Source organism: Kitasatospora sp. CM 4170 (assembly GCF_032110285.1).
In the GTDB taxonomy this organism is placed as follows: domain Bacteria; phylum Actinomycetota; class Actinomycetes; order Streptomycetales; family Streptomycetaceae; genus Kitasatospora; species Kitasatospora aburaviensis.
Genome location: NZ_CP134877.1, coordinates 2340852 through 2398030, shown reverse-complemented (window position 1 = coordinate 2398030; position 57179 = coordinate 2340852). Strand labels below are relative to the sequence as shown.

General features: G+C 73.6%; 48 protein-coding genes and 7 tRNA genes (2 of these 55 cut by a window edge). 39 read left to right on the top strand and 16 right to left on the bottom strand.

Annotated features, from left to right (window positions below; genetic code table 11):
* Positions 1-3514, top strand: the 3' portion of a protein-coding gene (gene cobT / locus RMN57_RS09535) for a nicotinate-nucleotide--dimethylbenzimidazole phosphoribosyltransferase (RefSeq protein WP_313762958.1). Its footprint begins 428 nt before the window's first position; 3514 of the gene's 3942 nt are visible here — the last part of the coding sequence; the start codon falls outside the window, past its left edge; it ends in the stop codon at positions 3512-3514.
* A gap of 101 nt (positions 3515-3615) precedes the next feature.
* Complete coding sequence (gene cobA / locus RMN57_RS09530; protein WP_313762957.1) at positions 3616-4926, top strand: uroporphyrinogen-III C-methyltransferase; 1311 nt, start codon at positions 3616-3618, stop codon at positions 4924-4926.
* Between the two features lie 84 nt (positions 4927-5010).
* Here cobA and RMN57_RS09525 read toward each other — a convergent pair whose 3' ends face one another.
* Positions 5011-7779 carry a SpoIIE family protein phosphatase gene (locus RMN57_RS09525; RefSeq protein ID WP_313762956.1) on the bottom strand — a complete coding sequence of 923 codons (2769 nt, stop codon included), beginning with the start codon at positions 7777-7779 and terminating at the stop codon, positions 5011-5013.
* 99 nt (positions 7780-7878) lie between these two features.
* On the opposite strand from RMN57_RS09525, the gene RMN57_RS09520 reads away from it, so the two are divergent.
* The gene (locus RMN57_RS09520) at positions 7879-8688 is read left to right on the top strand and encodes an RNA methyltransferase (protein WP_313762955.1); all 810 of its coding nucleotides are present in this window, start codon (positions 7879-7881) and stop codon (positions 8686-8688) included.
* Positions 8689-8926: 238 nt separating this feature from the next.
* Here RMN57_RS09520 and RMN57_RS37030 read toward each other — a convergent pair whose 3' ends face one another.
* A complete protein-coding gene (locus tag RMN57_RS37030) occupies positions 8927-11266 on the bottom strand; it encodes a protein kinase domain-containing protein (protein WP_396327934.1) in 2340 nt (779 codons plus the stop codon).
* Positions 11267-11697: 431 nt separating this feature from the next.
* On the opposite strand from RMN57_RS37030, the gene RMN57_RS09510 reads away from it, so the two are divergent.
* Positions 11698-11895, top strand: coding sequence for a hypothetical protein (locus RMN57_RS09510; RefSeq protein ID WP_313762954.1), 198 nt, complete (start codon positions 11698-11700; stop codon positions 11893-11895).
* A gap of 334 nt (positions 11896-12229) precedes the next feature.
* Here RMN57_RS09510 and RMN57_RS09505 read toward each other — a convergent pair.
* The 5 genes from RMN57_RS09505 to RMN57_RS09485 form a co-directional block, all read right to left on the bottom strand.
* Positions 12230-12301 (bottom strand) — tRNA-Val (locus tag RMN57_RS09505).
* Between the two features lie 41 nt (positions 12302-12342).
* Positions 12343-12414 (bottom strand) — tRNA-Val (locus tag RMN57_RS09500).
* Positions 12415-12455: 41 nt separating this feature from the next.
* Positions 12456-12527 (bottom strand) — tRNA-Val (locus RMN57_RS09495).
* Positions 12528-12561: 34 nt separating this feature from the next.
* Positions 12562-12635 (bottom strand) — tRNA-Cys (locus tag RMN57_RS09490).
* Between the two features lie 40 nt (positions 12636-12675).
* Positions 12676-12748, bottom strand: a tRNA-Gly gene (locus RMN57_RS09485).
* Between the two features lie 339 nt (positions 12749-13087).
* Here RMN57_RS09485 and RMN57_RS09480 point away from each other — a divergent pair.
* The 3 genes from RMN57_RS09480 to RMN57_RS09470 all read left to right on the top strand — a co-directional run bounded on the left by RMN57_RS09480 (position 13088) and on the right by RMN57_RS09470 (position 16070).
* Complete coding sequence (locus RMN57_RS09480; RefSeq protein ID WP_313762953.1) at positions 13088-14137, top strand: chorismate-binding protein; 1050 nt, start codon at positions 13088-13090, stop codon at positions 14135-14137.
* 157 nt (positions 14138-14294) lie between these two features.
* Positions 14295-15125 carry an aminotransferase class IV gene (locus RMN57_RS09475; RefSeq protein ID WP_313762952.1) on the top strand — a complete coding sequence of 277 codons (831 nt, stop codon included), beginning with the start codon at positions 14295-14297 and terminating at the stop codon, positions 15123-15125.
* Positions 15126-15227: 102 nt separating this feature from the next.
* On the top strand, positions 15228-16070 hold the full coding sequence (locus tag RMN57_RS09470; RefSeq protein WP_313762951.1) for a GNAT family N-acetyltransferase: 843 nt from the start codon (positions 15228-15230) through the stop codon (positions 16068-16070).
* Positions 16071-16102: 32 nt separating this feature from the next.
* Here RMN57_RS09470 and RMN57_RS09465 read toward each other — a convergent pair whose 3' ends face one another.
* Positions 16103-16603, bottom strand: a complete 501-nt coding sequence (locus RMN57_RS09465; protein ID WP_313762950.1) for a DsbA family protein — start codon at positions 16601-16603, stop codon at positions 16103-16105.
* 149 nt (positions 16604-16752) lie between these two features.
* Here RMN57_RS09465 and RMN57_RS09460 point away from each other — a divergent pair, with 149 nt between their 5' ends.
* Entirely contained in the window at positions 16753-17274 is a 522-nt protein-coding gene (locus RMN57_RS09460; RefSeq protein WP_313762949.1) for a hypothetical protein, read from the top strand.
* 92 nt (positions 17275-17366) lie between these two features.
* Here the strand turns inward: RMN57_RS09460 and RMN57_RS09455 are convergent, their stop codons facing one another.
* Together RMN57_RS09455 and RMN57_RS09450 are read right to left on the bottom strand one after the other, a co-directional pair.
* On the bottom strand, positions 17367-17936 hold the full coding sequence (locus RMN57_RS09455) for a CGNR zinc finger domain-containing protein (RefSeq protein WP_313762948.1): 570 nt from the start codon (positions 17934-17936) through the stop codon (positions 17367-17369).
* 417 nt (positions 17937-18353) lie between these two features.
* Positions 18354-18767, bottom strand: a complete 414-nt coding sequence (locus tag RMN57_RS09450; RefSeq protein WP_030056266.1) for an SsgA family sporulation/cell division regulator — start codon at positions 18765-18767, stop codon at positions 18354-18356.
* A 194-nt stretch (positions 18768-18961) separates the two neighbouring features.
* Between RMN57_RS09450 and RMN57_RS09445 the strand changes: the two genes are divergently transcribed.
* From RMN57_RS09445 to RMN57_RS09435, 3 genes are all read left to right on the top strand, one after another.
* Positions 18962-19495, top strand: a complete 534-nt coding sequence (locus tag RMN57_RS09445; protein ID WP_313762947.1) for a TIGR02611 family protein — start codon at positions 18962-18964, stop codon at positions 19493-19495.
* Between the two features lie 135 nt (positions 19496-19630).
* Positions 19631-19702: transfer RNA gene (locus RMN57_RS09440), tRNA-Val, on the top strand.
* 220 nt (positions 19703-19922) lie between these two features.
* Positions 19923-19994, top strand: a tRNA-Val gene (locus RMN57_RS09435).
* Positions 19995-20097: 103 nt separating this feature from the next.
* Here the strand turns inward: RMN57_RS09435 and RMN57_RS09430 are convergent.
* A complete protein-coding gene (locus tag RMN57_RS09430; RefSeq protein WP_313762946.1) occupies positions 20098-20865 on the bottom strand; it encodes a 3'-5' exonuclease in 768 nt (255 codons plus the stop codon).
* 148 nt (positions 20866-21013) lie between these two features.
* On the opposite strand from RMN57_RS09430, the gene RMN57_RS09425 reads away from it, so the two are divergent.
* The 4 genes from RMN57_RS09425 to RMN57_RS09410 all read left to right on the top strand — a co-directional run bounded on the left by RMN57_RS09425 (position 21014) and on the right by RMN57_RS09410 (position 25532).
* Positions 21014-21568 carry a DUF4365 domain-containing protein gene (locus RMN57_RS09425; RefSeq protein ID WP_313762945.1) on the top strand — a complete coding sequence of 185 codons (555 nt, stop codon included), beginning with the start codon at positions 21014-21016 and terminating at the stop codon, positions 21566-21568.
* A 31-nt stretch (positions 21569-21599) separates the two neighbouring features.
* Positions 21600-22772: a hypothetical protein gene (locus RMN57_RS09420; protein WP_313762944.1), complete on the top strand. Its 1173-nt coding sequence runs from the start codon at positions 21600-21602 to the stop codon at positions 22770-22772.
* Positions 22773-22910: 138 nt separating this feature from the next.
* Complete coding sequence (gene thrS, locus RMN57_RS09415; RefSeq protein WP_313762943.1) at positions 22911-24890, top strand: threonine--tRNA ligase; 1980 nt, start codon at positions 22911-22913, stop codon at positions 24888-24890.
* Between the two features lie 81 nt (positions 24891-24971).
* Positions 24972-25532, top strand: coding sequence for an HIT domain-containing protein (locus RMN57_RS09410; protein ID WP_313762942.1), 561 nt, complete (start codon positions 24972-24974; stop codon positions 25530-25532).
* A 91-nt stretch (positions 25533-25623) separates the two neighbouring features.
* Here RMN57_RS09410 and RMN57_RS09405 read toward each other — a convergent pair whose 3' ends face one another.
* Positions 25624-27276, bottom strand: coding sequence for a hypothetical protein (locus tag RMN57_RS09405; protein WP_313762941.1), 1653 nt, complete (start codon positions 27274-27276; stop codon positions 25624-25626).
* A gap of 222 nt (positions 27277-27498) precedes the next feature.
* Here RMN57_RS09405 and RMN57_RS09400 point away from each other — a divergent pair, with 222 nt between their 5' ends.
* Positions 27499-27927: a DUF393 domain-containing protein gene (locus tag RMN57_RS09400; RefSeq protein WP_313762940.1), complete on the top strand. Its 429-nt coding sequence runs from the start codon at positions 27499-27501 to the stop codon at positions 27925-27927.
* Positions 27928-27945: 18 nt separating this feature from the next.
* Here RMN57_RS09400 and RMN57_RS09395 read toward each other — a convergent pair whose 3' ends face one another.
* Positions 27946-30012, bottom strand: coding sequence for an elongation factor G-like protein EF-G2 (locus RMN57_RS09395; protein ID WP_313762939.1), 2067 nt, complete (start codon positions 30010-30012; stop codon positions 27946-27948).
* A gap of 277 nt (positions 30013-30289) precedes the next feature.
* Here RMN57_RS09395 and pgsA point away from each other — a divergent pair, with 277 nt between their 5' ends.
* The 16 genes from pgsA to RMN57_RS09315 all read left to right on the top strand — a co-directional run bounded on the left by pgsA (position 30290) and on the right by RMN57_RS09315 (position 46348).
* Positions 30290-30937, top strand: a complete 648-nt coding sequence (pgsA, locus tag RMN57_RS09390) for a phosphatidylinositol phosphate synthase (RefSeq protein ID WP_313762938.1) — start codon at positions 30290-30292, stop codon at positions 30935-30937.
* A gap of 16 nt (positions 30938-30953) precedes the next feature.
* Entirely contained in the window at positions 30954-31943 is a 990-nt protein-coding gene (locus tag RMN57_RS09385) for a phosphatidylinositol mannoside acyltransferase (RefSeq protein ID WP_313762937.1), read from the top strand.
* Between the two features lie 50 nt (positions 31944-31993).
* A complete protein-coding gene (locus RMN57_RS09380) occupies positions 31994-33178 on the top strand; it encodes a glycosyltransferase family 4 protein (protein ID WP_313762936.1) in 1185 nt (394 codons plus the stop codon).
* A gap of 58 nt (positions 33179-33236) precedes the next feature.
* A complete protein-coding gene (locus RMN57_RS09375) occupies positions 33237-33602 on the top strand; it encodes an isomerase (RefSeq protein ID WP_313762935.1) in 366 nt (121 codons plus the stop codon).
* Between the two features lie 29 nt (positions 33603-33631).
* The gene (locus RMN57_RS09370; RefSeq protein WP_380234149.1) at positions 33632-34177 is read left to right on the top strand and encodes a hypothetical protein; all 546 of its coding nucleotides are present in this window, start codon (positions 33632-33634) and stop codon (positions 34175-34177) included.
* Between the two features lie 175 nt (positions 34178-34352).
* Positions 34353-35264: a pyridoxal 5'-phosphate synthase lyase subunit PdxS gene (gene pdxS, locus RMN57_RS09365; protein ID WP_313762934.1), complete on the top strand. Its 912-nt coding sequence runs from the start codon at positions 34353-34355 to the stop codon at positions 35262-35264.
* A gap of 135 nt (positions 35265-35399) precedes the next feature.
* Positions 35400-36023: a pyridoxal 5'-phosphate synthase glutaminase subunit PdxT gene (gene pdxT / locus RMN57_RS09360; RefSeq protein ID WP_313762933.1), complete on the top strand. Its 624-nt coding sequence runs from the start codon at positions 35400-35402 to the stop codon at positions 36021-36023.
* Positions 36024-36121: 98 nt separating this feature from the next.
* Positions 36122-36880 carry a YebC/PmpR family DNA-binding transcriptional regulator gene (locus RMN57_RS09355; protein ID WP_313762932.1) on the top strand — a complete coding sequence of 253 codons (759 nt, stop codon included), beginning with the start codon at positions 36122-36124 and terminating at the stop codon, positions 36878-36880.
* A gap of 191 nt (positions 36881-37071) precedes the next feature.
* Positions 37072-37656 (top strand): crossover junction endodeoxyribonuclease RuvC, encoded by a 585-nt coding sequence (gene ruvC, locus RMN57_RS09350; protein ID WP_313762931.1) that lies wholly within the window; start codon positions 37072-37074, stop codon positions 37654-37656.
* Complete coding sequence (gene ruvA / locus RMN57_RS09345; RefSeq protein ID WP_313762930.1) at positions 37653-38264, top strand: Holliday junction branch migration protein RuvA; 612 nt, start codon at positions 37653-37655, stop codon at positions 38262-38264. Before ruvC ends, ruvA begins: the two co-directional genes overlap by 4 nt.
* Positions 38265-38310: 46 nt before the next feature.
* The gene (gene ruvB / locus RMN57_RS09340) at positions 38311-39402 is read left to right on the top strand and encodes a Holliday junction branch migration DNA helicase RuvB (RefSeq protein ID WP_313762929.1); all 1092 of its coding nucleotides are present in this window, start codon (positions 38311-38313) and stop codon (positions 39400-39402) included.
* A 248-nt stretch (positions 39403-39650) separates the two neighbouring features.
* A complete protein-coding gene (yajC, locus tag RMN57_RS09335; protein WP_313762928.1) occupies positions 39651-40055 on the top strand; it encodes a preprotein translocase subunit YajC in 405 nt (134 codons plus the stop codon).
* Positions 40056-40203: 148 nt separating this feature from the next.
* Positions 40204-42039: a protein translocase subunit SecD gene (secD, locus tag RMN57_RS09330; RefSeq protein WP_380234142.1), complete on the top strand. Its 1836-nt coding sequence runs from the start codon at positions 40204-40206 to the stop codon at positions 42037-42039.
* A 4-nt stretch (positions 42040-42043) separates the two neighbouring features.
* Complete coding sequence (gene secF / locus RMN57_RS09325; RefSeq protein WP_313762927.1) at positions 42044-43150, top strand: protein translocase subunit SecF; 1107 nt, start codon at positions 42044-42046, stop codon at positions 43148-43150.
* Positions 43151-43176: 26 nt separating this feature from the next.
* Positions 43177-43728: an adenine phosphoribosyltransferase gene (locus tag RMN57_RS09320; protein WP_313762926.1), complete on the top strand. Its 552-nt coding sequence runs from the start codon at positions 43177-43179 to the stop codon at positions 43726-43728.
* Positions 43729-43834: 106 nt separating this feature from the next.
* A complete protein-coding gene (locus RMN57_RS09315; RefSeq protein ID WP_380234135.1) occupies positions 43835-46348 on the top strand; it encodes a RelA/SpoT family protein in 2514 nt (837 codons plus the stop codon).
* 74 nt (positions 46349-46422) lie between these two features.
* Here the strand turns inward: RMN57_RS09315 and RMN57_RS09310 are convergent, their stop codons facing one another.
* The gene (locus RMN57_RS09310) at positions 46423-47652 is read right to left on the bottom strand and encodes a DUF349 domain-containing protein (protein WP_313762924.1); all 1230 of its coding nucleotides are present in this window, start codon (positions 47650-47652) and stop codon (positions 46423-46425) included.
* Positions 47653-47918: 266 nt separating this feature from the next.
* On the bottom strand, positions 47919-48758 hold the full coding sequence (locus RMN57_RS09305) for a peptidylprolyl isomerase (RefSeq protein WP_313762923.1): 840 nt from the start codon (positions 48756-48758) through the stop codon (positions 47919-47921).
* Positions 48759-49002: 244 nt separating this feature from the next.
* On the opposite strand from RMN57_RS09305, the gene RMN57_RS09300 reads away from it, so the two are divergent.
* The 4 genes from RMN57_RS09300 to RMN57_RS09285 all read left to right on the top strand — a co-directional run bounded on the left by RMN57_RS09300 (position 49003) and on the right by RMN57_RS09285 (position 53371).
* Positions 49003-49710 carry an MBL fold metallo-hydrolase gene (locus RMN57_RS09300; RefSeq protein ID WP_313762922.1) on the top strand — a complete coding sequence of 236 codons (708 nt, stop codon included), beginning with the start codon at positions 49003-49005 and terminating at the stop codon, positions 49708-49710.
* An 11-nt stretch (positions 49711-49721) separates the two neighbouring features.
* The gene (gene hisS, locus RMN57_RS09295; RefSeq protein ID WP_313762921.1) at positions 49722-50984 is read left to right on the top strand and encodes a histidine--tRNA ligase; all 1263 of its coding nucleotides are present in this window, start codon (positions 49722-49724) and stop codon (positions 50982-50984) included.
* Complete coding sequence (aspS, locus tag RMN57_RS09290) at positions 50981-52771, top strand: aspartate--tRNA ligase (RefSeq protein WP_238861596.1); 1791 nt, start codon at positions 50981-50983, stop codon at positions 52769-52771. Before hisS ends, aspS begins: the two co-directional genes overlap by 4 nt.
* Before the next feature lie 93 nt (positions 52772-52864).
* Entirely contained in the window at positions 52865-53371 is a 507-nt protein-coding gene (locus RMN57_RS09285; RefSeq protein ID WP_313762920.1) for an N-acetyltransferase, read from the top strand.
* 94 nt (positions 53372-53465) lie between these two features.
* Here the strand turns inward: RMN57_RS09285 and RMN57_RS09280 are convergent, their stop codons facing one another.
* A complete protein-coding gene (locus RMN57_RS09280; RefSeq protein WP_313762919.1) occupies positions 53466-54431 on the bottom strand; it encodes a LysR family transcriptional regulator in 966 nt (321 codons plus the stop codon).
* Between the two features lie 302 nt (positions 54432-54733).
* Between RMN57_RS09280 and ppk2 the strand changes: the two genes are divergently transcribed.
* From ppk2 to RMN57_RS09265, 3 genes are all read left to right on the top strand, one after another.
* Entirely contained in the window at positions 54734-55516 is a 783-nt protein-coding gene (gene ppk2 / locus RMN57_RS09275; protein WP_313767754.1) for a polyphosphate kinase 2, read from the top strand.
* 178 nt (positions 55517-55694) lie between these two features.
* The gene (locus tag RMN57_RS09270) at positions 55695-56297 is read left to right on the top strand and encodes an antibiotic biosynthesis monooxygenase (RefSeq protein WP_313762918.1); all 603 of its coding nucleotides are present in this window, start codon (positions 55695-55697) and stop codon (positions 56295-56297) included.
* An 89-nt stretch (positions 56298-56386) separates the two neighbouring features.
* Positions 56387-57179: the 5' portion of a replication-associated recombination protein A gene (locus RMN57_RS09265; protein WP_313762917.1), read on the top strand. It continues 557 nt past the right edge of the window; only the first 793 of its 1350 coding nucleotides appear in the window; the start codon lies at positions 56387-56389; the stop codon falls past the right edge of the window.

Below are 57179 nucleotides of genomic sequence, written 5' to 3'. Positions count from 1 at the left end.
CCCGCTGGACGACGAGGACGACGTCCTGCTGATGCCCGGCCCGCAGGGCTCCTGGGGCGAGCCCGTCGCCGCACCCGCCGACCAGAGCGCCGAGCAGGGCGTCCCCGGCACTCCGGTCGAGCCGTCCTGGCCGCCGCTGGACCCGCCGGCGCTCGGCGCCGACCAGGCCGGCCAGCCGGTGCCGGACCAACCGGTGGTCCAGTCCCTCCAGACCCAGGGCCACGGCATCCAGGTCCCGGTCCAGCCGCAGGGCCAGGAGCCGGTGACGGCGGTTCAGCCGCCGCGCCGCCCGCTGCACGCCGGTCCGCCGGTCCCGGACCCGTCGCTGATGACCGGCCAGGTGCCGGTGCGCTCGCTCGCCGACCGCGGCCCCTCGCTGGGCGGCACGCCCGCGCACGGCATCCCGGTCGTCGTCGGCCAGCCGGAGCCGCAGGCCGCCGTGCCCGCCCAGGCCCAGCCGATCCCGGTCGCCCAGCCGATCCCCGCCGAGCAGCCGATCCCCGCCGAGCAGCCGATCCCCGCCGAGCAGCCGATCCCCGCCGAGCAGCCGGCCCAGGACGTTCCGCAGGCCGTGCAGCCGGTCGAGGGCGTGCAGGTCGTCGACGGCGCGCAGGGTCTGCAGCCCGTTGCCGCCGAGGCCGGGCCCGCCGCCGAGGCGTCGGTGGCCCCGGAGGCGTTCGTGGCCGAGCCGGGCGTCGCCCCGGTCGCCGACGCGCCGGCCGCCGCCGAGCAGCTCGCGGTGGCCCCGGAGGCCGCTGCCGCGCAGGCCGTGCAGCCCGAGGCGGTCCTCGTCGACGCGTCCGCCGCCCCCGTCGAGGCCGCCCCCGTCGAGGCCGCCCCGGTCGAGGCCGCCCCGGTCGAGGCCGCCCCGGTCGAGGCCGTGCCGGGTGACGCCCAGGGCGCCCCCGCCGCCGCGGAGGCGCCGGCCGAGCCCGTCGCCCAGACCGAGCAGCAGTCCGCCGCCCAGGCCGGCCAGCCGCGTCGGATCGCCGCCTTCCTGGCCGCGCCCACCCCGCACGGCCTCCCGCAGGTCGAGGCGACCGAGCCGGTCCCGTCCGGCGAGGACGCGGCGGCGCAGCAGTCCGTCCCCATAGCGCCCGCCGCGCAGCCCGAGGCCGTGACCGCCGAGGCGGCCCAGCCGACCGGGACGGTTCAGGACGACCCGTCCGCGCAGTCCGCCCCCGGCGCCGAACCCGTCGCCGAGCCGGTGGATGCCGCGGTCGTGGAGCAGCCCGTGGAGCCCGCGGAGCAGTCCGAGGCCCTGCCCGAGGCCGCCGCCGAGACGGCCGTCGGCACCGGCGAGATGCCGTCCGGCCAGGTCGTCGCCGGCCCGGAGGCCGAGCAGGCGGAGCAGGCTCCGGCCGAGGCCGCCGTCCCGGCCCCGGAGACCGCGGGGACGCCGGAGACCACCGAGCCCGCCGGGCAGCCCGAGGCACCGGCAGGCGAGGCGGCCGACGAGCCGGCGGTCGCGCCCGAGCCCGCGCCTGCCACCGAGCCCGTCGCCACCGAGCCCGCGGCCGAGCCCGCCGCGGAGGCCCGGCCCGAGGCCGCCCCGGTGGACGCCGAGACCGTGGCCGCCGCGGTGGAGCAGGCCCCCGGCGGCGACGCCCCCGTCGAGGCGTCCGCGGACGAGACCGCCGCGGGCGAGGCCACCGGCGCCGAAGCCGCCACCAAGGCCGCCACCGAGGCCGGCACCGAGGCCGGCACCGAGGAGGCCCCGGCCGAGGACGCCGCTCCCGAGGAGCCCGCCGAGCCGCGCGGCCCCGCCGCCGTCGGCTACGACGACGCCGGCCGCGAGGCCGTCCACCAGGTCATCCGCGAGCGCCGCGACGTCCGCAACGGCTTCCGTCCGGACCCGATCCCGCACGAGGTGCTGATCCGCGTCCTGGAGGCCGCCCACACCGCGCCCAGCGTCGGCTTCTCCCAGCCGTGGGACTTCGTGGTGATCCGCTCGGCCAAGACCCGCCGCAAGATGCACGAACTGGCCGAGCGCCAGCGCGAGGCGTACGCGGACACGCTCCCCAAGGGCCGGGCCAAGCAGTTCAAGGAAATCAAGATCGAGGCCATCCTCGAAACCCCGGTCAACATCGTGGTGACCGCCGACCGCACCCGCGGCGGCCGCCACACGCTGGGCCGCCACACCCAGCCCCAGATGGCCCCGTACTCGGCCGCCCTCGCGGTCGAGAACCTCTGGCTGGCCGCCCGCGCCGAGGGCCTCGGCGTCGGCTGGGTGAGCTTCTTCGACGAGGACGAGATGGTCCGCGAGCTCGGTCTGCCCGAGCACCTGGAGGTCGTCGCGTACCTGTGCGTCGGCTACGTCGACGCCTTCCCGGACGAGCCCGAGCTCCAGCAGCAGGGCTGGGCCAAGAAGCGCCCGCTCTCCTGGGTCGTCCACGAGGAGCAGTACGGCAACCGCGCGCTGCCCGGCGAGGAGCCGCACAGCCTGCTCGCCGAGACCCTGCGCGGCATCCGCCCGCTGGACGCCAAGGCGCTCGGCGAGGCCTGGGACCGCCAGAAGCGGATGACCAAGCCGGCCGGGTCGCTCGGCATGCTGGAGATCATCTCCGCCCAGCTGTCCGGCCTCTCCCGCAAGTGCCCGCCGCCGATCCCGGAGCCCGCCTGCGTGGCGATCTTCGCGGGCGACCACGGCGTGCACGCCCAGGGCGTCACGCCCTGGCCGCAGGAGGTCACGGCCCAGATGGTGGGCAACTTCCTGGCCGGGGGAGCGGTGGTCAACTCCTTCGCCAAGCAGATCGGCACCGAGGTCTGCGTGGTCGATGTCGGCGTGGCCGCCGAGCTGCCCGACGCGATCCAGCAGGGCCGCACCACCGGCCTGCTGCCGCGCAAGGTCCGCCCCGGCACCGGCGACATGACCCAGGGCCCGGCGATGACCCGCGAGGAGGCCCTCAAGGCCGTCGAGGTCGGCATCGAGACCGCCCGCGACCTGGTCGCCGCCGGCAACAAGGCCCTGGTCACCGGCGACATGGGCATCGCCAACACCACCGCCTCCGCCGCGCTGATCTCCGTCTTCACCGGGCTGGACCCGGCGGAGGTCACCGGCCGCGGCACCGGCATCGACGACGAGACGCACGCCCGCAAGGTCGAGGTGATCCGCGCCGCGCTCGCGCTGCACCAGCCGGACCCGGCCGACCCGATCGGCGTCCTCGCCGCCGTCGGCGGCCTGGAGCACGCCGCCATCGCCGGCTTCCTGCTCGGCGCCGCCTCGCTGCGCACCCCGGTCATCCTGGACGGCGTCATCGCCGGCTCGGCAGCCCTGGCCGCCAAGGCCATCGCCCCCGAGGTGCTGGCCGCCTGCATCGCCGGCCACCGCTCCGCCGAGCCCGGCCACCAGGCCGCGCTCGCCAAGCTCGGCCTGCGTCCGCTGATCGACCTCGACCTGCGGCTCGGCGAGGGCACCGGCGCCCTGCTGGCCCTTCCGCTGGTGCAGAGTGCGGCCCGCGCGATGCACGATGTAGCCACGTTCGACTCCGCCGGGGTCACCGAGAAGGCCTGACGCCCGCCCGCACCGCTCCGTGTACCGGCCCGAGGGCGCGCCGGCACACGGAGCGGTGCCGCGTACCCCCACCACCCTCACCCGACCCAGGAGCACCGCCCATGACCGCGCCCAACCCGCCCTCCGTGCCCGCCGACCGGCCGGACGGGCCCCACCCGCACCCCGGCACCGAGGGCCGCACCCCCTACCTGGTCGGGCTGCTGCTCGCCGGCCGCCGGGTGGTCGTGGTCGGCGGCGGCCAGGTCGCCCAGCGCCGGCTGCCCGCCCTGATCGCCACCGGTGCGGACCTGCACCTGATATCGCCCGCCACCACCCCCGCCGTCCAGGCCATGGCCGACGCCGGCGAGCTGACCTGGCACGAGCGCCCGTACCGGGACGGCGACCTCGCCGACACCTGGTACGCCCTGGTCGCCACCGACGACCCGGCGGTCAACACCGCGGTCAGCGCGGAGGCCGAGCGCGAGCGGGTGTTCTGCGCCCGCAGCGACGACGCGGCCGCCGCCACCGCCTGGACCCCGGCCACCGGGCGCGACGCCGGCGCCACCGTGGCGGTGCTCACCGGCGACCCGCGGCACTCCGCCGCGCTGCGCGACACCATCGTGGACGGCCTGCGGGACGGCTCGCTGGCGGCCCGCCGGCACCGCGCCGGGGACGCCTCCCGGGAGTCCCGCCGCGGGAGCGTCGCCCTGGTCGGCGGCGGCCCGGGCGACCCGGACCTGATCACCGTGCGGGGCCGCCGACTCCTGGCCGACGCGGACGTGGTGGTCGCCGACCGGCTGGCCCCGCGGGAGCTGCTGGCCGAGCTGCCCGAGCACGTCGAGGTGATCGACGCGTCGAAGATCCCGTACGGGCGGTTCATGGCCCAGGAGGCGATCAACCGGACGCTCATCGAGCACGCCAGGGCCGGCAAGTTCGTGGTCCGGCTCAAGGGCGGTGACCCGTACGTCTTCGGGCGCGGCGGCGAGGAGCTGCTGGCCTGCGCCGAGGCCGGCCTGCCGGTGACCGTGGTCCCGGGGATCTCCAGCTCGATCAGCGTGCCGGCGGCGGTCGGCGTGCCGGTCACCCACCGGGGCATGACGCACGAGTTCACCGTGATCTCCGGCCACGTCGGGCCGGACGACGAGCGCTCGCTGACCAACTGGGAGGCCGCCGCCCGGATGAGCGGCACCCTGGTGCTGCTGATGGCCGTGGACAAGATCGGCGCGATCGCCGCGAAGCTGGTGGAGTGCGGTCGCCCGGCCGACACCCCGGTGGCCGTGGTCCAGGAGGGCACCACCGCGGCCCAGCGCCGGGTGGACGCCACCCTGGCGACCGTCGCGGCCACCGTCGAGGCCGAGCGGATCAAGCCCCCGGCCGTGATCGTCGTCGGCGACGTCGTCAACGTGCTGGCCCCGGCCTTCGCCGGCTCCTGAGCGGCCCGGCCCCCGAGGCCCCGGAGTGGGAGGCCGGCCCCGCCGACCTCCCACTCCGCCCCCGCACGGACCCGTAGCCCCGGCTCACTCCAGCGGCTGCTCCGTCCAGATCACCTTCCCGGTCGCCGTGTACCGCGTCCCCCAGCGGTCCGCGAACTGCGCGACCAGGAAGAGCCCGCGCCCGCCCTCGTCCGTGGTGGCCGCGTACTTCAGGTGCGGCGAGGTGCTGCTGGCATCGGACACCTCGCAGATCAGCGCCCGGTCGCGGAGCAGCCGCACCCGGATCGGCCCCGACCCGTACCGGATCGCGTTGGTCACCAGCTCGCTCAGGATCAGCTCGGTGACGAACGCCGCCTCGTCCAGCCCCCACTGCGCCAGCCGCTCCGCCACCGCCGCCCGCACCGCACCCACCGCGGCCGGGTCGGACGGCACGTCCCACTCCGCCACCTGGTCCGGCGCGAGCACCCGGGTACGCGCCACCAGCAGCGCGATGTCGTCCTGCGGGTGCGCCGGCAGCATCGCGCCCAGGACGTCCGCGCAGGTCTGCTCCGGCGTCCGCGGCGGCCCGGTCAGCGCCGACCGCAGCCGCTCCAGCCCCTCGTCGATGTCCCGCTCGCGGTCCTCCACCAGCCCGTCCGTGTACAGCACCAGCCGGCTGCCCTCCGCCACCTCCAGCTCCACCGTCTCGAACGGCAGCACCGCGAGGCCCAGCGGCGGCCCCGTCGACAGTTCAGGGAAGACCACCTGCCCGTCCGGCGAGACCAGCGCCGGCGGCGGATGCCCCGCACTGGCCAGGGTGCAGCGCCGCGACACCGGGTCGTAGATCGCGTACAGACAGGTCGCCCCGGTGACCGCCCCCGAACCGCCGGTCGCGGACTCCTCCTGGTCGATCCGGTTCACCAGGTCGTCCAGGTGCCCGAGCAGCTCGTCCGGCGGCAGGTCCAGCGTCGAGAAGTTGTGGATCGCCGTCCGCAGCCGCCCCATGGTCGCCGCCGCGTGCAGCCCGTGCCCCACCACGTCCCCGACCACCAGCGCCACCCGGGCACCCGGCAGCGGGATCACGTCGAACCAGTCCCCGCCGACCCCCGCCTGCGCCGGCAGGTACCGGTGCGCCACGTCCAGCGCGTTCTGCGCGGGCAGGCTCCGCGGCAGCAGGCTGTGCTGCAGCGTTACCGCCATCGCGTGCTCGCGGGTGTACCGGCGCGCGTTGTCGATGCAGACCGCCGCGTGCGAGACCAGTTCCTCGGCCAGCGCCAGGTCCTCGTCCTCGAACGGCTCCGCCCGGCCCGCCCGCCAGAACCGCGCCACCCCCAGCAGCACCCCGCGCGCCTTCAACGGCACCCGCACCAGCGAGTGCACCCCGTACTCCAGCGCCTGCGCCGCCCCCTCCGGATCCTGGTCCCGCCACGCCGTGCTCTCCGCCAGCCGTGGCTCCACCCCCGGCAGCCCGGTGTCGAGCGCACCCGCCAGCGGCGTCGACGGCACCACGTCCAGCACCGTGCCCACCGGGTAGAACGGCGAGTCGTCCCGCACCCCGGCGAACGCCGCCCGGCGCACCCGGTCCAGCGAAACGCCCGCCGGCGGCTCGTCGCCGTCCAGCACCTGCTCGGCCAGGTCGACGGTGACGAAGTCCGCGAACCGCGGCACCGCCACCTGGGCCAGCTCCTCCGCCGTGCGCGTCACGTCCAGCGTGCTTCCCACCGCGAGGCCCGCGTCGTACAGCAGCCGCAGCCGTCGCTGCGCCACCTCGGCCCGGCCGGAGAGCGCCAGCAGCTCGGTGGAGTCACGCAGCGTGGCGACCAGGCCGGGCGGGCCGCCGTCGCGGTCGGTCAGCCGGATGTTCACCGCCAGCAGCCGCTCCCCGGACAGCACCACCTCGTCGGTGACCGGCCGGTCGGCGGTCAGCAGCTCCTCGGGCGCGTGGTCCAGGCCGAGCTCCGTCACCAGCCGGCCCTCGGCGTCGGCCGGCAGGTCCAGCAGCCGGCGCGCCTCGTCGTTGCAGAGCAGCAGCCGCCCGTCGCCCTCGACGATCAGCACGCCCTCGCGCACGGCGTGCAGCACGGCCGCGTGGTGCTCGTACATCCGCGTCATCTCGGCCGGCCCGAGCCCGTGCGTCTGCCGCCGCAGCCGACGGCTGATCAGCGCCGTGCCGCAGGTGGCCAGGCCCAGCGCAACCGCCGCGGCCCCGAGCACCACGGGCAGCTGCCGTTCGCTGGCACTGCTCACGTTCTCGATCGTGATGCCGGACGACACCGCGCCGATCACCTGGCCGTCCGGCGCGCGCACCGGCACGGTCGCCTGGACCAGCGGCCCGAGTGTGCCGTCGATCTGCTCGGTCACCACCTGCCCGTCGAGGGCGGGCTCGTAGTTCCCTACGAACTTCTGGCCGATCCGGGCCGGATTGGGGTGGGTGTAGCGGATGCCGTCGGTGTTCAGCACCACGATGAAGTCCACGCCCGCGTTGATCCGCGCCGCCTGCGCCTTGGGCTGCAGGATCGCGGTCGGATCGGGGGACTGCATGGCGGCGACGATGCCGGGCGAGTTGGCGAAGGTCTGCGCCACCGCCACCGACCGGTTGGTCGCCTCCTGCCGGGCGTCGTTGCGGGACTGCACCACCAGGGCCACCACGGCCGCGGCGACCAGGAGCAGCACCACCAGGACCTGGAGCGCGAAGAACTGCCCAGCCACCGAGCGGCGCTTCACCGACTTCGGCCACGCCGCCCGCGGCTGCTGTAGCCGACCGCGTGGGCGCCCACCGGAGGAGCCGGCGGCTCCAGTGGCGAGAGAGGAGGCGGTGGAGCCAGAAGCACCAGAGCCCGACGGAGCCCAGGATCGGCCCGGAAAACGGGCCATACGCCATATTTGCACTCTGCGTGCCGAGGGGCCAAGACCAGCCACACCCGATCGTTCGGCCGTTTAGCCTTCTCCACCCCGACTTGGCAAGATCGCAGGGTGTCCGAGCCCAGCATCATCACCGATCCCGCCGACCCGCGCCTCGCCGACTACACCGGCCTGACCGACGTGGAACTGCGCCGCCGACGCGAGCCCGCGGAGGGCCTGTTCATCGCCGAGGGCGAGAAGGTCATCCGCCGCGCCCTCGCGGCCGGCTACCGCATGCGGTCGATGCTGCTGACGGCCAAGTGGCTCGATGTGATGGCCGACGTGATCGCCGAGGCCGAGGCCCCCGTCCACGTCGTGGAGCCCGCGCTGGCCGAGGCCGTCACCGGCTACCACGTCCACCGCGGCGCGCTCGCCTCGATGGAGCGCAAGCCGCTGCCGGACGCCGCCGAGGTACTGGCCGGCGCCCGCCGGGTGGCCGTGCTGGAGGGCCTGGTCGACCACACCAACCTGGGTGCCATCTTCCGCAGCGCCGCCGCGCTCGGGATGGACGCCGTCCTGCTCTCGCCCGACTGCGCGGACCCGCTGTACCGGCGCGCGGTGAAGGTCTCGATGGGTGCCGTCTTCGCCGTCCCCTACGCCCGGCTGGACCCGTGGCCGGCCGCCCTGGACACGGTCCGGGAGGCGGGCTTCAGCCTCCTCGCGCTCACCCCGGCCGAGGACGCCGTCGACCTGGCCGCCCTGGCCCCGCACCGGCTGCCCAAGGCCGCGCTCATGCTCGGCGCCGAGGGCGACGGCCTCACCCGGCGCGCCATCGACGCCGCCGACCACCCCGTGCGCATCCCGATGGCCCACGGCATCGACTCCCTGAACGTCGGCGCGGCCGCAGCGGTGGCCTTCTACGCCGTCACCGCCGCCACCTGACCCACCCCGGGCGCGCGGGAAGTCGGCCCGCCCGACTTCCCGCGCGGGCCTGCGGCGTGTGTAGGCATCCTCGGGGCGGCGTGGGGGACGAGCGCGAGAAGTCGGCTCGTCCGACTTCCCGTGCGGGCCGGTGGGTGCTGCCGGGGGCAGGCGCCGGGGTCCTGGGCGATGTGGGGCGCGAGAAGTCGGCCTGGCCGACCTCCTGCGCGGCGCGGAGCGGAGCCCGAGGGCCGGGGGATCAGCCTGCCGGTGCCGAGGGCGGGGCGGGGGCCGCTGCGGGGGGCGGGGTCACGGTCACCGTGGGGGCGCCGGGCCAGGACTCCTCGATGGTCCCGTCCGGCCGCACCGTGTAGCGGGTGGACGCGGTCGCGCCCGTCTGGCTGCTGCGCTCCTCGCGGACCAGCGCGCCGCTGTCGAGCCGCCAGGCGGCCGCCGCCTGCGGGTCCGCGGCCGAGGACCGCGCTGCGAGCGGCACGGGCGTGTCCCCGTTGAAGCCGAAGAGCTGGACCAGGTCGGTCGGCACCGAGCCCTCCGTGCGGCGCAGCACCACCAGGCCGGCCGGCGCCCCCTTGTACCGGGCGGGGAGGACGGTGCTCAGCGCGACCTGCGGTCCCGCCCCCGCCGAGCGGCCGTCCCGCAGGGCGATCGGCGGGCCGCCGGCGGGGTCGGGGTAGCTGCGGTTGGGCCAGTCGACCGCCGGGTTGACGCCCTGGGCGGGAGCCAGCGCGCCCTCGCCGGCCGGGCCGCCCGTACGGGCCGCGGCCGCGGCCGCGGGGGGCGTCGGGGACTGCGGCAGGGACGACGGCGCCGCGCCGTCCACCGACTGCCCGGCCGCGGCGGGCGGCACGGCGGAGCCGTCCGTGCCCGGCCGGTCCGCGGGTGCGGTGGTGACCGTCGTCGCGCCCACCGGGCCGAGGCCCTGGTTGCTCCGGTTCTCGCACCCTTGCGCCGCCGCGATCGCCAGCGCGACGCCGACCGTGACGGTGACGAAGACGATCAGGCGCTGCCGCAGCAGCCGCTGCCGGGCGCTGCCGGGACGGCCGCCGGGTGCGGGCGTGTGCTGCCGGTCCCGGCTCCGCCCGCGCGGGCGGACGGGTCGCTGCCCGCCCTCGCGCGGACCGGGCTGGGCCGCCGGGGCGCCGCCCCGACCGGGGGCGGGGGTCTGCTGCCGCTCGCGCATCGGCCGGGTGGTCTGGAGGTCATCGGCCCGGGGCAGCGGTCTGGTGGTCGGCTGGGCACCCTGGTGCCCGCGCCGCGGAGCCGCACCGGCCCGGGCACCGGGGTGCCCTGCCGGGTGAACGCCGGGGTGGCCTGCCGCACGACCGCCCGCGGTCCCGTTCCCGGGGCCACCCGTCGGGCCGCCCGCGACCCTGCCCGCAGGGCCACTGCCGGGTCCACCGCCGGGGGCGCCGTGCCCCCCGGCCGGACCGCTGTGCCGGCCTCCGGCGAGCCCCGCGCCGGCGTGCCCGCCCGCGCCGCCCGCGGCGGCCCGGGCCCGCGCCACGCCCGCCGGATCCGGCGCCCGCCCGGGCGCGGGGACCCCGCGGCCTGCGGCCGGCGGCACCGGCGCTGCCGGCGCACCGCGCCCGGGAGTGCCGGGTCGTGCCCCACCGGCCGGCCGCCGCCCCGCGGCACGGGCCGCGCGCTCCGCGGCCGCAGCGTCGAATCCGCCCCCGACGGCCCCACCGGTGACGCTCCCGCCGGCCGCGGCCTGGCCGGCCGCCGCACCACCGGCCACCGCCCCGCCGGCCCCGCCCGCACCGCGCGCCGCAAGCTCGCTGAGCCGCTCGTGCAGCGCGGCCGCGCCGGGCCGTTCGGCGGGCTCCTTCGCCAGGCAGGCCCGGATCAGCGGCGCCAGCTGCGGCGGCACCTCCGAGAGGTCGGGCTCCTCGTGCACGACCCGGTACAGCATCACCTCGGAGGAGGCCCCCGAGCCGAACGGGGTGTCCCCGGTGAGCGCGTACGCCAGCGTCGCCCCGAACGCGAAGACGTCCGTCGCGGGCGTCACGGCCACGCCGCGCACCTGCTCGGGCGCCAGGAATCCGGGCGAGCCGACGGCGGTGCCGACGTGGGTGAGCGTGCTGGCGCCGCGCGACCACGCGATGCCGAAGTCGATGATCCGCGGCCCGCGCGGCGACAGCAGGATGTTGGACGGCTTGAGGTCCCGGTGGACGACGCCCGCCTCGTGCACCTTGACCAGCCCGTCGGCCAGCGCGGCACCGATCCGGGCGACCTCCGCCCACGCCAGCGGCCCCTCGTCGCCGACCCGCTTGTACAGCGAGGGCCCGGGGACGTACGCCGTGGCCAGCCAGGGGCGGTCCGCCTCGATGTCGGAGCCCACCACCCGGGCCGTGCAGCCGCCGCGGATCCGGGAGGCGGCGGCGATCTCGCGGGCGAAGCGGGTGCGGAACTCCACGTCCTCGGCCAGCTCGGCACGGATCAGCTTGAGCGCCACCCGCTGCCCGCGGCGGTCGGAACCGAGGTAGACCACGCCCATGCCGCCGGCCCCCAGCCGCCGGTGCAGTCGGTACGGCCCGACGATGCGGGGGTCCTCACGCCTCAGCCGCATCATCGCCATGTTCGCTTCCCCGTCAGCCTGTGGGTGAGGCCCCGTCGGTTGGGGCATCGTCAGTTCCTGTCTGGCACAGCTTACGGACTGGCCGCTGCGGTGTGCTGATACGCAACACCCGAACCCTCCGTGCGATTGTCCGATCGTGCGCTGACCTGCAGGTCACGGCGGTGCCGGAACGGTTCTCGGGGTCGGCTCTCAGGGTTCCCCCGGGGGCGCGGAGGAAGCCGCCTCCCCCTCCGGTAGTACACCGCAAGTCGGAGGCTCATCCTCGGGGAGGCCCGCAGAACAATACGACGGCATGACGTCCGCCCACCCCCTCCCGCCATAGCGTTGTCCTCAGCGGTGGACGGGGAGCTCGTCCCCCGAGGTAATCCGTCCACCGCGTCCGCGTCGAGCGGCCAGCAGGCACCGGCAGTACACGAATCGGGAGTAGGGGCATGGCACCGCAGCTCACGGGATCACCCCGCCGCCGTCGGCAGGCCTTCACCCAGCGCCACGCCGCCGAGCCGACCAGGCACCCGGCGGTCGCGCTGGCCATGGCACTGCCCTGCGCCGTACTGCTGGTGATGCTGTTCGGCGGCTGGGATCAGCTGGCCAACCAGGCCCAGGCCCTGGCCGAACTGATCAAGCACTGACCCGAACGCCGGGCCCGGTCCTCCGGGCCGCCGTCAGGGGAACGATCCGGCTGGGAGAGCCGGCCACTGAACGGGCACTGAATCCCCTGGGGACGGGGAGCCAGTGCCGCCGGGGAAGGCCGCGCCCGCGATGACACGCGGACGGGCGAGGAGCGGTGCGCAGAGCACCCCGGCAGGCGGAGATGCCGCGTACGGACGTCGGTGAGGGCGACCGTACGCGGCTCTTCATCTCCCGTACGACCCACGACTTTCCCGCGCGGCCCGAGCCGCTCCGCGGGGCAGCACAAACGGCCGGGGCCGTGACCCTCGCGGATCACGGCCCCGGCCGTTACTGTGCGCGATACTGGGATTGAACCAGTGACCCCTACCGTGTCAAGGTAGTGCTCTCCCGCTGAGCTAATCGCGCCTGGTGTGGCGGTCCTGCAGCGGACCCCGAAGGGTCCGACGTGCGCGATACTGGGATTGAACCAGTGACCCCTACCGTGTCAAGGTAGTGCTCTCCCGCTGAGCTAATCGCGCCTGGTGTGGCGGTCCTGCAGCGGACCCCGGAGGATCCGACGTGCGCGATACTGGGATTGAACCAGTGACCCCTACCGTGTCAAGGTAGTGCTCTCCCGCTGAGCTAATCGCGCGGGGAGGTCTCCCGGTGGAACCGGGTGATCCTCTTGGAGGTGGAGACGGGATTTGAACCCGTGTACACGGCTTTGCAGGCCGTTGCCTCGCCTCTCGGCCACTCCACCAGGCAACACTCGAAGAACGATCTTACACTGTTCTCCATCGAGCGGACGACGAGATTCGAACTCGCGACCCTCACCTTGGCAAGGTGATGCTCTACCAACTGAGCCACGTCCGCCTGTCTCCCGGGATCTTCACCGCTTTTCTTCGGCTGCGCTCCCTGGCGACGTGTTGAACTCTAGCGGATTCCTGGGCCAGCTAAAAATCCGTTCCCGCAGCGTGCCGAGGGGATGGCCCCGGAGTGCCGTCCCGTCAGCGGTTCCGCGGGCCCATCGGCCCCCACCAGCGGCGTCTCCGGATGATCATCCGCGGGCCGTCCCGCGCACACCCGCAGGACACCCGGGTACCGCCCGGAGACCGGTGCCCGCGCGCCCCCGCACGCCGCCGCCGAGCCCCCTTCGCGCCCCCGACCTACACTTCAGGCACCGCAGCCCAGCCCCACCCGTGCAGGAGAACCGTGTCCGGCCACCCCGACCCCCTGAGCCCGCTCGCCCGCTTCGGCGGCCGCGTCGCCACCGGGCTGCGCGACGTCACCTCGGACCCAGCCGCACTCGACTCCTCCGGCTTCTGGGCCGTCGCCCACGACTTCGAGGGCCGGCTCACCTGCGCCCGCTTCGACGACGTCCGCCCCGCCCCGGCCGCGCCGTCCGGCGCCGGCTGGCTCGGCCCGTCCCCCGACAGCTGGCACAGCTCGCTGGACCACGCCGCCTACACCGCCGGGGTCCGGCGGATCCGCGAGCACATCGCGGCCGGCGAGGTCTACCAGGCCAACCTCTGCCGCGTCCTCAGCGCGCCGCTGCCCGACCCGGCCCGCGCCGACGTCGACGCCCTCACCGGTCTGCTCGCCCACGGCAACCCCGCGCCCTACGCCGGCACCATCCGCCTGCCCGAGCACGGCGTCGAGATCGCCACCGCCTCGCCCGAGCTCTACCTGCGCCGCGACGGCCGCACCGTCTCCTCCGGCCCGATCAAGGGCACCGGCCGCACCGAGGCCGACCTGCTGGAGAAGGACTACGCGGAGAACGTGATGATCGTCGACCTGGTCCGCAACGACCTCGGCCGGGTCTGCGAGACCGGGACGGTCACCGTGCCCGACCTCTGCGCCGTCGAGAAGCACCCCGGCCTGGTCCACCTCGTCTCCACCGTCCAGGGCACCCTGCGGGCCGGTGCCGGCTGGCCCGAGCTGCTGGACGCCACCTTCCCGCCCGGCTCGGTCACCGGCGCCCCCAAGTCCAGCGCCCTGCGGATCATCGACGCCCTGGAGACCGCCCCGCGCGGCCCCTACTGCGGCGCCATCGGCTGGGTCGACGCCGACCGCGGCGAGGGCGAACTCGCCGTCGGCATCCGCAGCTTCTGGATCGACCGGGCGGCGCCCGGTGCACCCGTGCTGCGCTTCGGCACCGGCGCCGGCATCACCTGGGGCTCGGACCCCGAAGGCGAATGGGCGGAAACCGAACTGAAGGCCGCCCGCCTGGTCGCGATAGCGTCGGGCACCGAGACCGACTGACGGCCGGCACCGGTAATCGGTCGGCCCGCCCCCCCCGCCCCGCCACCCCCTGGCCGCACGCCCGACGCCCCGGCCCCGGCCACCCGCCCCGGCCCCGGCCACCCGCACCTCCCACCGTCCGACCGCCCCGCCCCAACGCCCAGAGGAGCAGCCCTCGATGCAGCACCCGACCAAGAGCTGGGTCAACGGCACACTCGTCGACTCCGCCGACGCCGCGCTCTCCGTCCTCGACCACGGACTCACCACCGGCGACGGCGTCTTCGAGACCCTCAAGGCCGTCGACGGCCGGGTCTTCGCCGTCACCCGCCACCTCGACCGGCTCACCCGCTCCGCCCGCGGTCTCGGCCTGCCCGACCCCGACCACGACCTGGTCCGCGAGGCCTGCGCCCAGGTCCTCGCCGCCAACCCCATGCCGCTCGGTCGGCTCCGCCTCACCTACACCGGCGGTACCGCCCCGCTCGGCTCGGAGCGCGGCGACGGTGCCCCCACCCTGGTCGCCTCCATCGGCGCCGTGGCCCACCGGCCCGACACCACCGCCGTCGCCACCGTCCCGTGGCGCCGCAACGAGCACAGCGCCGTCGCCGGCCTCAAGACCACCTCGTACGCCGAGAACGTGGTCGCCCTCGCCGCCGCGCACCGCGCCCGCGCCTCCGAGGCCCTGCTCGCCAACACCGCCGGACAGCTCTGCGAGGGCACCGGCTCCAATGTCTTCGTCGTCCTCGGCGGCCGCCTGCTCACCCCCACCCTCGCCTCCGGCTGCCTGGCCGGCATCACCCGGCGACTGGTCGTCGACTGGTGCGACGCCGAGGAGACCGACCTGCCGCTGGACGTGCTCCAGGAGGCCGAGGAGATCTTCCTGACCTCCACCCTGCGCGACGTCCAGGCCGTCACCCGCGTCGACGACCGCGAACTGCCCGGCCCCGGCCCGGTGACCGCCAAGGCGATGGCCGTCTTCGCCGAGCGCAGTGGGGACGACCTGGACCCGTGACCTCCGGGCCGGGGCGCCGGTGGCCGGGGCGGGCCGGACTCCACCGGCGCCCCGGCCGCGCCGGCGGATAGAACGCCCGCACGGAGGGGAAGGGACCTCGACATGACCACCACGCTGCGGCCCGAGGGCCCGGAGACACCCACCACCGCCGGCGGCCGCACCAGACGCTGGCAGATTCGCGCCAACGGCCGGCCGGTCGGCGCCCTGCGTACCACCAGCGTCCCGCGCGGCAACCAACTCTGGGGAGAGATCGCCGAGTTGGAGGTTCACGAGGGGCGCGGCCGGGGGCGCGGAACGATCGGCGCGCTGGCCGCCGAAGAGGTACTGCGCGGCTGGGGCTGTTCCCGTGTGGACGTGGACGTCCCCGAATCGGCGCAGGCCGCCCGCGGCCTCGCCGCCACCCTCGGCTACACCGAGCGGATGCGGAACATGGCCAAGCGCCTCACGGTCGCGCCCGAGCTGCCCACCGGTGCGGTCGCCCGCCGGATCGGCCCGGAGGACTTCCCCGGCTGGCTCGCCGAGGCGAAGCAGGGCTACCTGCGGGACCTCCGCGCCTCGGGCCTGAGCGAGCGGCAGGCCCGCGCCAAGTCCGACGCCGACCACGTGCACCTGCTGCCGCAGGGTGCGGACACCCCCGGCGTCGCCCTGCGCCGGCTCTACGGGGACGGACCGGACCCGCTGGGCGCCCTCTGGCTGGCCCTGCGGGTCCGGGACCTGCCCGACGGCTCCCCGCTCGCCTGGGTGATGGTCGTCGAGGTGGCCGAGGCCCACCGCGGCCACGGCCACGGCCGCACCCTGATGCTGCTCGCCGAGCGCGAGTGCCTGGCCGCCGGAGTGCACGACCTCGGCCTGAACGTCTTCACCGGCAACGAGGTCGCGATCCGGCTCTACGACTCGCTCGGCTACCGCGTCACCAACCGGGTCTACGGCAAGCCGCTGATCTGACCGGCATGCTGACGCTTCGTCAGGATGTCGCGTCAGGGCGCCTTCGCGCCCTCGATCAACGCGGTGATCCGCTCCCGCAGGCCCTCCTGGCTCTGCCCGCCGTCCAGCCGCTGCCCGGCGATCACGTACGTCGGAGTGCCGGTGACCCCGATCGCCTTGCCCTCCGCCTGGTCGGCGTCCACGATCAGCGTGTGCCGGCCGTCGACCAGCGCGGTGTCGACCTCCTCGGCGTCCACGCCGACCTCGCGGGCCACCTCCAGCAGCACCGCCTCGCCGCGCGCCTCCAGGTCCTCGACCCGGTCCAGCAGCGCCTCGACGTACGGCCACCCGAGGCCCTGCGCGAACGCCTCCTCGGCGGCCTGCGCCGCGGCGTACGCGTGCTTGTGCTTCTCCAGCGGGAAGTGCCGCAGCTCGATCGGGAGCGCGTCGCCGTACTCGGCACGCAGCGCCCGGACGTCGTCGAGTGCCGTGCGGCAGTCCGGGCACTGGAGCTCGCACCAGAGCTCGAGGCGGGGGAGGGAACCTTCGATCATGCCCCCAGTGTTCCACTAGTGGGCGCCGCCCCGTCCCGGTGGTGCGCCCGGCCGACGGCCGCAGCCACGGGAGGTCCGATGACCAGAGTGAGCACGAGCACCGGGCGCGGCGGCACGTCGCGGCCCGCCGGACCGTCCGGGGAGCGGCCGTGCTGACGGCGGCGGTCGCCTTCGCGCTCACCGCGGCCGGAGTGGCCGTGGCCGGTCTGCGCGCCCACCGCCGGCGGTTCCGCTCCGCGACCCGCTGGTTCGCCGTCGCGCTGCTCCCGGCCGGGCTCTACCTGTCCGGCCTGTTCCCGGTCGCGCGGACGATCGGCGGCGAGCTGGCCGACTGGGCGACCGACCTGGTCTTCAGCCCCCGGATCTGGACGGGCCTCGCGCTGCTCGCGGTCTCGGCCGCGCTGCTGGTCACCACCCGCCTGGTGGCTCGGCGCCGGGCCGTGGGCGGGGCGGAGTCCGGTCCGGCTGCAGCGGGTGCGGCCCCGGCCCGTTCCGCGGTGGCCGGCTCGCGGGCGGCACCGGCCGGCCTGACGAACGCCGGGGCCACCGCTCCCGCTGCGGCCGCCCCGAAGGCGGCGGCGCCGAAGAGCGGCAGGGCGGGCAAGCGGGACGACGGCCTCGGCGACGAGTTCGACGACATCGAGGAGATCCTCCGCCGCCGCGGCATCTGACCGGAGGCGGATCGAAGGGGCGGACCGCAAGGCGACCCGGGCGGACCGGGAGGCGGGCAGGGGCTGGGGCCGACCGGCGTCGGGCCGGCCGCTCAGGCGGAGGGCACGGCCTCCGCCGAGCGCTGCCGCGCCCGGTAGGCGGCCACGTGCAGCCGGTTGCCGCAGGTCCGGCTGTCGCAGTAGCGCCGGGAGCGGTTGCGGGAGAGGTCCACGAAGACGCGCGCGCAGTCGGGCGCCTCGCAGCGGCGCAGCCGGTCCCGCTCCCCGGCGGTCAGGATGAAGGCCAGTGCCATGCCCAGCTCCGCCGCCAGGTGGTCGTGCAGGGCGGCGTGCGGGGCGAAGTAGTGGATGTGCCACCCGTGGTGGTCGTGGTTGGTCAGGCGTGGCGTGGTGCCGGCGTCCGCGACCAGGGCGTTGATCAGCTCCGAGGCCTCCTCGGTGCCCTCGGTGACGAACACCTCCCGGAGCCGGGTGCGCAGCCGGTGCACGTTGCGCAGGTCGTCCTCGGTCAGCGAGTCGACCTCGCTGATCTCCTGGCGGACCACGAAGGCGTCGAGTGCGGCCACGTCGGGCAGCAGCTCGGCGCCGCACACCTCGGGTGCGGTGTTGAGCAGCTCGACGAGGATGCTCAGCGCGCACTCGGTGTCGTGGGTGATCAGCACGGTGGGGGCTCCTCGCCCGGAGGGGGCCGTCGGCACCCCGCGTCTACGGTCAACCTCAGACCTTACCGGGCCCCGTCGCGCACGGCGGGCGCTTCGCCCGAAGGGTTGTGCGGGAGCCGGGAGCCGGGAGCCGGGAGCCGGGAGCCGGGCGCCGGGGCCCGGTGCCGGAAGCCGTGGTGCCCCCGGAAAGACGACGGCGCCCGGCAGCGAGGCCGGCCACCCGTGCGGATGGCCGGCTCCGATGCCGGGCGCCTGCGGTGCTGGGGCCCGCTCCGGTGGGAGCGGACCGTCCACCGGCCCCGAGACCGCGTCGTGCGCGGCTGAGTCTTGCTGCCGTGCCCCCGAGTAGGACGGCTGCGGTGACGGCAGGGGGTACGGCCCCGCCGACTGCGGGGTGCGACCACCTCCCGGACGGGGTCAGCTTTCGGCGAGGATGTGGGACAGCTCCCGGTCGAGGTCGAAGTGACGGTGTTCGGTGCCGGGCGGCACGGCGGCGTCCGTCCGCTTGAGGAAAGACTCAAGCGCGCGGGCCGGGGCCTCCAGCAGGGCTTCTCCTTCCGGAGAGCTCAGCGCGATGCAGACCACCCCTTGCCCGTGGCTGCGCGAGGGCCACACCCGGACGTCGCCGGTGCCCGTGGGTCGGTGCAGCCCCTCCGCAAGGAGATCTCGGGCGAACACCCACTCCACGGTCTCGTCGGCGCCGGTGTGGAACGTCGCGTGCACGGCATAGGGGTCGGCGGTGTCGTAGCGCAGGCCCGCGGGGACGGGCAGTGAGGACTCGCTGGACACGATGAGGCGCAGGTGCAGCTCGCAGCTGACCGTGGTGTTCATAAGCGCCATGGCCTTTCGCTCAGTGTGCGCTCGGGGAATCGCACGTCGGCGAACGGACCATCCCACCTCCACGACCGATGTAAACCCCTCTGTCCGGATTCGGGGCCGAGTCGTACCCCTTACGGCGCATTGCGGATTCGGCACGGAGTGCCCGGCGCCGCATTACCGGGCCACTTCTCGGTTAGTTTCCTGGCATGACTGTGCGAAGCGACAAGGCGCGCGGGAACGCGGGCGGGAACACGAGAACGGGTGATGCGGTCGTGCCGGACGAGTCGGGGGCCAGGCCGGGCAACGGGAACGGCGGCGAGGCCGCCGGGGAGGAGCGGGCCGGCGAGGGGGCCGCGGACGGCGGGCGGGGGCTCGGCTCCCGGGCGCCGCACTTCATCCGCCGCTCCCGGCCCCTGCACCTGAGCTGGCAGGTGGCGGTCTTCCTGGTCGGCCTGGCGGTGGTGGGGGCCGGCGTGATCATGCTGCCGCTGCCGGGGCCCGGCTGGGTGGTCATCTTCCTGGGCATGGGCATCTGGGCCACCGAGTTCGTCTGGGCCCAGCTGGCCCTGCGCTGGACCCGCCGCAAGGTGGCCGAGGCGGCCCAGAAGGCACTGGACCCGAAGGTGCGGCGCCGCAACATCACGCTCACCGTGATCGGCCTGGTGGTGATCGCCGGGATCGGCGCCTGGTACCTGGCGAGGTACGGGCTGGTCATGCCGTGGAAGATCGGCGAACACTGACCCGTCCGGCCGCAACCGGTGGCGGTCCGCCCGGGGGAGGGCGGGGCCGGCGGGGGGCGGGCGCCCGGTGCGGGGGGCCGGAACGGGGGGTGTTCGGACCACCCCACCGGATGCGGTAATGTTTTCCCTGCACCCGGGCGATTAGCTCAGCGGGAGAGCACTTCGTTCACACCGAAGGGGTCACTGGTTCGATCCCAGTATCGCCCACCGGAATGCATTGTGATATGTGAGGCCCAGCCGATTATCGGCTGGGCCTCACATGTATTTCCGCAATGTGCTGAACGGCCGTCCGGAAGTCCCCCGGGAATCGGCTGAGTAACAGTCACCTTCCGCACGGGGTGCGAGTTCTGCGGGTGCGCCAGGCGGCCCCGACCGGTCCGAGTTGTACGACACCCCCCGAACGGTGCTACTGTTCTTCTCGTTGCCCGGGCGATTAGCTCAGCGGGAGAGCACTTCGTTCACACCGAAGGGGTCACTGGTTCGATCCCAGTATCGCCCACCGGACAGCACGCAGGCCCTGATCGGAAGACCGGTCAGGGCCTGCGGCGTTCGCGGACCAACCGTCGGGACCTGGGCCGGGACCGCGGACCGACGGCCGGGACCTAGGCCGCGACCTCGCAGCTGTGCTCCGGCGAGAGCCGCCGCCCGCAGCCGCACCGGGCCGGCCGCAGCGGCCACGAGACGTCCACCCGCTCCGGCGTCCCCGAGCGGTCGAACCAGTTCTGCAGCCCCCGCGCCTGCGCCGCGTGCCAGATCGCCTGCCGCAGGTGCAGCTCCGCCACCGACAGCCCGCCCAGCGCCGCCGGGTAGCGCGAACCGATCGCCCGGACCAGCTCCAGCGAGGCCGTCGCGTCCGCCGCGGCGTCGTGCGCCCCGGCCAGCTCCACCCCGTAGTGCGCGCAGAGGTCGGTCAGGGTGCGCCGGCCCTTCCGGTAGCGGTCCACGTGCTTGTCCAGCACCCGCGGGTCGATTATCAGCAGCTCCTGCGGGCCCAGCGCCTCCGCCAGCGACACCGCCCGGTGCCGGCGCAGCTCCCGGTCCAGCAGCGTCAGGTCGTACGGCGCGTTCATCACCACCACCGGCCGCCCGGCCCGGGCCTGCTCGGCCAGCGCGCGGGCCAGCTCCGCCACCACCGTCCGCGCCGGGCGGCCCTGTGCGCGCACCCGCTCGTCGGAGATGCCGTGGATCGCGCGGGCGCCCTCCGGTATCGGCACGCCCGGGTCGGCCAGCCAGGTGGCGGTCCGCGCGGGTGCGCCCGGGGTGAGCTGGACGACGAGGGCGGCGGAGACGATCCGGTCGGTCTCGACGTCCACGCCGGTGGTCTCGGTGTCGAAGGAGGCAAGTGGGCCGGTGTACCAGTGCTGCTGCATGACTGCCCCTCAGGTCCTGCGTTCCCCGAAGGTGATACCGCTCCTGACGTCCGCTCAACCGTTTGGCCCGGACCCGGCCGGGAACCCTGCGGTCAGGTGTCCTGTTCGAATCCGGACGGGCCCGGGGGCCGGGGGAGGCAACGGGGCGATGGCGCTGACACAGCCGCAGCCCGACGAGGCGGCGGAGGTCCTGCGGGGCAACCTGGCGGTGACGGCCTGCATGGAGACCCTGCAGGTCGGCTACCTGCACGCGGTCGCGGCCGCGGCGGGCTGCTCGCTCTCCCAGCCGTTCCCGGACAACGGCATCGACTGGCAGGTCAGCCACGGTTCCCGGGCGCACGAGGTGGACGACGAGGTCACCATCAAGATCCAGCTCAAGGCCACCCAGCAGATCGCCCCCCGGCCGCGCGGCCCGCACTTCAGCTTCACCCTGGACAACGACCACCTGCGCAAGCTGGCCCGGGAGCGGGTCGCGGTGCCGCGCATCCTGGTCGTGATGCTGCTGCCCAGCCGGGTCGACCACTGGCTGGAGGCCCGGCCCGACGCGCTGGAGCTGCGGCACTGCTGCTACTGGGTCAACCTGGCCGGCCACCCGGTCACCGGGCAGCGCCGGACCAACGTCCGGGTGCCCACCGCGAAGGTCTTCGACGACCGCGCACTGTGCGACATCATGGCGCGGGTCGGCGCGGGCGGCAGCCCGTGACGGCGCCGCCCCCGGCGGGAGGAACAGGACCATGACGCTGCCATCCGGGCCCCACGACGGCACCCGGCCCCTGCCCGACCCGGCGGCCGTCGACCCGGCCGTGCTCGCCACCCTGCTCGCCCGGCACGGCTGGATCCGGCGCGGCGGACCGACCGCCCGCTACGGGCGGTGGACGCCCCCGGACGACGCCGGCTCCGGCACCAGCCTGCTCGTCCCGGCCGACGACGGCTTCGACGACGCGGTCGAGCTGCTCGCCGACGCCGTCACCGCGCTGTCGCACTCGCGCAGCCCCTCCGCCCGCGCCATCCTGCTCGCCCTCACCGTTCCCGGCGACGAGCTGCAGTGGCGGCGCGAGCTCCCCGGCCCGGCCGGCACCGCGCCGTGGGAGGACGCCGAGCGGCTCCGCCGCTCCGCCCGGGGGATGCTCGCGGCCGGCGCCAAGGCCGGCCGGACCAGGGCGGCCTACTTCGGCGCCCGGCTGGACGCCTGGGCCGGCGACTTCCTGGAGCGCGTCCTGGTGGTCGAACACGGCCCGGCCGCCCAGAGCGGCGCCGGGCTCACCGCCCACACCCCGGCGCCCGAGGGCCGGGCGGCGGTCACCACCCTGGTCCGTGCCCTGGAGGCGCTGCGCGACGCGGTGGACTACCGGCGGGTCAGCGGCGGACCGGAGGCCTTCGAGAACGCCGTCCAGGCCGGGGTCAGCCGCGAGCTGGTGGAGTCCGTCGCCGAGCTGGTGCGCGGTGCGACGGCGGCGCAGCTGTCGGTCGCCTGGTCCGCCGCCGTCGGGACCCCGGGCGGCTTCGGCGACCGGCGGATCGTGCTGGAGTTCTCCCCGGGGGACCTCCCGGCGCTGGCGGAGGCCGCCGCGCTGCTGGAACGGATCGAGCCGGCCGTCGCCGTCACCGTGGTCGGCGTCGTCGTCCGGCTCAAGCGCGCCGACCCCGCGGGCCCCGGCACCGTCCGGCTGCGGGTGCTCGGCGGCGCCGAGGTCAGCGAGGTCAAGGTGCGGCTCGCCGCCCCGGCCTACCGGCTGGCCGCCGAGGCCCACCTGGCCGGCACCCCGGTACGGATCGGCGGCAGGCTGGAGCGGCGCGGCGGCTTCCGCCGGCTCACCCACCCCCGCGGCCTGGAGCTGTGCGGCGTGGAGGACGGTGAGCACGAGCGGCTGCTGAAGAGCCTGGGCGAGGGGCCCGAGCCGATCTAGGCTCGCGCGGTTCGCTCTTTCGGACCCGGCCGGGAGGCCGAACGGATCTAGGTGACGGTGGGGCCACCGGTCTCGGTACCATCGGTCAGGCGCAGCGCTGTGTTGCGTCCTCTGAATCCAGCACGTCAGGAGAGACCGGTGACGGACGTCCGGGTAATCATCAACCGCGAACCCGATCGGGAAGAGCGCGTGGTGACCACGGGCACTACGGCCGCCGAGCTCTTCGCCGACGACCGCTCGATCATCGCCGCCCGCGTCGGCGGCCAGCTCAAGGACCTCGCGTACGCCGTGCAGGACGGCGACGAGGTCGAGCCGGTCGAGATCGGCAGCAAGGACGGCCTGGACATCCTGCGCCACTCCACCGCGCACGTCATGGCGCAGGCCGTGCAGCAGCTCTTCCCGGAGGCCAAGCTCGGCATCGGCCCGCCGGTCAAGGACGGCTTCTACTACGACTTCGACGTCGAGAAGCCGTTCCACCCCGATGACCTCAAGGCCATCGAGAAGAAGATGCAGGAGATCATCAAGCGCGGGCAGAAGTTCTCCCGCCGCGTGGTCACCGACGACTCGGCCCGCGAGGAGCTGGTCGCCGAGCCGTACAAGCTGGAGCTGATCGGTCTCAAGGGCTCCGCCGCGACCGCCGGCGAGGGCGCCGACGTCGAGGTCGGCGCCGGCGAGCTGACCATCTACGACAACCTGGACGCCAAGACCGGCGAGCAGTGCTGGGGCGACCTCTGCCGCGGCCCGCACCTGCCCTCCACCCGGCACATCCCGGCGTTCAAGCTGATGCGCAACGCGGCCGCCTACTGGCGCGGCAGCGAGAAGAACCCGATGCTCCAGCGCATCTACGGCACCGCCTGGCCGAGCAAGGACGAGCTCAAGGCGCACCTCGACTTCCTCGTCGAGGCCGAGAAGCGCGACCACCGCAAGCTGGGCAACGAGCTCGACCTCTTCTCCATCCCGGAGGAGATCGGCTCCGGCCTCGCCGTCTTCCACCCCAAGGGCGGCATCATCCGCCGCGCCATGGAGGACTACTCGCGCCGCCGGCACGAGGAGGAGGGCTACGAGTTCGTCTACACCCCGCACGCCACCAAGGGGAAGCTCTTCGAGAAGAGCGGCCACCTGGACTGGTACGCCGACGGCATGTACCCGCCCATGCAGCTCGACGAGGGCGTGGACTACTACCTGAAGCCCATGAACTGCCCGATGCACAACCTGATCTTCGACGCGCGCGGCCGCTCGTACCGTGAACTGCCGCTGCGCCTCTTCGAGTTCGGGACGGTGTACCGGTACGAGAAGTCGGGTGTGGTGCACGGCCTGACCCGCGCCCGCGGCTTCACCCAGGACGACGCGCACATCTACTGCACCCGCGAGCAGATGGCGGACGAGCTCGACTCGACCCTGACCTTCGTGCTGGGCCTGCTGCGCGACTACGGCCTGACCGACTTCTACCTGGAGCTCTCCACCAAGGACCCGGAGAAGTACGTCGGTTCGGACGAGACCTGGGAGGAGGCCACCGCGGTCCTCGCCAAGGTGGCCGAGAAGCAGGGCCTGCCGCTGGTCCCGGACCCGGGCGGCGCGGCCTTCTACGGCCCGAAGATCTCGGTGCAGGCGAAGGACGCCATCGGCCGCACCTGGCAGATGTCGACCATCCAGCTGGACTTCAACCTGCCCGAGCGCTTCGACCTGGAGTACACGGCGGCGGACGGCTCGCGCCAGCGGCCGGTCATGATCCACCGCGCGCTGTTCGGCTCGATCGAGCGCTTCTTCGCGGTCCTGCTGGAGCACTACGCCGGCGCGATGCCGCCGTGGCTGGCCCCGGTCACCGTGACCGGCATCCCGATCACCGACGAGCACGTGCCGTACCTGCTGGAGGTCGCGGCCGAGCTGAAGAAGCGCGGGATCCGGGTCGAGGTGGACACCTCGGACGACCGGATGCAGAAGAAGATCCGCAACGCCCAGAAGTCCAAGGTCCCGTTCATGCTGATCGCGGGCAACGACGACGTCGAGGCGGGCGCGGTCTCCTTCCGCTACCGCAACGGCGAGCAGAAGAACGGTGTGCCGGTGGCCGACGCGGTCGCCGAGATCGTCGACGCCGTGGAGCGCCGTATCCAGGTGTGATGCGGTAGCACGGTGTGTGGCGTGGGGCAGGCTCCGCAGGGAGTCTGCCCCACTCTGCTTTGCAAGCACGGTCGGGCGAATATGCTGATCAGCATGACGACTGAGCCGGAACTGCAGCGGGGCGTCGGCGAGCCGGACGGCTTCCGCCGCCTCTGGACCCCCCATCGGATGGCGTACATCCAGGGCGAGAACAAGCCCACCGGCCCGGCTCCGGACGACGGTTGCCCGTTCTGCTCGATCCCGTCGCTGAGCGACGAGGACGGGCTGGTCGTCGCGCGGGGGAGCGCCGTGTTCGCGGTGCTCAACCTGTACCCGTACAACGGCGGGCACCTGATGGTCGTCCCGTACCGGCACGTCGCCGACTACACCGAGCTGGACGGGGCGGAGACCGCCGAGCTGGCCGACTTCACCAAGAAGGCGATGACTGCGCTGCGGGCGGCCTCGGGGGCGCACGGGTTCAACATCGGGATGAACCAGGGCGCGGCGGCCGGGGCCGGGATCGCGGCCCACCTGCACCAGCACGTGGTGCCGCGCTGGGGCGGGGACACCAACTTCATGCCGGTGGTCGGCCACACCAAGGTGCTGCCGCAGCTGCTGGCGGACACCCGCAAGATGCTCGCCGAGGCCTGGCCGCAGGACTGAGTGCCGGGCGAGCGGAAGGGCCCGCCACCGAGAGCGATCTCGGTGGCGGGCCCTTCCGTCGTGCCGGGGCTCCGTCGTGCCGGGGCCGGGCTCAGCCGGCGTCGTACTGGTCGACCCGGTACGGCCGGGTGCCCTGGGTCTCGGACTTGATGATCGAGGCGCGGTTCTTGAAGAAGCGGTCGGCGTCGACGTCGTGCTCCGCCAGGAACTCCAGCGTGGCCGCGAGGACGGCCTGGGTCACCGGGTGGGAGACGTTCAGCGCGTTGTCCGCCATCGAGCGGGTGTTCCACGGCGGCGCCGCCCAGGCGTGGCGCAGGCCGAACGGCTCGGGCAGGCCGAGGCCGCCGCCGAGCCAGCCGAGCAGGCCGGGGGCGCGGTAGAAGGGCGCGCGGACGGCCTGGCGCACCACCTCGTCGTTGTCGATGAGGGGGAGCTTGACGGTCTGCTCCTCCCAGAACTTCACCGTCTTCGCGACCGTCTTCTCCTTGTCCTTGGGCTTGTCGAAGAAGAGGCCGTTGACCGGTCCGAGGGCGAAGGCGGCCACGGTGACGTTCAGCGTGTTGGCGAGCAGGGTGACGGTGACGGTGAAGGTCAGGACGAGCTTGCCGTCGTGCGTGATGAACTGGGTGGCGAGGTAGTGCCGGGGGCCGCCGGGGAAGGTCTGCTTGTCGGCGATGGCCTGGACGGCGAAGTCGCGCATCCGGTCGCCGTCCATGTTGGCGTCGCCGGCGGGCGGGCGGCTGATCTCGTCGGCGGCCTCGCCGACCTCGAAGACGACCCACTGCTTGACGGCGACGTTCGGGATCCCGCTGTTGGCGACCTCGCTGATGCCGAGCGACTTGAGCCGGCTCGCGATCCGGCGGACGAGGTCCCAGGGGTGGAAGGCGCGGAAGTCGCCGTGGCCCTCGGCGGGGAGCAGCACGTCCGCCATCTTCCACTCGCCCCAGCGCTTCCCGGCGCCGAGGATGCCCTTGGTGCCGGCGTAGTGCTGGACGTTGGTGTCCTGCTCGGACTCCAGCCGGCCGAGTTTGGCCCGCAGGTCGGCGGCCTTCTTGTCCAGGTCGTCGCGGGGGACGGCCTTGGGGACGGTGGCGGCGACGGCGTTGCCCTCGACGAGGTCCTGCCAGCGGGTGCGCATGTCGACGGCGGAGGCGATCACGATCCGCTTGGCGAGGTACCAGCCGACGACGGGGGCGAGCATCACCAGGCGGAGGTAGATGCCGAGCGGGCCGCCGGTGGGGGGCTTGATCGCCAGGAGCAGGGCGACGGCGACCGCGGCGGCCAGCACGAGGGCGCCGTAGAACGCGGCGTTCTTGGGGTTGTCGCGCTTGAGCCAGGCGCGGAGCTGGAAGGCGCCGAGCCAGAGCAGGGTGCCGGGGAGGAAGAGCACGCCGGTGACGACCGTGACGGTGGTGAGCCGGCGGTCGCGGGCGGTGCGCAGGTCCTCGGCGGCGAGGCAGTGCTCGACGATCTGGCGGGTGTCGATGCCGAAGGAGGGCACCAGCGGCTTGCGGTCGCCGCCGAGCGCACGGGAGATCACGGCGCGGCTGAACGCCTCGCCGAGGTTGGGGCGGAAGAGGGCGAAGCGGCCCTTCTTGGCGGTGGCGGCGGTGACGGCGGTGACGAAGTCGTGGACTTCGCTGTCGCGGTAGGCGGTCGAGGAGAGCGCCTGGGTGACGGCGGTCTGCGGGCCGGCGTCGGTCCGGGGTATCTGCGCACCCGGGGTCATGTCGAGTGTGGTCACGGTCGCGTCCCCTCCTCCCCTTGTCAGCGGCAGGTTACCGTGCCCCGGCACCGCTGCGCGGATGATCGTCTGAAGTACCGTCACGATCGGGCCACCCGGGGCCTGTGGGGCATGATGCCCACCTTCGGGGGCCGTGACGCACCTGGTGGCGGGCGTGGGGGCGCAATGGTGCACGATGGGCGCAATGGGGTGGTGTCGAGGAGTCGGAGCGAGGGAGTCGCAGTGAAGGATCCGGTGCTGGTCTTCGACGGGGACTGTGCGTTCTGCTCGACCTGCGTGGTCTGGGCGGAGCGGTATCCGCGGCAGACGCTGGCCTCGGCGGGCTGGGAGGCGGTGCCGTTCCAGTTCGCGGACCTGGCGGAGCTGGACGCGCTGGCCGGGGGCCGCGGCGAGGTGTCGTGGGAGCGGGCCGAGCGCGAGGTGCTCTGGGTGACGCCGGCCGGCCGGGTGTACGGCGGGGCGCAGGCGGTGGCGCGGCTGCTGATGCGCTCGGGCGGCGCCTGGGCGTACCTGGGCGGGGTGCTGGCACTGGCGCCGGTGCGTCCGGTGGCGGGCGTCGTGTACCGGTGGGTGGCGAAGAACCGGCACCGGATGCCGGGCGGGACGCCGGCCTGCGCGCTGCGCCCGCGTACGGGGCCGGACCAGTCGTAGGCCCGGTCGGGCCCGGTCCTAGGACCGGGCCCGGCCCTCGGTGTAGCGGGTGGCGAGGGCGGCGGGCATGGGTTCGTGGCGCAGGTAGGCGCGGGAGAACTCGGCGGTGCCGTGGGTGAGTGAGCGCAGGTCGACGGGGTAGCGGACGAGTTCGAGTTCGGGGACCTCGGCGCGCAGCAGGGTGAGGGCGGGGCCGCCGGTCTCGGTGCCGAGGACGCGGCCCCGGCGGGCGGAGAGGTCGGTCAGGACGGCGCCGAGGTAGTCGTCCGGCAGCAGCACGCTGACCGCGGCGACGGGTTCGAGGAGCCGGATGACGGCGTGCTCGGCGGCGTCGCGCAGGGCGAGGGCGGCGGCGGTCTGGAAGGAGGAGTCGGAGGAGTCGACGGAGTGCGCCTTGCCGTCGGTGAGGGTGACGCGGACGTCGACGAGCGGGTAGCCGGTGGAGACGCCCTTGGCGAGTTGGGCGCGCACGCCCTTCTCGACGGAGGGGATGAAGTGCTTGGGGACGGCGCCGCCGACGACGTGCTCGTCGAATTCGAAGCCGGCGCCGGCGGGGAGGGGTTCGACCTCCAGGTCGCAGATGGCGTACTGGCCGTGCCCGCCGGACTGCTTGACCAGGCGGCCGTGGCCGGCGGCGGCGGTGCCGAAGGTCTCGCGCAGGGCGACCCTGGGCTCGACGGTGTCGACGTGGACGCCGTGGCGGCTGCGGAGCCGGTCGAGGACGACGTCGGCGTGGGCCTCGCCGGTGCACCAGAGGACGAGCTGGTGGGTGTCGGGGTTCTGTTCGAGGCGCAGCGCCGGGTCCTCGGCGGCGAGCCGGGCGAGGGCCTGGGAGAGCTTGTCGTCGTCGGCCTTGCTGTGGGCCTCGATGGCGATCGGCAGGAGGGGTTCGGGCAGGGTCCAGGTGTCGAGCTTGACCGGGTGGCCCGGCTCGTGGGCGGTGTCGCCGGCGCGGGCGCTGGTGAGTTTGGCGGCGCAGACGAGGTCGCCGGCGACGGCGTGCGGGACGCTGCGCTGGAGCTTGCCGAAGGGGCTGGTGAGGCCGGTGACGCGTTCGTCGCCGTCCTGGTCCCCGGGGTGGTCGGGGCCGGTCAGGTGGATGCGGGTGTCGGGGCGCAGGGTGCCGGCGTAGATCCGCAGCAGGCTGATCCGGCCGACGTAGGCGTCGCCGGTGACGCGGACGACCTGGGCGGCGAGGGGTGCGTCGGGGTCGCACTCGGGTGCGGGGCGGGTGCGCTGGGTGGGGTCGGGGAAGGCGGTGGTGATGAGGTCGAGGAGTTCGGCGGCGCCGAGGCCGGCGTCGGTGGTGGGGACGGCGGGGTGGAGGGTGCAGGCGAGGACCTCGCGCCGCATGCCGTCCTCCAGCGAGTCGGTGTCGAGGGTGTCGCCGGCGAGGTAGCGCTCCATGAGGGTGTCGTCCTGGCCGGAGATGGCCTCGACGAGGCTGTCGCGGGCGGGGGCGGTGTCGGGGAGCGGCTCGGTCTGCCCGTAGGTGTGGCCGGTGAGCAGGTCGACGCTGCCGTCGGGGTGGCCGTCGTGCTGCACGGGGAGGAAGAGCGGGCGCAGGGTGTCGGGGCCGAGGCCGAAGGCGTCGTGGCAGGCGGTGAGGATGTCGTCGAAGCTGCTGCGGGCGATGTCGAGCTTGGCGACGGCGATGGCGCGCGGGATGCCTTCGGCGGCGCACTCGCGCCAGAGTGCGCGGGTGGGGGAGGTGACCGGGTCGGTGGCGGAGACCACGAAGACGGCGGCGTCGGCGGCGTGCAGGGCGGCGCGCAGGTCGGCGGAGAAGTCGGGGTGGCCGGGTGGGTCGAGCAGGTTGACCTTGATGCCGTTCCATTCGAGCGGGAGCAGCGAGAGCTGGACGGAGCGCTGCTGCTGGTGCTCGATCTCCTCGTGGTCGGAGACGGTGGTGCCGTCGGAGACGCGGCCGGTGCGGCCGATGGCGCCGGCGGCGAGGGCGAGGGACTCGGCGAGGGTGGTCTTGCCGGCGCCGCTGCAGCCGATGAGGACGACGTTGCGCAGGTGGGCAGGGTCGGTGACGGTGGGCGCCGCCTGGCCGGCTCGTGCGGTGCTGCGGTCGGGCATCGGGGTCTCCTCCCGTCGCGCCGAGGCTGTCGTGAAAAGTCTAGGGGCGATGCTCGCGGTGCGGCGTCCCGTACGCGCGGGCGGTGACGCTGGGTGCGCGGGCGGGTGCCGGGGGTGCGGGGCGGCGGGGGTGCGGGGCGGTGGGGCGGTGCGGTGCGCAGGAGCGTGTCGTCGGCGTGGCTACGATGGGTGCGCCGGATGGGCTGATCCGTTCGGCCGTCTGCCGCGTACGCCGCCGCAGGCGGGTACCAGGGAGATCGGAGCGGTCGGGAAGGCCATGCTCAACAAATACGCGCGTGCCTTCTTCACACGTGTCCTGACCCCGTTCGCCGCGTTCCTGATCCGGCTGGGCGTGAGCCCGGACGCCGTGACGCTGATCGGTACGGCCGGTTCGGTGGCCGGGGCGCTGGTGTTCTTCCCGCGCGGGGAGTTCTTCTGGGGCACCATCACGATCACGCTGTTCATCTTCTCGGACCTGGTGGACGGGAACATGGCGCGGCAGCTGGGCCGGTCCACGAAGTGGGGCGCGTTCCTGGACTCCACGCTCGACCGGGTGGCGGACGCGGCGATCTTCGGCGGTCTGGCCATGTGGTACGCGGGCGGGGGCGACAACAACCTGCTCTGCGCGGTGGCGATCTTCTGCCTGGCGAGCGGCCTGGTGGTGTCGTACACCAAGGCGCGGGCCGAGAGCCAGGGTCTGCCGTGCGACGTGTCGGGGCTGGTGGAGCGGGCCGAACGGCTGGTGATCAGCCTGGTGGCGGCCGGTGTGGCGGGTCTGCACCAGTTCGGGGTGCCGTACGTGGAGTGGCTGCTGCCGGTGGCGCTGTGGCTGGTGGCCGCGGGCAGTCTGGTGACGGTGTTCCAGCGGATGCTGACGGTGCGCCGGGAGGCGTTCGAGGCCGATCGCGTGGCGGCCGGGAGCTGAAGGGGGCGGGCCTGCGGTGAAGGACCGATTGGTGTACTCGGCGTACGCGCTGGGCTGGGCGGTGCTGAGGCACCTGCCGGAGGCGGCCGCGCGGGGCCTGTTCGACGCGATCGCCGACTTCGCGTGGCGCAAGCGCGGCAAGCGGGTGCTGCAGCTGGAGGCCAACCTGCTGCGGGTGCGCCCGGGGGCGGACGAGGCCGCGCTGCGGGAGCTGTCGCGGGCCGGGATGCGCTCCTACATGCGGTACTGGATGGAGTCCTTCCGGCTGCCGGTGTGGAGCCGGCAGCGGGTGGCCCGGGACGTCCGGGTGGAGGGCTTCGAGGAGCTGCGGGCGGCCATGGAGTCGGGCCGGGGCGCGGTGATAACGCTTCCGCACATGGGGAACTGGGACCTCGCGGGCGCCTGGGTGGCGCTGGAGGGGTACCCGTTCACGACGGTCGCGGAGCGGCTGAAGCCGGAGGAGCTGTTCGACCGGTTCGTGGCGTTCCGGGAGGGCCTGGGCATGGAGGTGCTGGCGCTCACGGGCGGCGGCGTCAACGTGGTCGGCACCCTTGCGCGGCGGCTGCGGGAGGGCCGGCTGGTCTGCCTGGTCGGCGACCGGGACCTCTCCGAGGCCGGGGTCGAGGTGTCGTTCTTCGGTGAGGCGACCAGGATGCCGGCCGGTCCGGCGGCGCTCTGCCAGCGGACCGGGGCGGCCTTGCTGCCGGTGACGCTCTGGTACGACGGCTCGGTGATGCGGGCGCGGATCCACCCCGAGGTGCCGGTGCCGGCGGAGGGGGACCGCGCGGAGAAGACGCGGACGATGGTGCAGGCGATGGCGGAGGTCTGGGAGGCCGGGATCCGCGAGCACCCCGAGGACTGGCACATGCTGCAGCGGTTCTGGCTCGCCGACCTGCCCGCCCGTGCGACGGTGGAGGCACCGGCCGCGCCCCCGGCCGGCCGTCCGGCCGCGGAGGCGGCGGGCGGGCCCGCCGTGGAGCCCGCCGCCGAGGCGTCCGGCTCCTGACCCCCGCCTGATCCCCGCCCCCGACCCGTCCGAGAGGAACACGAGAACCCGTGAAGATCGGCATCGTCTGCCCGTACGACTGGGACGTCCCCGGCGGGGTGCAGTTCCACATCCGGGACCTGGCCGAGCACCTGATCGGCCTGGGCCACCAGGTGTCGGTGCTGGCGCCCGCCGAGGACGACGAGGCGCTGCCGCCGTACGTGGTCTCGGCCGGGCGCGCGGTGGCGGTGCCGTACAACGGTTCGGTGGCGCGGCTGAGCTTCGGCATCCTGTCGGCGGCGCGGGTGCGGCGGTGGCTGAACGACGGGCGGTTCGACATCCTGCACGTGCACGAGCCGGCCTCGCCGAGCCTGTCGATGCTGGCGGCGTGGTCGGCGTCGGGGCCGATGGTCGGCACCTTCCACACGTCGAACCCGCGCTCGCGGGCGATGATCGCGGCCTCGCCGATCCTCCAGCCCGGGCTGGAGAAGATGCGCGCGCGGATCGCGGTGAGCGAGTACGCGCGGCGGACCCTCGTGGAGCACCTGGGCGGGGACGCGGTGGTGATCCCCAACGGCGTGGACGTGGGCTTCTTCGCCGAGGCGGAGCCGGATGCGCGCTGGACCGGCGGCGCGGCCGCGGGCGAGCCCGGCACGATCGGCTTCATCGGGCGGATCAACGAGCCGCGCAAGGGCCTGCCGACGCTGCTGGCGGCGCTGCCGAGGATCCTGGCGGAGCGGCCGGGGGTGCGGCTGCTGGTGGCCGGCAAGGGCGACGAGGAGGAGGCGGTCGCCGGGCTGGCGCCGGAGGTGCGCCGGCAGGTGGAGTTCCTCGGCATGGTCAGCGACCGGGACAAGGCGCGGCTGCTGCGCAGCGTCGACCTCTACGTGGCGCCGAACACCGGCGGGGAGAGCTTCGGCATCATCCTGGTCGAGGCGATGTCGGCGGGCGCGCCGGTGCTGGCGAGCGACCTCGACGCGTTCAAGCAGGTGCTGGACGGCGGGGACGCCGGGGAGCTGTTCCCGGTGGAGGACGCGGACGCGCTGGCGCGGTCGGCGCTGCGGCTGCTGGGGGATCCGGGGCGGCTGGAGGAGCTGCGCAAGGCGGCGTCCCGGCACGTGCGGCGGTTCGACTGGTCGACGGTCGGCGCGGACATCCTGGCGGTCTACGAGACGGTGACGGCGGGTGCGGCGGCGGTGGTCGAGGAGGACGAGCGGGGCAGCCGGCGCGGCCGGTTCGGGCTGGCCCGGGATTGACCGGGGGCCCGCGGCGGTTAGGGTCTCCCGGACCGATCCCCGAGTGCTGGAGGCTTCGATGCCGCAGATCTCCGTCGACTACTCGCCCGAGCTGGCCGGCTCGTTCGACCGCCGTGAGCTGGGCCTGGCGATCAACCGGCTCGCGGTGAAGACGATCAACGCCAGCCCCGAGGCGTGCAAGACCGTCTTCCGCGAGGTGCAGGACTTCGTGGTGGGCGAGAGCGCGGGCCCGGACTCCCAGGTGTACGTGGAGTTCCAGATCTTCCCCGGCCGCACCGCGGAGGCGAAGGCGGCGCTCACCGAGGCGGTCATGGCGCTGCTGGCTGAGCGGGTCGTTCCCGCGCCCGGCTCCCGGCTGTTCACCGCGGTGAACGTCCAGGACATCGACCGGGACAGCTACCGCAGCGCGACCCTCGGCGGCTGACCGGCGGGCACCCGGTAGCGTAGCGCCCCGTGACTACCTGGATCTGGGCCGGCGTGGCCGTGGTGCTGTTCGGCATGTACCTGAGTTGGACGGCCGGCCGGCTGGACCGGTTGCACGCCCGGATCGACGCCGCCCGTGCGGCGCTGGACGCGCAGCTGGTCCGCCGGGCGTCGGTGGCGATGGAGCTGGCGACGTCGTCGCTGCTGGACCCGGCGGCCTCGCTGCTGCTGCTGGACGCGGCGCACGCGGCCCGTCAGGCCGAGGACGACCAGCGCGAGGTGGCGGAGAGCCAGCTGAGCATGGCGCTGCGGGCGGTGTTCGCCGAGCCGGAGCAGGTGGCCGTGCTGACGGCCGAGCCGGGCGGCGAGGAGGCGGTGCGGGACCTCACGGCGGCGGTGCGGCGGGTGCCGATGGCGCGCCGGTTCCACAACGACGCGGTGCGTGCGGCCCGGGCGGTGCGCGAGCACCGGCTGGTGCGGTACTTCCGGCTGGCGGGGCGGGCGCCGTTCCCGCTGGCGTTCGAGATGGACGACGCCCCGCCGCCGGCGCTCACGCCCGAGGGCGCGCCGGCCTGAGGCGGCTCCCGGGAGGGCCGGGGACGAGTTGTGGCGCGGGTCGTCGAAGTACGTCCGGATCCGGCCTGTTTGTCGTATCCCGTCGGTCAGGCTGGACTTGGTGGCGCATGGATCGGCCGTTTCTTCCGCCTACCATAGGGCGATAGCACTGGTTCATCTTCGAGTGAGGTCTCACGTGTCCACCACCCCCATCACCGCAGACCAGCCGCAGATCGGCACCGCCCGGGTGAAGCGCGGCATGGCCGAGCAGCTCAAGGGCGGTGTGATCATGGACGTGGTCAACGCCGAGCAGGCCAAGATCGCCGAGGACGCCGGCGCTGTGGCCGTCATGGCCCTGGAGCGGGTCCCGGCCGACATCCGCAAGGACGGCGGCGTGGCGCGCATGTCGGACCCGAACATGATCGAGGAGATCATCGCCGCGGTCTCGATCCCGGTCATGGCCAAGTCCCGGATCGGCCACTTCGTCGAGGCCCAGGTCCTGCAGTCGCTCGGTGTCGACTACATCGACGAGTCCGAGGTGCTGACCCCGGCCGACGAGGTCAACCACTCCGACAAGTGGGCGTTCACCACCCCCTTCGTCTGCGGTGCCACCAACCTGGGCGAGGCCCTGCGCCGCATCGCCGAGGGCGCGGCCATGATCCGCTCCAAGGGTGAGGCCGGCACCGGCAACGTCGTCGAGGCCGTCCGCCACCTGCGCCAGATCAAGAACGAGATCGGCCACCTGCGCGCGCTGGACCACAACGAGCTGTACGCCGCCGCCAAGGAGCTGCGCGCCCCGTACGAGCTGGTCAAGGAGGTCGCCGAGCTCGGCAAGCTGCCGGTCGTGCTGTTCTCCGCCGGTGGCGTGGCCACCCCGGCCGACGCCGCGCTGATGCGCCAGCTGGGCGCCGAGGGCGTCTTCGTCGGCTCCGGCATCTTCAAGTCGGGCGACCCGGCCAAGCGCGCCGCCGCGATCGTGAAGGCCACCACCTTCTTCGACGACCCGAAGATCATCGCGGACGCCTCCCGCAACCTGGGCGAGGCCATGGTCGGCATCAACTGCGACACCCTGCCGGAGACCGAGCGCTACGCGAACCGCGGCTGGTAGTCCCGGCCCGCGTCCGGCGTCGGCCCGCCGCAGCGCCTCGGCGCTCGGCGGGCCGCGCCGCGTACGCCCCCGGGCGGCGGCAGGCCGCCCGCGGCAACGATCACACGACGTACCGATCGAAGAAGGTTTGAGACCGTGAGCACTCCAGTCATCGGCGTTCTGGCCCTGCAGGGCGACGTCCGCGAGCACCTGGTCGCGCTGGCCGAGGCCGACGCGCTCGCCCGCCCGGTGCGCCGCGCCGAGGAGCTGGCCGAGGTCGACGCGCTGGTGATCCCCGGCGGGGAGTCCACCACCATGTCCAAGCTGGCGCTGCTGTTCGGCGTGATGGACCCGCTGCGCGAGCGGGTCGCCGCCGGCATGCCGGTGTACGGCACCTGCGCGGGCATGATCATGCTGGCGGACAAGATCCTGGACGGCCGTGACGACCAGGAGACCGTCGGCGGCATCGACATGACCGTGCGCCGCAACGCGTTCGGCCGCCAGAACGAGTCGTTCGAGTCCGGGATCGCCTTCAAGGGCATGGACGACGCGCCGGTGCACGGCGTGTTCATCCGTGCGCCGTGGGTCGAGGCGGTCGGTGCCGGCGTCGAGGTGCTGGCCGAGCTGCCGGCCGCCGACGGCCCGGACAGCCGGATCGTCGCGGTCCGCCAGGGCAACCTGCTGGCGACCTCGTTCCACCCCGAGCTGACCGGTGACCACCGGGTGCACGCCTACTTCGTGCGGATGGTCGAGGAGCACCTGGTGGCCGCCGCGCGGTAGCGCCTCGCCGTCGCACGCTGACCGTGTGCGCCCACCGGTGGCGACACCGGTAAGATCTCATCTGTTCATTTCCCTTTGGCGACGTAAAGGAGCTGGCGATGTCCGGCCACTCTAAGTGGGCTACCACCAAGCACAAGAAGGCCGTGATCGACGCCAAGCGCGGCAAGCTCTTCGCCAAGATGATCAAGAACATCGAGGTGGCGGCACGGACCGGCGGACCCGACCCGGCCGGCAACCCGACGCTCTACGACGCCATCCAGAAGGCGAAGAAGAGCTCGGTCCCGATCGACAACATCAACCGCGCCGTCAAGCGCGGTGGCGGTCTGGAGGCCGGCGGTGCCGACTACCAGACCATCATGTACGAGGGCTACGGCCCGAACGGCGTCGCGGTGCTCATCGAGTGCCTCACCGACAACCGCAACCGCGCCGCCTCCGACGTGCGCGTCGCGATGACCCGCAACGGCGGCTCGATGGCCGACCCGGGCTCGGTGTCGTACCTGTTCACCCGCAAGGGTGTCGTGATCGTCCCCAAGGCCGACGGCGTGGACGAGGACAAGCTGTTCGAGGTCGTCCTCGACCAGGAGCCCGAGGAGATCAACGACCTCGGCGAGTCGTTCGAGATCGTCTCCGAGGCCTCCAAGATGGTCGCCGTCCGCACCGCCCTGGTGGACGCCGGTGTCGACTACGACTCGGCCGAGGCCAACTTCCTCCCGAGCATGCAGGTCGAGCTGGACGTCGACGGCGCCCGCAAGATCCTGAAGCTGATCGACGCCCTCGAGGACAGCGACGACGTGCAGAACGTCTTCGCCAACTTCGACATCAGCGACGAGGTCGGTGCCCAGCTCGACGCCGAGTGATCGTTCGCACTCCCCGGCCCGGTGGTCCCCTGGACCGCCGGGCCGGTGTCGTCGGTGGCGATGTCGTACCCGGGGGGTAGCCTTCGCAGGTCATCGGGTCGGGACCCTGCCCGGAGGCGGGCGCCGACCGTCGGCGCCGGGTCGAGCGGCCCGGAGGCGAGTGGCGAGTATGCAGAGAGGCGGGGCGTGACGTGCGGGTACTGGGTGTGGACCCGGGGTTGACCAGGTGCGGGGTCGGTGTGGTCGACGGTGCGCCGGGCCGCCCGCTGCGGATGGTCGGCGTCGGCGTGGTGCGCACCCCCGCCGATGCGGAGATCGGGCAGCGACTGCTCCTGGTCGAGCAGGGCATAGAGGGCTGGCTCGACGAGCACCGGCCGGACCTGGTCGCCGTCGAGCGGGTGTTCGCCCAGCACAACGTCCGCACCGTGATGGGCACCGCGCAGGCCAGCGCGGTCGCGATGCTCTGCGCCACCCGGCGCGGCATCCCGGTCACCCTGCACACCCCCAGCGAGGTCAAGGCCGCCGTCACCGGGTCGGGCCGGGCCGACAAGGCCCAGGTCACCGCCATGGTCCAGCGGCTGCTGCGGCTGGACGCGCCGCCCAAGCCGGCCGACGCCGCCGACGCGCTGGCGCTGGCCATCTGCCACATCTGGCGCGGCGGTGCGACCGGCCGGATCGCCGCCGCCGTCGCGAAGGCCGCCCCGGCCGCCGCGCCCGGCCGGGCCCCGGCCCGCGCCCCGTACTCCGCCCGAGCCCCCCGAGGAGCCGCCCGATGATCGCCTTCGTCCAGGGCCCGGTGGCCGCCATCGCCGCCGGCACCGTCGTCGTCGAGGTCGGCGGCGTCGGCATGGCCGTCCAGTGCACCCCGAACACCGCGGCCGGCCTGCGGCTCGGCGAGCCCGCCCGGCTGGCGACCTCGCTGGTCGTCCGGGAGGACTCGCTCACCCTGTACGGCTTCGCGGACGACGACGAGCGGGCCGTCTTCGAGATCCTGCAGGCCGCGCCCGGGGTCGGCCCCCGGCTCGCCCAGGCGATGCTCGGCGTGCACAGCCCGGACGAGCTTCGGGCGGCCGTCGCCGCGGGGAACGAGAAGGCCCTGATCGCCGTCCCCGGTATCGGCAAGGCGAAGGCCGCCAAGCTGCTGCTGGAGTACAAGGACAAGCTGGGCGCGCCGCACGGCAGCGTCCCGGCGCAGAAGCCGATCGCCGCCGGGCCAGCGCCGTGGAGCGAGCAGCTGCACTCCGCGCTGGTCGGCCTCGGCTACGCGCCGCGCGAGGCGGACGAGGCCGTCGCGGCGGTCACGCCGGAGGCCGAGGCGCAGACCGCGACGGACGTCGGCGCGCTCCTCCGGCTCGCCCTGCGCAGCCTCAACCGTTCCCGCTGAAGCCATCTGGCGACCTGTCACTTTGTCGATATTGGAGCCCGAACCGATGAGCCCGTACGACTCCGACCCGGCCGACCGGCTGGTGACGGCCGCCGCCGACGGCGAGGACCAGGCGGTCGAGGCCGCACTGCGCCCCAAGCTGCTGGACGAGTTCATCGGCCAGGAGCGGGTCCGCGAGCAGCTGTCCCTGGTGCTCCAGGCGGCCCGCAAGCGCGGCACCGCCCCCGACCACGTCCTGCTGAGCGGCCCGCCCGGACTCGGTAAGACCACCCTCTCGATGATCATCGCGGCCGAGCTGGGCGCGCCGATCCGGATCACCTCCGGTCCGGCGATCCAGCACGCGGGCGACCTCGCGGCGATCCTCTCCTCGCTCACCGAGGGTGAGGTGCTCTTCCTCGACGAGATCCACCGGATGTCCCGGCCCGCCGAGGAGATGCTCTACATGGCGATGGAGGACTTCCGGGTCGACGTGATCGTCGGCAAGGGGCCGGGCGCCACCGCCATCCCGCTGGAGCTGCCCCCGTTCACCCTGGTCGGCGCCACCACCCGGGCCGGCCTGCTGCCGCCACCGCTGCGCGACCGCTTCGGCTTCACCGGCCACATGGAGTTCTACGCCCCCGCCGAGCTGCAGCGGGTGGTCCACCGCTCGGCCACGCTCCTGGACGTCGAGATCGACCCGGCCGGGGCGGCGGAGATCGCCGGCCGCTCCCGGGGCACCCCGCGCATCGCCAACCGGCTGCTGCGCCGGGTGCGCGACTTCGCGCAGGTCAGGCACGACGGCGTGGTCACTCCGGAGATCGCGGCCCAGGCGCTGGACGTCTACGAGGTGGACGCGCGCGGGCTGGACCGGCTGGACCGCGCGGTGCTGGACGCGCTGCTGCGGCTGTTCGGCGGCGGCCCGGTCGGTTTGTCGACACTGGCGGTCGCGGTGGGGGAGGAGGCCGAGACCGTGGAGGAGGTCGCCGAGCCGTTCCTGGTCCGCGAGGGCCTGCTCGCGCGTACGCCGCGCGGCCGGATCGCGACCGCGGCGGCCTGGCAGCACCTCGGGCTCACCCCGCCGGTGCAGACCGCCCCGGTCCAGACCACGCGCGGCGCGGTGCCGGCCCAGCCCGACCTCTTCCAGGGCGGTGAGGGCTGAACGGGTGAGCCGGGAGCGAACCGGGCACCCGCCCGCCCCCGCGGAACCCTCGCGGAGAAGCCAGGGGAGAAGTCCGGGGAAACTGTGCAGGCGGAGGGTCGCCACTTTCGGCGGCAGGATGCGATGCTTGGCGTTGTCCGATCAGTTCGGGGTCGCCTAGACTCCGCCGGACCGCCCCTCTCACCTGACGGGCCGACCAATACCACACAGGCCGCCGGCCCGGCGGCCCGTAAAGGACCCTGGCTGCAGTGAACCTCATCATCCTTCTCCTCCCGATCATCGCGATCGTGCTCATGTTCCGGTCGCAGAAGAAGCGCCAGCAGCAGATGCAGCAGATGCAGACGGCGCTGGAGCCCGGGGCGGGGGTGCGCACCATCGGCGGCCTGTACGCCCAGGTGAAGGCGGTCAACGAGGAGACCGTCGAGCTGGAGACCGCGCCGGGCGTGGTCTCCCACTTCACCAAGAGCGCGATCGCTGCGGTCCTGGACCCGCAGGAGTACGACGCGATCATCAACGGCCGCCCGGCCGACGACGAGCTTCCCGAGCCGGAGGCCGACGTCGACGCCGAGCCGGCCGACGAGAAGCCGCTCTCGCTCGCCAAGGAAGGCGCCGAGAAGGGCGAGGCCGAGGGCGGCGCTCCCGCGAGCAAGTAGTACCGGCCGGGCACTCGCCCGGTCGCGCGGCGCAGTGCCGCGAGCCCACAGGATCTCATGGGCCCCAGATCCGCCATGCCCCCGTCCAGCCACGAGCCGGACGGGGGTCCGGTAGGGGAGGTGGCATGGACAGGGAGAAACGAGCAAGGTGGCAACACCCAAGTCGCGCCCGCGCGACGGTTACCCAGGGCGGGCGCTGGCCCTCATCCTGGTGATCACCGTCGGACTGGTCGCCCTCATGTTCGGGACGGGCAACACCAAGCCCCGCCTCGGGATCGACCTCGCAGGCGGCACCAGCATCACGCTGAGCGCGAAGTCGACCGACCCCAAGGCGATCAACAAGTCCAACATGGACATCGCCACCGGGATCATCGAGCAGCGCGTCAACGGGATGGGTGTCTCCGAGGCGGAGGTCCAGACCCAGGGCGACCGGAACATCATCGTCAACATCCCCAAGGGCGGTGACAAGCAGAGCGCGGTCGACCAGGTCGGCACCACCGCGAAGCTGTACTTCCGCCCGGTCCTCGCCCTCGCCCCGAGCGGCATCCAGGCGCAGGCCCCGACCTCGGCCCCCTCGGCGAGCGGCAGCGCCACCCCGGGCGCGAGCCCCTCCGCGGGCGCCACCGGCTCGGCCTCCGCGAGCGCCCCGGCCGGTACGCCCAGCGCGAGCGCCACCAAGCAGGGCCGCCCGGTCGGCGAGGCCCTCGCCGACGCCACCCCGTCCGCGACCGCCACCGCCCCGAGTGCCACCGCCTCCGGCTCGGCCGCCGCCACCCCGAGCGCCGCCGGTTCGGCCGCCGCCACCCCGAGCGCCGGCGCCACCGCGCCGACCACGCCGGACCTGAGCGCCGCGATGACCTCCGGCACCGTGCCGCCCGAGCTGGCCGCCGCCTTCGCCGGCCTGGACTGCTCCAAGCCCGAGCAGCGCAACCAGAACTACCAGAAGGCCGAGGAGCAGCCGACCGTCGCCTGCACCCAGAAGGACGAGCGCGGCGTCTACTACAAGCTCGCCCTCGGCCCGGTCGCGGTGAAGGGCGCCGACGTCTCCAAGGCGCAGGCCAGCATCGACACCCAGCAGGGTGCCGGCTGGCAGGTCCAGCTCCAGTTCAACGGCAAGGGCACCGACGACTTCACCAAGGTCACCGGTCAGCTGGCCACCCAGGCGGACCCGACCAACCAGTTCGCCATCGTGCTGGACGGCAAGGTCGTCTCGCACCCGTACGTGCGCAACGCCATCCCCGGTGGCTCGGCCGTGATCTCCGGCAGCTTCACCCAGGCCGAGGCGCAGGACCTCGCCAACGTGCTGAGCTTCGGCGCCCTGCCGCTGGAGTTCACCACCGACGACGTCACCACGGTCTCCCCGCAGCTCGGCGGCGACCAGCTGGACGCCGGTCTGATCGCCGGCGCCATCGGCATGCTGCTGGTGGTCCTCTACTCGCTGGTCTACTACCGCGGCCTCGGCCTGGTCTCGATCGCCGGTCTGATCGTCTCGGCGATCCTGACCTACTCGATCATGAGCCTGCTCGGCGCCGGTATCGGCTTCGCGCTGAACCTGCCGGCGGTCTGCGGCGCCATCGTCGCGATCGGTATCACCGCGGACTCCTTCATCGTGTACTTCGAGCGCATCCGCGACGAGGTCCGCGAGGGCGCCCCGCTGCGCCCCGCGGTCCAGCGGGCCTGGCCGCGCGCCCGGCGCACCATCCTGGTGTCGGACTTCGTGTCCTTCCTCTGTGCCGCCGTGCTCTACCTGGTCTCGGTCGGCAAGGTGCAGGGCTTCGCGTTCACGCTGGGCCTGACCACCGCGCTCGACGTCGTCGTGATCTTCCTCTTCACCAAGCCGCTGATCACGCTGCTGGCCCGGCGGAAGTTCTTCTCCGACGGCCACCCGTGGTCCGGCCTGGACCCGAAGCGCCTCGGCGCCCGCCCGCCGCTGCGCAGCAGCCGTCGCCGTCCCACCTCGTCCGCCGCCGCGAAGGGGGCCTGACACCGTGTCGCGCTTCTCCAATCTGGGCCACCGGCTCTACCAGGGCGAGGTCAGCTTCGACTTCGTCGGTCGCCGCAAGCTCTGGTACAGCATCTCCGGCGTGATCGTGCTGGTCGCGGCGATCGGCCTGGCCATGGGCCTGCACCTGGGCATCGAGTTCAAGGGCGGGCAGGTCTACACCGTCTCCAAGCCGGGGCTGTCCGTCTCGCAGGCGCAGGACGCGGCCGACAAGATCGTCTCCTCGCACCCGCTGGTGCAGTCGGTGGACGACGGCAAGAAGATCCGCATCCAGGTCAGCTCCGAGGAGAAGGTCTCCTCCTCGACCTTCACCGACAAGCTGTCCAAGGAGATCGGCGTCCCGGTCGCCGAGATCGACACCCAGGTGATCGGCCCCAGCTGGGGTGAGCAGATCTCCAAGAAGGCACTCACCGGCCTGATCATCTTCATGGTCCTGGTGACGGCCTACCTGGCGATCGCCTTCGAGTGGCGGATGGCGGTGGCCGCCCTGGTCGCCCTCATCCACGACCTCCTGATCACCATCGGGGTCTACGCCCTGGTGGGCTTCGAGGTCACCCCCGGTACGGTGATCGGCTTCCTGACCATCCTCGGGTACTCGCTCTACGACACGGTCGTCGTCTTCGACACCGTGAAGGAGAACACCAAGGGGCTCACCAAGCAGAACAAGCTCACCTACAGCGAGGCGGCCAACGCGGGCCTCAACCAGACCCTGGTGCGCTCGCTCAACACCACGGTGGTCGCCCTGCTCCCGGTGGCGGCGCTGCTGTTCATCGGTGGCGGCATCCTGGGCGCCGGCACCCTGAACGACATCTCGCTGGCGCTGTTCATCGGCCTCGCGGCCGGTGCCTACTCCTCGATCTGCGTCGCCACCCCGCTGCTGGCGCAGCTCAAGGAGGAGCAGCCGGACATGAAGGCGCTGGCCAAGCGGGTCGCCCTGCGGCGCGCCGCGGACGCCAAGGCGGCCGCCGAGGGCGGGACCGGGACGCCGGCGGGCGAGGAGATCGCCGACGAGGACCTGCCGGCGGGTATGGTCGGTCAGCGCGGCCGGGCGTCCGGCGCCCGCGCCAAGGGCCGTCCGTCCACCAAGCGCTGAAGCGCGACCGACCCTAAGGACTCCTCGTGACCACCGCCGACACCGCACTGGCCGAGCTGCTGAACAGCCGCATCCGGGACGTCCCGGACTACCCGAAGCCGGGTGTGCTGTTCAAGGACATCGCGCCGCTGCTCGCCGACGCCGAGGCCTTCGCGGCACTCACCAGGGCGCTCGCCGAGCGGGCGACGGCCCTCGGGGCGACCAAGGTGGTGGGCCTGGAGGCACGCGGCTTCGTGCTGGCGGCTCCGGCGGCCTTCGCGGCCGGGCTCGGCTTCGTGCCGATCCGCAAGCAGGGCAAGCTGCCCGGCGAGGTGTTCCGCCGCTCGTACGAGCTGGAGTACGGCGAGGCCGTGCTGGAGGTGCAGTGCGACGCCTTCGCGCCCGGTGAGCGGGTGCTGGTGGTGGACGACGTGCTGGCCACCGGCGGGACCATCGGCGCCTCGCTGGACCTGGTGAAGGAGGCCGGCGCCGAGCTGGCGGGCGTCGTGGTGCTGATGGAGCTGGGCTTCCTGGACGGGCGCGCGCGGCTCTCCGAGCACCTGGGCGGCGCCCCGCTGGAGACGCTGGTCACGGTCTGAGGTCCGCGCAGGACCAGGGTCGAGGGCGGCGGTCGGATCATCCGACCGCCGCCCTCTGCGTGTCCGGGGCCGGGCGGCTGAACACCGGAGCGCCGGGCTCGGTACCATGAAGATTCATCCCCTCCCGGTTGTGCGAGGCAGAGCCGGCCGTGCGAGGGGCCCGGCCCAGGTGCCCCGAGGAGTGTCCTTGCCCGACGAGGTTGTGCCCACGGCCGCAGCGGCCGCCCCCGACAACCGTTCCACGCCCTCGGGGGCCACCCCGGCACGCCCGGCGCCGACCTCCTCGCGTCCGGCGGCTCCCGCGAGCCGACCGTCCTCCTCCGGCGGTATGCGCGCCCGGCTGGCCCGCCTCGGCGGCCAGCGCTCCAGCGTGCTCAACCCGGTGCTGGAGCCGCTGTTCCGCTCCATCCGGGCCAACGACCCCAAGGCCGACCCGGCCCTGCTGCGGGACATCGAGCGGGCGTACGCGGTGGCCGAGAAGTGGCACCGCGGGCAGAAGCGCAAGAGCGGCGACCCGTACATCACCCACCCGCTGGCGGTCGCGACCATCCTGGCCGAGCTGGGCATGGACGCCCCGACCCTGATGGCCGGGCTGCTGCACGACACCGTCGAGGACACCGACTACGGCCTGGAGACCCTGCGCCGGGACTTCGGCGACTCGGTGGCCCTGCTGGTGGACGGCGTCACCAAGCTGGACCGCGTCAAGTTCGGCGAGGCCGCGCAGGCCGAGACCGTCCGCAAGATGGTCGTCGCGATGGCCAAGGACCCGCGCGTCCTGGTGATCAAGCTGGCCGACCGCCTGCACAACATGCGCACCATGCGCTACCTGAAGCGGGAGAAGCAGGAGAAGAAGGCCCGCGAGACGCTGGAGATCTACGCCCCGCTGGCGCACCGGCTGGGCATGAACACCATCAAGTGGGAGCTGGAGGACCTCGCCTTCGCGATCCTCTACCCCAAGATGTACGACGAGATCGTCCGGCTGGTCGCCGAGCGCGCCCCGAAGCGGGACGAGTACCTGGCGACCGTCATCGACCAGGTCCAGGGCGACCTGCGCGGCGCCCGGATCACCGCCTCCGTCACCGGCCGGCCGAAGCACTACTACTCGGTCTACCAGAAGATGATCGTCCGGGGCCGGGACTTCGCCGAGATCTACGACCTGGTGGGCATCCGGGTCCTGGTCGACACCGTCCGCGACTGCTACGCGGCGCTGGGCACCATCCACGCGCGGTGGAACCCGGTGCCGGGGCGGTTCAAGGACTACATCGCGATGCCCAAGTTCAACATGTACCAGTCGCTGCACACCACGGTGATCGGTCCCGGTGGCAAGCCCGTCGAGCTGCAGATCCGCACCTTCGACATGCACCGCCGCGCCGAGTACGGCATCGCGGCGCACTGGAAGTACAAGCAGCGCGCGGTCGCCGGCGCCTCCAAGGTCCGCACCGACACCCCGACCCAGACCCGCAAGGACGACAAGGCCGGCGCCGTCAACGAGATGGCCTGGCTGCGGCAGCTGCTGGACTGGCAGAAGGAGACCGAGGACCCGAGCGAGTTCCTGGAGTCGCTGCGCTTCGACCTCTCCAACAACGAGGTCTTCGTCTTCACCCCCAAGGGCGACGTCATAGCGCTGCCGGCCGGCGCCACCCCGGTGGACTTCGCCTTCGCCGTCCACACCGAGGTCGGCTACCGCTGCATAGGGGCCCGGGTCAACGGGCGGCTGGTGCCGCTGGAGTCGACCCTGGAGAACGGCGACAGCGTCGAGGTCTTCACCTCCAAGGCGGAGAACGCCGGCCCGTCCCGGGACTGGCTGGGCTTCGTCAAGTCGCCGCGTGCCCGCAACAAGATCCGCGCCTGGTTCTCCAAGGAGCGCCGCGAGGAGGCCATCGAGCACGGCAAGGAGGCCATCGCCCGGGCGATGCGCAAGCAGGGCCTGCCGATCCAGCGGATCCTCACCGGGGACTCGCTGGTCACCCTGGCCCACGAGATGCGCTACCCGGACATCTCCTCGCTGTACGCCGCGATCGGTGAGGGCCACGTCGCCGCGCAGAACATCGTGCAGAAGCTGGTCCAGGCGCTCGGCGGCGAGGAGGGCGCCACCGAGGACCTCGCCGAGACCGCGACGCCGACCCACGACACCCGCCGGGCGGTGCGCCGCCGGGCCAAGGGCGACCCCGGCGTCATCGTCAAGGGCGTCGAGGACGTCTGGGTCAAGCTGTCCCGCTGCTGCACCCCGGTGCCGGGCGACCCGATCGTCGGCTTCATCACCCGCGGCAACGGCGTCTCGGTGCACCGCGCCGACTGCGTCAACGTCGAGGCGCTCAGCCAGCAGCCCGAGCGGATGATCGACGTCGAGTGGGCGGCCACCCAGTCCTCGGTCTTCCTGGTGGCCATCCAGGTCGAGGCGCTGGACCGCTCCCGGCTGCTCTCGGACGTCACCCGGGTCCTCTCCGACCAGCACGTCAACATCCTGTCGGCGGCGGTGCAGACCTCGCGCGACCGGGTGGCGATGAGCCGGTTCACCTTCGAGATGGGCGACCCGAAGCACCTCGGCCACGTGCTCAAGGCGGTCCGCGGCGTCGAGGGCGTCTACGACGTCTACCGCGTCACCTCGGCCCGCAAGTAGCGGCGACGGCGAAGGGCCCCGGGGTGCTCCCCGGGGCCCTTCGCCGTTCTGCTTCGGTTCGGCTCGGCGGCGGATCAGCCGCTGAACTCCTCCTGGCTCTTGTGCGCCTGCTCCAGCAGGGTCTGCACGCCGGCCAGCTCGGACTCCAGCTTGGCCACCTTGCTCGCGTTGCCGGCCGCACGGGCCTTGACCAGGTCGGCCTGGAGCTTGTCCGCCTTGGCCTGGAAGAGGCCGACCATGCCGGCGGCGCGGGCCTTCGCCTCCGGGTTGGAGCGCTTCCACTCGGCGTCCTCGGCCTCGCGGATCGCCCGCTCGACCGCGTTCAGCCGGCCGTCCAGCTTCGGACGGGCGTCCCGCGGCACGTGCCCGATCGCCTCCCAGCGCTCGTTCACCTCGCGCAGCGCGGCCTTGGCGGCCTTCAGGTCGGTGATCGGCAGGATCGCCTCGGCCTCGGTCGCCAGCGCCTCCTTCAGCTTCTGGTTCGCCACCTGCTCGGCGTCCCGCTCGCTGAACACCGCGGACCGGGCCTGGAAGAAGACGTCCTGGGCGCCGCGGAACCGCGCCCACAGCTCGTCCTCGACGTCCCGCTGCGCGCGGCCGGCGGCCTTCCAGCGGGCCATGAGGTCGCGGTAGCGGGCCGCGGTGTCGCCCCACTCCGTGGAGGAGGAGAGCGCCTCCGCCTCGGAGACCAGGCGCTCCTTGGTCTGGCGGGCCTGCTCGCGCTCGGCGTCCAGGGTCGCGAAGTGCGCCTTGCGGTGCTTGGAGAAGACCGAGCGGGCGTGCGAGAAGCGGTGCCACAGCTCGTCGTCGCTCTTGCGGTCCAGCCGCGGCAGGCCCTTCCAGGTGTCCACCAGGGCGCGCAGCCGGTCGCCGGCCTCCCGCCACTGGGTCGACTCGGCGAGCTGCTCGGCCTCGGCGACCAGCGCCTCCTTGGCGGCCCGGGTCTCGTTCTGGGCCTTGGCGCGAGCCGCCTTGCGCTCCTCGCGACGGCTCTCGATCTCACCGGCGAGGGTGTCCAGCCGCTTGGCCAGTGCGTCCAGGTCGCCGACCGCGTGCCCCTCGGTCACCTGCGCGCGCAGGTGCTCCAGCGCGGTCAGGGCGTCCTTGGCGGCCAGGTCGGTGGTGCGCACCCGCTTCTCCAGCAGGCCGATCTCCACCTCGATGCCCTGGTACTTGCGCTCGAAGTAGGCGAGGGCCTCCTCGGGCGAGCCGGCCTGCCAGGAACCCACGACGCGTTCGCCGTCGGCCGTCCTGACGTAGACCGTGCCCTGCTCGTCGACACGGCCCCACGGGTCGCTGCTCATAGCGCGTCCTCCACATGACGTCGCGCCCGCGCCGGGGCGGCGCGCGTCCGTCGTCCACAGTTGATGTGCGGCGGACCGATGAGTCCGCCGTCCCCGTCCGCCGTTCTGGTGCTTGCCGAGGGTGACGGCTTGGCGGGTCTGGGCACCCTATACAACGCCAACATAGGCGACCAGGCCCGGTGCTGTCCGCATCCGGGCCGGGCGATTTCGCTCCGGGGCCGGGCCGGGCCCGCTCGCGCGGCAGCCCGGACCGACCCCGGCACGGCTCAACTCTTCGCGGTGGTCACCGAGTTGAAGGTGACGTTGGCCATCGGGTGGCCGTCCGTACCGCCCTCCAGGGTGCCCGCGGCGGCGATCTTCTGAACCACGTCCAGACCGCCGGTGATCTTCCCGAACGGGGTGTAGTTCGGGGGGAGCTGGGTGTCCTTGTAGACCAGGAAGAACTGGCTCCCGTTGGTGCCCGGGCCGGCGTTGGCCATCGCCACGGTGCCGGCCGGGTAGGTGGCGCCGGTGAGGTTCTCGTCGGCGAACTTGTAGCCCGGGCCGCCGGTGCCGCCGGGGGCGGTCGCACTGGCGGTCGGGTCACCGCACTGCAGCACGTAGATGCCGCCCGTGGTCAGGCGGTGGCACTTGGTGTGGTCGAAGTACTTCTCGCCGGCGAGGAAGGCGAAGGAGTTGACCGTGTGCGGCGCCTTGGCGGCGTCCAGCGACAGCGTCACCTTGCCGCAGTTTGTCTCCAGGGTCGCCGTGTAGGCGGCCGAGGTGTCGACGCTCATGGCCGGCTCGGTCTGCCACTGCTTGCCGTTGGGCGAGCCCGGCGCCGGGTCGCCGCAGCCCTCGACCGGCTTGCGGGTCGGGGTGGTCGGCTCGGCGGCCGGCTGGGTGGGCGCGGCCTGCGCACTCGACGAGGTGTCCTTCTTGTCGTCCGAGTCGAAGGCACCGGTGCCGACCAGGGCGCCGCCGCCGGCCAGCACCACGACGGCGAGCGAGGCGCCGAGGATCGTGTTGCGCCGCTTGCGGGCGACCGCGGCCTCGGCCCGGCGCTGCGCCTGGCGCTCGTACTTCTCGCGGGCGAGCTGCCGCCGCCGCTGTTCGCTGGTGACCACCGGCCGTGTCTCCTGAGGATGTACTGGAAATGTGTGCGGATGCTGGAGCGGATCATCGCATCCATCGGCGGTCAAGTGTAGGTACCGCCGCCGTAAGAACGCGGTGAACCTGTCAGGACGAAGTCGGTCCGCGCCCCGCATCTGGTTCGCAACCGGACCCGCACCGCCGGTAGGCTGCCTTTACATCACGTCTCGTAGCCGCATCTCGTAGCCGTCAGTGCCGACCGAACCACGAAGGACGCGCGTGTTCATCGCCGGATTCCCCGCTGGAGCCTGGGGCACCAACTGCTACCTGGTCGCGCCGGGGCCGGGCGAGGAGTGCGTCATCGTCGATCCCGGCCACCAGGCCACCCGCGGCGTCGAGGAGCTGGTCCGCGAGCACCGGCTGAAGCCCGTCGCCGTCGTGCTCACCCACGGCCACATCGACCACATCGCCTCGGTCGTCCCGGTCTGCGGCGCCAAGGGCGTCCCGGCCTGGATCCACCCCGAGGACCGCTACATGATGGCGGACCCGGAGAAGGCGCTCGGCCGCTCGCTCGGCACCCAGCTGATGGGCGAACTCACCGTCGGCGAACCCGACGACGTGCGCGAGCTCACCGACGGCAGCGTGCTGGAGCTGGCCGGCCTGCGGCTCACCGTCGACCACGCGCCCGGCCATACCAAGGGGTCGGTGACGTTCCGGACGCCCGGCGCCGAGGACCTCCCCCCGGTGCTCTTCTCGGGCGACCTGCTCTTCGCCGGCTCCATCGGGCGCACGGACCTCCCGGGCGGCGACAGCGAGGCGATCATGAGCTCGCTGGCCCGGGTGTGCCTGCCCCTCGACGACGCGACCGTGGTCCTCTCCGGCCACGGCGGACAGACCACCATCGGCCGTGAGCGCGCCACCAACCCCTACCTCAGGCAGGCGGCGGGAGCGCTCGGCGCTCCGGCCGTCCCGCGACGAGGAATGTGACGGAAGAGAAGTTGAGCACCTTCACCGCCCCCAAGGGCACCTACGACCTGCTGCCCCCCAGCTCCGCGACGTTCCTGGCGATCCGGGAGCGCATCGCCGCGCCCGCCCGCCGGGCCGGCTACGGCTACATCGAGACCCCGGTCTTCGAGGACGTGAAGCTGTTCTCCCGCGGTGTCGGCGAGTCCACCGACATCGTCACCAAGGAGATGTTCTCGCTCACCCAGCGCGGCAAGGAGGAGCTGGCACTGCGCCCCGAGGGCACCGCCTCGGTGCTGCGCGCCGCCCTCCAGGCCAACCTGCACAAGCTGGGCAACCTGCCGGTCAAGCTCTGGTACTCGGGCTCCTACTACCGCTACGAGCGCCCGCAGGCCGGCCGCTACCGCCAGTTCTCCCAGGTCGGCGCCGAGGCGATCGGCGCCGAGGACCCGGCGCTGGACGCCGAGCTGATCATCCTGGCCGACGACGCCTTCCGCTCGCTGGGCCTGAGCGACTACACGCTGCTCCTCAACAGCCTCGGCGACAAGCAGTGCCGCCCGGTCTACCGCGCCGCGCTGATCGAGTTCCTCGCCGGCCTGGACCTGGACGAGGACACCCGCCGCCGCGCCGAGATCAACCCGCTGCGCGTCCTCGACGACAAGCGCGAGTCGGTACAGGCCCAGCTCACCGGCGCCCCGATGCTGCGCGACTTCCTGTGCGAGGAGTGCAAGGAGTACGACGAGAAGGTCCGCGAGCTGCTCACCGCCAACGGCGTGGCCTTCACCGACGACCCGAAGCTGGTCCGCGGCCTGGACTACTACACCCGCACCACCTTCGAGTTCGTGCACAACGGCCTCGGCGCGCAGTCCGCGATCGGCGGCGGCGGCCGCTACGACGGCCTCTCCGAGATGATCGGCGGCCCGGCGCTGCCGTCCGTCGGCTGGGCCCTCGGCGTGGACCGCACCTACCTGGCGCTGGAGGCCGAGGGCGTCGTCCTGGACCTGCCGGCCGCCACCTCCGTGTACGCCGTAGCGCTCGGCGAGGAGGCCAAGAACGTCCTGTTCGCCAAGGTCGTCGAGCTGCGCCGGGCCGGCGTGGCCACCGACCTCGCGTTCGGCGTCAAGACCATCAAGAACGCCATGAAGTCCGCGGACCGGTCCGGCGCCCGCTTCGCCCTGATCGCCGGGGACCGGGACCTCGCCGACGGCGTCGTCCAGCTCAAGGACATGACCACCGGCGAGCAGAACCCCGTCGCCCTCGACGCACTCGTCACCACCCTGAAGGAGAAGCAGCTGTGATCCGCACGCACGACGCGGGCACGCTCCGCCCGGAGCACGCAGGCACCACCGTCACCCTGGCCGGCTGGGTCGCCCGCCGCCGCGACCACGGCGGCGTGGCCTTCATCGACCTGCGCGACGCCTCCGGCACCGTGCAGATCGTGGTCCGCGACCTGGACTCGGTCCACGGCCTGCGCGCCGAGTACTGCGTCAAGGTCGTCGGTGACGTCCGCGTGCGCCCCGAGGGCAACGAGAACCCGGAGATCCCGACCGGCGCCGTCGAGGTCGTCGTCAGCGAGATCGAGGTGCTCTCCGAGGCCGCCCCGCTGCCGTTCCCGGTCGCCGAGTACGAGCCCGGTACGGTCAACGAGGAGGTCCGCCTCCGCTACCGCTACCTCGACCTGCGCCGCGAGGGCCCGGCCAAGGGCCTGCGCCTGCGCTCCAAGGTCAACAACATCATCCGCCGGGTGATGGAGGAGAACGACTACCTCGACATCGAGACGCCGTACCTCACCCGCTCCACCCCCGAGGGCGCCCGCGACTTCCTCGTCCCGGTCCGCCTGCAGCCCGGCCACTGGTACGCGCTGCCGCAGTCGCCCCAGCTGTTCAAGCAGCTGCTGATGGTGGCCGGCATGGAGCGCTACTACCAGATCGCCCGCTGCTTCCGCGACGAGGACTTCCGCGCCGACCGCCAGCCGGAGTTCACCCAGCTGGACATCGAGGCCTCCTTCGTCGACCAGGAGGACATCCTGGCCCTCGGCGAGAAGATCATCGGCGCCGTCTGGCGCGAGGTACACGGCTACGAGATCCCCAACCCGCTGCCGCGGATGAGCTACGCGGACGCCATGGGCCGCTACGGCTCGGACAAGCCGGACGTCCGCTTCGGTCAGGAACTCACCGACCTCACCGAGTACTTCAAGGGCACCTCGTTCCGCGTCTTCCAGGCCCCGTACGTCGGCGCCGTCGTCATGCCGGGCGGTGCCTCGCAGCCGCGCAAGCAGCTCGACGCCTGGCAGGACTGGGCCAAGGCGCGCGGCGCCAAGGGTCTCGCCTACGTCCTCATCGACGCCGAGACCGGCGAGCTGCGCGGCCCGGTCGCCAAGAACCTCTCCGAGGAGCACCTGGCCGGCCTCGCCGCCGCCGCGGGCGCCAAGAACGGCGACGCGATCTTCTTCGCGGCCGGCAAGGAGCGCCCCTCGCAGGAGCTGCTCGGCGCCGCCCGTCTGGAGATCGGCCGCCGCTGCGAGCTGATCGACGAGTCCCAGTGGGCCTTCCTCTGGGTCGTCGACTTCCCGATGTTCGAGCCGATCGAGGACGACAAGGGCGAGTTCCAGGGCTGGCACGCGGTGCACCACCCGTTCACCGCCCCGACCGCCGAGTCGCTCGCCACCTTCGACACCGACCCCGGCAGCGCGCTCTCCAACGCGTACGACCTGGTGCTCAACGGCTCGGAGCTGGGCGGCGGTTCGATCCGTATCCACCAGCGGGACGTGCAGAAGCGGGCGTTCGACGCGATCGGCCTCTCCGAGGAGGAGGCCGCCTCGCAGTTCGGCTTCCTGCTGGACGCCTTCAACTACGGCCCGCCGCCGCACGGTGGCGTCGCCTTCGGTCTGGACCGGATCGTCACCCTGCTCGGCGGGTACGACACCATCCGGGACGTCATCGCCTTCCCGAAGACGTCCACCGGCGGCGACCCGCTGACCGGCGCCCCGACCCCGATCACCCCCGCGCAGCGGCGTGAGGCCGGCGTCGACGCCCAGCCGAAGGTCCGCGAGGACGCTAAGCCCGAGGGCCAGCCCAAGGGCTGATCCCCCCGTCGGCTAACCTTTCACGGCCCCGGACGGCCCACCGCCGTCCGGGGCCCGTCCACAACGGTGTGTGACAGAGGAGAGGGTTCCCCCATGAAGGTGACCACCAGAGTCGAGTCTCCGCAGGACGCCCCCGCCACCAGACGGGTCCACATGGCGGCCTTCCCCGGCCCCGACGAGGCCGACCTGGTGGACGCGCTGCGCCGCGACCCGGCCTGGCTGCCGGGCCTGTCGGTGGTCGCGGTGGACGACGCCGGCCTGGTGGTCGGCCACGCACTGCTGACCCGGCTGCGGATCGGCGACGGCGAGGGCCTCGCGCTCGCGCCGGTGGCGGTCGCCCCCGAGTGGCAGCGCAAGGGCGTCGGCGAGCTCGTCGTCCGGGCCGCGCTGTCCGCCGCCGAGGAGGCGGGGGAGAAGCTCGTCGTGGTCCTCGGCGACCCTGGGTACTACGGCCGCTTCGGCTTCCTCCCGGCCCAGCGGCACGAGATCACCGGACCGTTCGAGGTGCCGGACGCGTACTTCCAGACCCTCGCCCTGCCGGGCTACGACGGCGCCCCGCGCGGGCTCTGCCGCTACCCGGAACCCTTCGAGGCCGCCTGAGGGGCTCCGAGGCCGCCCGAGGCCTCGCGGGGGCGGCCGACCCGCCCTGCGCCCGCCCTTTACCCGCCGCCCTGCGCCCGCCGCTCGACCCGCGTCAGACCGCCCGGACCGGTGGGACGGCCCGGGCCGCGGGAGCGCTCCCCCGGGCCGGGACCTCCGGCCCGGCCTGGCCGACGATCGTCGCCCGGCAGCTGCGCACGAACGCGGCCATGGCCGGCGTCAGCTCCCGCCCCTTCAGCCAGTAGAGCCCGACCTGGCTCGGGCTCAGCCCCCGCACCGGCCGGTACGCGACGTCCTCCCGCGGCGCCAGCCGGCTCATCGTCTCCGGGGCGAAGCCGATGCCCTGGCCGCAGACCACCGCCGTCAGCCACTCGTCGGCGTTGTGCGCCACCGCGCCGATCCGCACCGGCCGCCCGCCCCGCTCGCGGACCGCCAGCCAGTAGTCCCGCCAGTGCCCGGCCTCGTGCGGTATCGCCACGAACGGCTCGTCCAGCAGGTCCGTGAAGTCGATCACCGCCCGCCGGGCCAGCCGGTGCCCCACGGGCAGCGCCGCGCAGCGCGGCTCCTCGCCCAGCACCGCGACGTTGTACTGCTCCGACAGTGACGGCGGGGCGTGCCAGAGCGTCAGGTCGATCTCGCCGGTGGCCAGGCCCGAGGTCGGGTCGAACCAGTTGTTCTGCCGCAGCTCCACCTGCCAGCCGGGCATCCGCCGGGTGAAGTCCGCCACGGTACGGCGGCTCATCACGTTGATGATGCCGCCCTCGAATCCCACCCGCAGCGTCGAGACCTGCTCGGCCGCCGCCGCCCTGGTGGCCCGTAGCGCGTCCTCCCAGCCGGCCAGCATCGACCCGGTGTACTCGGCCAGCGCCCGCCCGGCCGGGGTGGGCGCCATGCCCTTGCGCGAGCGCTCGAACAGCTCCACCCCGAGAAGTGACTCCAGCTGGCGGATCTGCTTGGTGAGGGTCGGCTGGGAGACGAACAACCGCGCGGCGGCGGCCGTCAGCTGACCCTCCTCGCAGACGGCGGCGAAGCTGCGGAGCAGCCGGGTGTCGACATCCATGCCCCAAGGTTATGGAACGGGATATTGGACCGGCCCGGCAGGTCTGGGCCAAGGTTGATCACTCGGCCCCAGGGCCGGTCCACGGGGGAGCCCGGCAGCGGCGGTTCAGGGGGCCGCCGCTGCCGCGCCGGACGATCGCGGCCTGCACGAGCCCGGCGCAGCGCCTACGGTGAGGGATCGTCAGGTCCCCGTCGAACGGAGGCGCCCGGGTGGCAGCCAAGGAGAGCCGCGAGCGCGGCCGCGAGCACAGGCGCGAGCGTGGACGAGAGCACGGGCGGGAGCGCGGGCGGGAGCCGGAGCGGCTGGCGCGGAAGCCGTACGAGCACGAGCTGCTGCGGCTCCAGCACGAACTGGTGGAGCTTCAGGAGTGGGTGCGCGCCGAGGGCGCCCGGCTGGTGGTGGTCTTCGAGGGTCGCGACGCGGCCGGCAAGGGCGGGGCGATCAAGCGCGTGACGGAGTTTCTGAACCCGCGCATCGCCCGGGTCGTCGCGCTCCCCAAGCCCACCGAGCGCCAGCGCACCCAGTGGTACTTCCAGCGGTACGTGGAGCAGCTGCCGGCCGCCGGCGAGATCGTGCTGTTCGACCGCAGCTGGTACAACCGGGCCGGGGTCGAGATGGTGATGGGCTTCTGCACCGGGGAGGAGCACCGCCAGTTCCTGGAGCAGTGCCCGACGTTCGAGCGGATGCTGATCGAGTCGGGCATCCTGCTGCGCAAGTACTGGTTCTCGGTCAGCGACACGGAGCAGCAACGGCGGTTCCGGGACCGGCTGGAGGACCCGATGCGGCGGTGGAAGCTCTCGCCGATGGACCTGGAGTCGATCACCCGCTGGGAGGACTACTCGCGGGCCAAGGACGAGATGTTCGCCCGCACCGACACGCCGGAGTCGCCCTGGTACGTGGTGGAGAGCGACGACAAGCGGCGGGCCCGGATCAACATGATCGCCCACCTGCTGTCCGGCCTGCCGTACCGCGAGGTGGCCCCGCCGCGGATCGAGCTGCCGGACCGCCCGCCCTCCCGGGGCTACCGGCGGCCGCCGCGGGAGGAGCAGACGTACGTGCCGGACCACGCGGCGCGGCTGGGCTGACGGCGAGTCGGGGGCTGACGGCGAGTCGGAGGCGGGACCCCGGCGCGGCGACCGGGGCGACGGCTCCTCCGAACGGCTCCGTGGCGTTGCCGCGGCCGGTGCCAGGCCGTCCGATGGACGTGGCCCCGAAGGCAGCGGCGCCGCCGCGGCGCCCGGACGACGTCAGGAGACCCCGCCCATGTACGTGCGCACCGGCTACTTCACCGGCGACCCGAGCACCATCGACCAGGCGCTGGACGGACTGCGCGCCGAGGCCGTCGGGCTGCTCTCTGCCCAGCCCGGCTACCGGGGGTACGGGCTCTTCGCCGACCGCGAGCGCGGTGTGATCCTGATGGGCTCCTGGTGGGACACCGCGCAGCACGAGCGGGACAGCGCCGAGCGGCTGCGGCAGCGCAGGGACGAGCTGCTGGCGCCGTTCGCCACCACGACCGCCGTCGAGGTGCTGGAGGCCACGGTCGTCACGCCGCCGGCGCCGGTCGGCCCCGGCGCCGGGTTTCGGCTGGTCCGGTTCGACTTCGAGCCGGACCGGGGCGACGAGCTGGCCGAGGGCTTCCGCGCCGGCGCGCTGCCCGCGCTGCAGGGGATGGACGGCTTCGTCAGCGCCGCGCTGCTGCTCAACCGCGCGGTGGGCCGCGGCTCGGTGGGCGTGGTCTTCGCCGACCGGGCGGCGCTGGCGGCCTCCCGGGGGCCGCAGGCCGCGGCCCGGGCGAAGGCCGCCGCCTCCGGCGCGGTCGTCCGCTCGCTGGAGGAGCTCGACGTGGTCCTGCTGGAGCGCTCGTAGGAACCGTCCTGGCCGGGGCCCGGCGGAGGGGCCCGGCCGGCCGCCTTCGGCCGCGCGGGCCTGTCGGCGCCCTCGCATAGGCTTCCGGTGTGGACGAACCGGACCTCTTCACCGCCGCCGCCGAGGAACGCCAGGCCAGGGAGCCCGGCCGGGCCCCGCTCGCCGTGCGGATGCGCCCGCGGACCCTCGACGAGGTGGCCGGGCAGCGGCAGCTGCTGAAGCCGGGCTCCCCGCTGCGCCGTCTGGTCGCCGGCTCGCGCGGTCCGGCGGCGACCAGTTCGGTGATCCTCTGGGGCCCGCCCGGCACCGGGAAGACCACGCTGGCCCACGTGATCAGCCAGGCCGTCGAGGGCCGGTTCGTCGAGCTGTCGGCCATCACCGCGGGCGTCAAGGAGGTCCGCGCGGTGATCGACGGCGCCCGCCGCGCGGTCGGCATGAGCGGCAAGGAGACGGTGCTCTTCCTGGACGAGATCCACCGGTTCTCCAAGGCCCAGCAGGACTCGCTGCTGCCCGCCGTGGAGAACCGCTGGGTCACCCTGATCGCCGCGACCACCGAGAACCCGTACTTCTCGGTGATCTCCCCGCTGCTGTCGCGCTCCCTGCTGCTCACCCTGGAGTCGCTGACCGACGAGGACATCCGGGCGCTGCTGCGCCGCGCGGTGGCCGACGAGCGCGGCCTGGAGGGCGCCCTGGAGCTGTCCGCGGAGGCCGAGGACCACCTGGTCCGGCTGGCCGGCGGGGACGCCCGGCGGGCGCTCACCACGCTGGAGGCGGCGGCCGGGGCGGCGCTGGAGAAGGGCGAGGCGAGCATCACGCTGGCCACCACCGAGACGGCGGTGAACCACGCGGCGGTGCGCTACGACAAGGACGGCGACCAGCACT

What these genes read in the sequence shown, in the direction of transcription:
- RMN57_RS37030 (WP_396327934.1), bottom strand. Translation starts at nt 11,266, where the DNA reads ATGGCGATGATGCGGCTGAGGCGTGAGGACCCCCGCATCGTCGGGCCG.
- RMN57_RS09450 (WP_030056266.1), bottom strand. Translation starts at nt 18,767, where the DNA reads ATGAACACCACGGTCAGCTGCGAGCTGCACCTGCGCCTCATCGTGTCC.
- RMN57_RS09525 (WP_313762956.1), bottom strand. Translation starts at nt 7,779, where the DNA reads ATGGCCCGTTTTCCGGGCCGATCCTGGGCTCCGTCGGGCTCTGGTGCT.
- pgsA (WP_313762938.1), top strand. Translation starts at nt 30,290, where the DNA reads ATGCTCAACAAATACGCGCGTGCCTTCTTCACACGTGTCCTGACCCCG.
- RMN57_RS09420 (WP_313762944.1), top strand. Translation starts at nt 21,600, where the DNA reads ATGACGCTGCCATCCGGGCCCCACGACGGCACCCGGCCCCTGCCCGAC.
- RMN57_RS09395 (WP_313762939.1), bottom strand. Translation starts at nt 30,012, where the DNA reads ATGCCCGACCGCAGCACCGCACGAGCCGGCCAGGCGGCGCCCACCGTC.
- ruvB (WP_313762929.1), top strand. Translation starts at nt 38,311, where the DNA reads ATGAGCCCGTACGACTCCGACCCGGCCGACCGGCTGGTGACGGCCGCC.
- RMN57_RS09475 (WP_313762952.1), top strand. Translation starts at nt 14,295, where the DNA reads ATGCAGCACCCGACCAAGAGCTGGGTCAACGGCACACTCGTCGACTCC.
- RMN57_RS09465 (WP_313762950.1), bottom strand. Translation starts at nt 16,603, where the DNA reads ATGATCGAAGGTTCCCTCCCCCGCCTCGAGCTCTGGTGCGAGCTCCAG.
- RMN57_RS09270 (WP_313762918.1), top strand. Translation starts at nt 55,695, where the DNA reads ATGTACGTGCGCACCGGCTACTTCACCGGCGACCCGAGCACCATCGAC.
- RMN57_RS09445 (WP_313762947.1), top strand. Translation starts at nt 18,962, where the DNA reads ATGACTGTGCGAAGCGACAAGGCGCGCGGGAACGCGGGCGGGAACACG.
- RMN57_RS09510 (WP_313762954.1), top strand. Translation starts at nt 11,698, where the DNA reads ATGGCACCGCAGCTCACGGGATCACCCCGCCGCCGTCGGCAGGCCTTC.
- RMN57_RS09285 (WP_313762920.1), top strand. Translation starts at nt 52,865, where the DNA reads ATGAAGGTGACCACCAGAGTCGAGTCTCCGCAGGACGCCCCCGCCACC.
- RMN57_RS09470 (WP_313762951.1), top strand. Translation starts at nt 15,228, where the DNA reads ATGACCACCACGCTGCGGCCCGAGGGCCCGGAGACACCCACCACCGCC.
- ruvA (WP_313762930.1), top strand. Translation starts at nt 37,653, where the DNA reads ATGATCGCCTTCGTCCAGGGCCCGGTGGCCGCCATCGCCGCCGGCACC.
- RMN57_RS09280 (WP_313762919.1), bottom strand. Translation starts at nt 54,431, where the DNA reads ATGGATGTCGACACCCGGCTGCTCCGCAGCTTCGCCGCCGTCTGCGAG.
- RMN57_RS09375 (WP_313762935.1), top strand. Translation starts at nt 33,237, where the DNA reads ATGCCGCAGATCTCCGTCGACTACTCGCCCGAGCTGGCCGGCTCGTTC.
- RMN57_RS09310 (WP_313762924.1), bottom strand. Translation starts at nt 47,652, where the DNA reads ATGAGCAGCGACCCGTGGGGCCGTGTCGACGAGCAGGGCACGGTCTAC.
- RMN57_RS09355 (WP_313762932.1), top strand. Translation starts at nt 36,122, where the DNA reads ATGTCCGGCCACTCTAAGTGGGCTACCACCAAGCACAAGAAGGCCGTG.
- RMN57_RS09425 (WP_313762945.1), top strand. Translation starts at nt 21,014, where the DNA reads ATGGCGCTGACACAGCCGCAGCCCGACGAGGCGGCGGAGGTCCTGCGG.
- RMN57_RS09430 (WP_313762946.1), bottom strand. Translation starts at nt 20,865, where the DNA reads ATGCAGCAGCACTGGTACACCGGCCCACTTGCCTCCTTCGACACCGAG.
- RMN57_RS09315 (WP_380234135.1), top strand. Translation starts at nt 43,835, where the DNA reads ATGAAGATTCATCCCCTCCCGGTTGTGCGAGGCAGAGCCGGCCGTGCG.
- cobA (WP_313762957.1), top strand. Translation starts at nt 3,616, where the DNA reads ATGACCGCGCCCAACCCGCCCTCCGTGCCCGCCGACCGGCCGGACGGG.
- RMN57_RS09410 (WP_313762942.1), top strand. Translation starts at nt 24,972, where the DNA reads ATGCTGATCAGCATGACGACTGAGCCGGAACTGCAGCGGGGCGTCGGC.